General features: G+C 71.3%; 48 protein-coding genes and 1 pseudogene. 29 read left to right on the top strand and 20 right to left on the bottom strand.

The window, feature by feature from the left end:
* Positions 1–292: 292 nt before the first annotated feature.
* The 6 genes from FLX07_RS16770 (at position 293) to FLX07_RS16745 (ending at position 8673) form a co-directional block, all read left to right on the top strand.
* Positions 293–1414: a sugar ABC transporter substrate-binding protein gene (locus FLX07_RS16770; RefSeq protein ID WP_142571738.1), complete on the top strand. Its 1122-nt coding sequence runs from the start codon at positions 293–295 to the stop codon at positions 1412–1414.
* 207 nt (positions 1415–1621) lie between these two features.
* The gene (locus FLX07_RS16765) at positions 1622–2398 is read left to right on the top strand and encodes an ATP-binding cassette domain-containing protein (protein WP_142571737.1); all 777 of its coding nucleotides are present in this window, start codon (positions 1622–1624) and stop codon (positions 2396–2398) included.
* Positions 2395–3642: a sugar ABC transporter permease gene (locus FLX07_RS16760; RefSeq protein WP_142571736.1), complete on the top strand. Its 1248-nt coding sequence runs from the start codon at positions 2395–2397 to the stop codon at positions 3640–3642. The genes FLX07_RS16765 and FLX07_RS16760 overlap by 4 nt, the downstream gene beginning before the upstream one ends.
* Positions 3643–3727: 85 nt before the next feature.
* Positions 3728–4930, top strand: a complete 1203-nt coding sequence (locus tag FLX07_RS16755; RefSeq protein ID WP_167748288.1) for an ROK family transcriptional regulator — start codon at positions 3728–3730, stop codon at positions 4928–4930.
* A 281-nt stretch (positions 4931–5211) separates the two neighbouring features.
* Positions 5212–7125: a 1-deoxy-D-xylulose-5-phosphate synthase gene (gene dxs, locus FLX07_RS16750; protein WP_142571734.1), complete on the top strand. Its 1914-nt coding sequence runs from the start codon at positions 5212–5214 to the stop codon at positions 7123–7125.
* 66 nt (positions 7126–7191) lie between these two features.
* Positions 7192–8673 carry an amino acid permease gene (locus FLX07_RS16745; RefSeq protein WP_142571733.1) on the top strand — a complete coding sequence of 494 codons (1482 nt, stop codon included), beginning with the start codon at positions 7192–7194 and terminating at the stop codon, positions 8671–8673.
* Here the strand turns inward: FLX07_RS16745 and FLX07_RS16740 are convergent.
* A complete protein-coding gene (locus FLX07_RS16740; RefSeq protein ID WP_142571732.1) occupies positions 8639–9259 on the bottom strand; it encodes a LysE family translocator in 621 nt (206 codons plus the stop codon). The genes FLX07_RS16745 and FLX07_RS16740 overlap by 35 nt on opposite strands.
* A gap of 634 nt (positions 9260–9893) precedes the next feature.
* Here FLX07_RS16740 and FLX07_RS16735 point away from each other — a divergent pair.
* Positions 9894–12146, top strand: coding sequence for an alpha/beta hydrolase (locus tag FLX07_RS16735; RefSeq protein WP_142571731.1), 2253 nt, complete (start codon positions 9894–9896; stop codon positions 12144–12146).
* Between the two features lie 208 nt (positions 12147–12354).
* On the opposite strand, the gene FLX07_RS16730 is transcribed toward FLX07_RS16735, so the two are convergent.
* A complete protein-coding gene (locus FLX07_RS16730; protein ID WP_142571730.1) occupies positions 12355–12723 on the bottom strand; it encodes a MerR family transcriptional regulator in 369 nt (122 codons plus the stop codon).
* 128 nt (positions 12724–12851) lie between these two features.
* Here FLX07_RS16730 and FLX07_RS16725 point away from each other — a divergent pair, with 128 nt between their 5' ends.
* The gene (locus tag FLX07_RS16725) at positions 12852–13925 is read left to right on the top strand and encodes an alkene reductase (RefSeq protein ID WP_142571729.1); all 1074 of its coding nucleotides are present in this window, start codon (positions 12852–12854) and stop codon (positions 13923–13925) included.
* A 200-nt stretch (positions 13926–14125) separates the two neighbouring features.
* Entirely contained in the window at positions 14126–14938 is an 813-nt protein-coding gene (locus tag FLX07_RS16720; protein WP_142571728.1) for a permease-like cell division protein FtsX, read from the top strand.
* A gap of 80 nt (positions 14939–15018) precedes the next feature.
* On the opposite strand, the gene FLX07_RS16715 is transcribed toward FLX07_RS16720, so the two are convergent.
* The 3 genes from FLX07_RS16715 to FLX07_RS16705 form a co-directional block, all read right to left on the bottom strand.
* The gene (locus FLX07_RS16715) at positions 15019–15351 is read right to left on the bottom strand and encodes a DUF6247 family protein (RefSeq protein ID WP_142571727.1); all 333 of its coding nucleotides are present in this window, start codon (positions 15349–15351) and stop codon (positions 15019–15021) included.
* A 146-nt stretch (positions 15352–15497) separates the two neighbouring features.
* Positions 15498–17603, bottom strand: coding sequence for a 3-hydroxyacyl-CoA dehydrogenase NAD-binding domain-containing protein (locus FLX07_RS16710; protein ID WP_142571726.1), 2106 nt, complete (start codon positions 17601–17603; stop codon positions 15498–15500).
* Complete coding sequence (locus tag FLX07_RS16705; protein WP_142571725.1) at positions 17600–18784, bottom strand: thiolase family protein; 1185 nt, start codon at positions 18782–18784, stop codon at positions 17600–17602. Before FLX07_RS16705 ends, FLX07_RS16710 begins: the two co-directional genes overlap by 4 nt.
* A 239-nt stretch (positions 18785–19023) precedes the next feature.
* Between FLX07_RS16705 and FLX07_RS16700 the strand changes: the two genes are divergently transcribed.
* Positions 19024–21486 carry an alpha/beta hydrolase gene (locus FLX07_RS16700; RefSeq protein ID WP_142571724.1) on the top strand — a complete coding sequence of 821 codons (2463 nt, stop codon included), beginning with the start codon at positions 19024–19026 and terminating at the stop codon, positions 21484–21486.
* Positions 21487–21704: 218 nt separating this feature from the next.
* Here FLX07_RS16700 and FLX07_RS16695 read toward each other — a convergent pair whose 3' ends face one another.
* Entirely contained in the window at positions 21705–22928 is a 1224-nt protein-coding gene (locus FLX07_RS16695; RefSeq protein ID WP_142571723.1) for an HRDC domain-containing protein, read from the bottom strand.
* Positions 22929–22931: 3 nt separating this feature from the next.
* On the bottom strand, positions 22932–23528 hold the full coding sequence (locus tag FLX07_RS16690) for a DUF3000 domain-containing protein (RefSeq protein WP_142571722.1): 597 nt from the start codon (positions 23526–23528) through the stop codon (positions 22932–22934).
* A gap of 498 nt (positions 23529–24026) precedes the next feature.
* Between FLX07_RS16690 and hemE the strand changes: the two genes are divergently transcribed.
* A complete protein-coding gene (gene hemE, locus FLX07_RS16685) occupies positions 24027–25064 on the top strand; it encodes a uroporphyrinogen decarboxylase (RefSeq protein ID WP_142571721.1) in 1038 nt (345 codons plus the stop codon).
* A 3-nt stretch (positions 25065–25067) separates the two neighbouring features.
* Here the strand turns inward: hemE and FLX07_RS16680 are convergent, their stop codons facing one another.
* Together FLX07_RS16680 and FLX07_RS16675 are read right to left on the bottom strand one after the other, a co-directional pair.
* Positions 25068–26156 (bottom strand): DUF4349 domain-containing protein, encoded by a 1089-nt coding sequence (locus FLX07_RS16680; protein ID WP_142571720.1) that lies wholly within the window; start codon positions 26154–26156, stop codon positions 25068–25070.
* Between the two features lie 195 nt (positions 26157–26351).
* The gene (locus tag FLX07_RS16675; RefSeq protein WP_189105011.1) at positions 26352–27500 is read right to left on the bottom strand and encodes a sugar phosphate isomerase/epimerase family protein; all 1149 of its coding nucleotides are present in this window, start codon (positions 27498–27500) and stop codon (positions 26352–26354) included.
* 388 nt (positions 27501–27888) lie between these two features.
* On the opposite strand from FLX07_RS16675, the gene FLX07_RS16670 reads away from it, so the two are divergent.
* Genes FLX07_RS16670 through FLX07_RS16645 form a run of 6 tightly spaced genes read left to right on the top strand, consistent with a single transcriptional unit; the run spans position 27889 to position 33686 of the window.
* Entirely contained in the window at positions 27889–29031 is a 1143-nt protein-coding gene (locus FLX07_RS16670) for an inositol-3-phosphate synthase (protein WP_229689799.1), read from the top strand.
* A 37-nt stretch (positions 29032–29068) separates the two neighbouring features.
* The gene (locus tag FLX07_RS16665) at positions 29069–29920 is read left to right on the top strand and encodes a sugar phosphate isomerase/epimerase family protein (RefSeq protein WP_229689798.1); all 852 of its coding nucleotides are present in this window, start codon (positions 29069–29071) and stop codon (positions 29918–29920) included.
* On the top strand, positions 29886–30389 hold the full coding sequence (locus tag FLX07_RS16660) for an EboA domain-containing protein (protein ID WP_142571718.1): 504 nt from the start codon (positions 29886–29888) through the stop codon (positions 30387–30389). Before FLX07_RS16665 ends, FLX07_RS16660 begins: the two co-directional genes overlap by 35 nt.
* Positions 30390–30394: 5 nt before the next feature.
* Positions 30395–31237 (top strand): TatD family hydrolase, encoded by an 843-nt coding sequence (locus FLX07_RS16655; protein WP_142571717.1) that lies wholly within the window; start codon positions 30395–30397, stop codon positions 31235–31237.
* A gap of 2 nt (positions 31238–31239) precedes the next feature.
* The gene (gene eboE / locus FLX07_RS16650; RefSeq protein WP_142571716.1) at positions 31240–32361 is read left to right on the top strand and encodes a metabolite traffic protein EboE; all 1122 of its coding nucleotides are present in this window, start codon (positions 31240–31242) and stop codon (positions 32359–32361) included.
* Positions 32361–33686: an alkaline phosphatase family protein gene (locus FLX07_RS16645; RefSeq protein WP_142571715.1), complete on the top strand. Its 1326-nt coding sequence runs from the start codon at positions 32361–32363 to the stop codon at positions 33684–33686. The genes eboE and FLX07_RS16645 overlap by 1 nt, the downstream gene beginning before the upstream one ends.
* Before the next feature lie 65 nt (positions 33687–33751).
* Here FLX07_RS16645 and FLX07_RS16640 read toward each other — a convergent pair whose 3' ends face one another.
* Complete coding sequence (locus FLX07_RS16640) at positions 33752–34930, bottom strand: ROK family transcriptional regulator (protein WP_142571714.1); 1179 nt, start codon at positions 34928–34930, stop codon at positions 33752–33754.
* A 292-nt stretch (positions 34931–35222) separates the two neighbouring features.
* Here FLX07_RS16640 and hemG point away from each other — a divergent pair, with 292 nt between their 5' ends.
* Complete coding sequence (gene hemG, locus FLX07_RS16635; RefSeq protein ID WP_142571713.1) at positions 35223–36677, top strand: protoporphyrinogen oxidase; 1455 nt, start codon at positions 35223–35225, stop codon at positions 36675–36677.
* A complete protein-coding gene (gene hemQ / locus FLX07_RS16630; RefSeq protein WP_142571712.1) occupies positions 36674–37375 on the top strand; it encodes a hydrogen peroxide-dependent heme synthase in 702 nt (233 codons plus the stop codon). The genes hemG and hemQ overlap by 4 nt, the downstream gene beginning before the upstream one ends.
* A 128-nt stretch (positions 37376–37503) precedes the next feature.
* Here the strand turns inward: hemQ and FLX07_RS16625 are convergent, their stop codons facing one another.
* Positions 37504–38265: an SDR family NAD(P)-dependent oxidoreductase gene (locus FLX07_RS16625; protein ID WP_142571711.1), complete on the bottom strand. Its 762-nt coding sequence runs from the start codon at positions 38263–38265 to the stop codon at positions 37504–37506.
* Between the two features lie 329 nt (positions 38266–38594).
* On the opposite strand from FLX07_RS16625, the gene FLX07_RS16620 reads away from it, so the two are divergent.
* Positions 38595–39188, top strand: coding sequence for a hypothetical protein (locus FLX07_RS16620; protein WP_142571710.1), 594 nt, complete (start codon positions 38595–38597; stop codon positions 39186–39188).
* Positions 39189–39191: 3 nt separating this feature from the next.
* Here the strand turns inward: FLX07_RS16620 and msrB are convergent, their stop codons facing one another.
* Positions 39192–39593, bottom strand: a complete 402-nt coding sequence (msrB, locus tag FLX07_RS16615; protein ID WP_142571709.1) for a peptide-methionine (R)-S-oxide reductase MsrB — start codon at positions 39591–39593, stop codon at positions 39192–39194.
* Between the two features lie 410 nt (positions 39594–40003).
* On the opposite strand from msrB, the gene ligD reads away from it, so the two are divergent.
* The 3 genes from ligD to FLX07_RS16605 all read left to right on the top strand — a co-directional run bounded on the left by ligD (position 40004) and on the right by FLX07_RS16605 (position 41756).
* The gene (gene ligD, locus FLX07_RS16610; RefSeq protein WP_142571708.1) at positions 40004–40999 is read left to right on the top strand and encodes a non-homologous end-joining DNA ligase; all 996 of its coding nucleotides are present in this window, start codon (positions 40004–40006) and stop codon (positions 40997–40999) included.
* A 239-nt stretch (positions 41000–41238) separates the two neighbouring features.
* The gene (locus FLX07_RS36470) at positions 41239–41406 is read left to right on the top strand and encodes a hypothetical protein (protein ID WP_167748271.1); all 168 of its coding nucleotides are present in this window, start codon (positions 41239–41241) and stop codon (positions 41404–41406) included.
* Between the two features lie 71 nt (positions 41407–41477).
* Positions 41478–41756, top strand: a complete 279-nt coding sequence (locus FLX07_RS16605; RefSeq protein ID WP_142571707.1) for a hypothetical protein — start codon at positions 41478–41480, stop codon at positions 41754–41756.
* Between the two features lie 121 nt (positions 41757–41877).
* Here the strand turns inward: FLX07_RS16605 and gad are convergent, their stop codons facing one another.
* The 3 genes from gad to FLX07_RS16590 all read right to left on the bottom strand — a co-directional run bounded on the left by gad (position 41878) and on the right by FLX07_RS16590 (position 45241).
* Positions 41878–43281, bottom strand: coding sequence for a glutamate decarboxylase (gene gad, locus FLX07_RS16600; RefSeq protein WP_142571706.1), 1404 nt, complete (start codon positions 43279–43281; stop codon positions 41878–41880).
* Between the two features lie 27 nt (positions 43282–43308).
* Positions 43309–44142, bottom strand: coding sequence for a class II glutamine amidotransferase (locus FLX07_RS16595; protein WP_142571705.1), 834 nt, complete (start codon positions 44140–44142; stop codon positions 43309–43311).
* A gap of 232 nt (positions 44143–44374) precedes the next feature.
* Positions 44375–45241: a tyrosinase family protein gene (locus tag FLX07_RS16590; RefSeq protein WP_142571704.1), complete on the bottom strand. Its 867-nt coding sequence runs from the start codon at positions 45239–45241 to the stop codon at positions 44375–44377.
* A 374-nt stretch (positions 45242–45615) separates the two neighbouring features.
* Here FLX07_RS16590 and FLX07_RS16585 point away from each other — a divergent pair, with 374 nt between their 5' ends.
* The gene (locus tag FLX07_RS16585; RefSeq protein ID WP_142571703.1) at positions 45616–46353 is read left to right on the top strand and encodes a pyrimidine reductase family protein; all 738 of its coding nucleotides are present in this window, start codon (positions 45616–45618) and stop codon (positions 46351–46353) included.
* Positions 46337–47446 (top strand): ATP-dependent DNA ligase, encoded by a 1110-nt coding sequence (locus tag FLX07_RS16580; protein WP_223853491.1) that lies wholly within the window; start codon positions 46337–46339, stop codon positions 47444–47446. The genes FLX07_RS16585 and FLX07_RS16580 overlap by 17 nt, the downstream gene beginning before the upstream one ends.
* Positions 47447–47458: 12 nt before the next feature.
* Here the strand turns inward: FLX07_RS16580 and glgX are convergent, their stop codons facing one another.
* From glgX to FLX07_RS16560, 4 genes are all read right to left on the bottom strand, one after another.
* A complete protein-coding gene (gene glgX / locus FLX07_RS16575) occupies positions 47459–49579 on the bottom strand; it encodes a glycogen debranching protein GlgX (RefSeq protein WP_142571702.1) in 2121 nt (706 codons plus the stop codon).
* A 114-nt stretch (positions 49580–49693) separates the two neighbouring features.
* Positions 49694–50122 carry an OsmC family protein gene (locus tag FLX07_RS16570; protein ID WP_142571701.1) on the bottom strand — a complete coding sequence of 143 codons (429 nt, stop codon included), beginning with the start codon at positions 50120–50122 and terminating at the stop codon, positions 49694–49696.
* Between the two features lie 101 nt (positions 50123–50223).
* Positions 50224–51870 (bottom strand): isovaleryl-CoA dehydrogenase, encoded by a 1647-nt coding sequence (locus FLX07_RS16565; protein ID WP_142571700.1) that lies wholly within the window; start codon positions 51868–51870, stop codon positions 50224–50226.
* A gap of 139 nt (positions 51871–52009) precedes the next feature.
* Positions 52010–53653, bottom strand: coding sequence for an ankyrin repeat domain-containing protein (locus FLX07_RS16560; RefSeq protein WP_142571699.1), 1644 nt, complete (start codon positions 53651–53653; stop codon positions 52010–52012).
* 154 nt (positions 53654–53807) lie between these two features.
* Between FLX07_RS16560 and FLX07_RS16555 the strand changes: the two genes are divergently transcribed.
* The 4 genes and pseudogenes from FLX07_RS16555 to FLX07_RS38705 form a co-directional block, all read left to right on the top strand.
* Complete coding sequence (locus tag FLX07_RS16555; RefSeq protein WP_142571698.1) at positions 53808–54494, top strand: DUF1707 SHOCT-like domain-containing protein; 687 nt, start codon at positions 53808–53810, stop codon at positions 54492–54494.
* A 159-nt stretch (positions 54495–54653) separates the two neighbouring features.
* Positions 54654–55151 (top strand): SigE family RNA polymerase sigma factor, encoded by a 498-nt coding sequence (locus FLX07_RS16550; protein WP_142571697.1) that lies wholly within the window; start codon positions 54654–54656, stop codon positions 55149–55151.
* A gap of 1 nt (position 55152) precedes the next feature.
* Entirely contained in the window at positions 55153–55947 is a 795-nt protein-coding gene (locus FLX07_RS16545; protein WP_142571696.1) for a hypothetical protein, read from the top strand.
* An 83-nt stretch (positions 55948–56030) separates the two neighbouring features.
* Positions 56031–56776 (top strand): annotated as a pseudogene (locus FLX07_RS38705) (transposase); the annotation flags it as partial.
* A gap of 154 nt (positions 56777–56930) precedes the next feature.
* Here FLX07_RS38705 and FLX07_RS16530 read toward each other — a convergent pair.
* A complete protein-coding gene (locus FLX07_RS16530; protein WP_142571695.1) occupies positions 56931–57428 on the bottom strand; it encodes an SRPBCC family protein in 498 nt (165 codons plus the stop codon).
* Positions 57429–57671 lie beyond the last annotated feature (243 nt).

The raw sequence follows: 57671 nt of genomic DNA, 5'->3' as shown, positions 1-57671 counted from the left end.
ATCCGCCGCCGGGCCGGGGTGGGATGTAACGCCGCCCGATATCAGTCGTGCGTTTCTTCATTGTTACCGCGAACAACAAACGTTACCGTCCTGTGTCTTTCACCACCTGGGCTTTGGGCTTACGTTGTCTCAAACAACATTCCCTGGAGCGGTGAACGCCGTGACCCGGCCCCTGCCGTACCGGGTGGCCAAGGTGCCTACAGCCCACGAGATCTGCCCAGACGGCGGGACGGGGCACCGGCTCGGCCGCACCCCCTCATAGACCCCCAGCCAAAGAAAGGACCCACGCATCATGCGCAAGGGGATCCTCAGCATCGGTGCCGCCGCCGCGGCGCTCACCCTCGGTCTCACCGCCTGCGGGGGCGAGAGCGGTGACACCTCCGCGGAGTCCAGCGGCGCCCCCTCGGCCGCCGCCGGCGACGCCAAGCCCGGCAAGATCGGCGTCATCCTGCCCGACAGCAAGTCCTCCGCCCGGTGGGAGACCGCCGACCGCAAGTACCTCCAGGAGGCCTTCGACGCCGCGGGCGTGCAGTCGGACATCCAGAACGCCCAGGGCGACAAGACCGCGTTCCAGACGATCGCGGACCAGATGATCACCAACGGCGCGACCGTCCTGATGATCGTCAACCTCGACAGCGGCACCGGCAAGGCCGTGCTCGACAAGGCCAAGTCGCAGGGCGTCGCGACGATCGACTACGACCGCCTCACGCTCGGCGGTAGCGCCTCCTACTACGTGTCGTTCGACAACACGGCGGTCGGCAAGCTGCAGGGCGAGGGCCTGGTCAAGTGCCTGACCGACAAGAAGGCCGACAAGCCGATCATCGCCGAGCTGAACGGCTCGCCGACCGACAACAACGCGACGCTGTTCAAGCAGGGCTACGACGGCGTGCTGCAGCCGAAGTACGACTCCGGCGACTACAAGAAGGGCCCGGACCAGTCGGTTCCCGACTGGGACAACACCCAGGCCGGCACGATCTTCGAGCAGATGCTGACCCAGGAGCCGAAGATCGCCGGTGTCCTCGCCGCCAACGACGGCCTCGGCAACGCCGCGATCTCGGTGCTGAAGAAGCAGAAGCTGAACGGCAAGGTCCCGGTCACCGGCCAGGACGCCACCGTGCAGGGCCTGCAGAACATCCTCGCCGGCGACCAGTGCATGACGGTCTACAAGGCCATCAAGAAGGAGGCCGACGCGGCCGCGCAGCTCGCCGTCTCGCTGGCCAAGGGCGAGCAGCCGCAGGCGAGCGGCACGGTCAAGGACACCGAGGGCAACCGCGACGTCCCGTCCGTGCTGCTGGAGCCCCAGGCCATCTTCTTCGACAACGTCAAGGACGTCGTGGCCGACGGTTTCGTGAGCAAGGACGAGCTGTGCACCGGCGACTTCGCCGACAAGTGCACCAAGGCCGGCATCAGCTAAGCACATCCATCCACCGGGTGCGTACGGCGACGCGGACCCCCCTGAGCGGGCGACGTGCTGAGCCGCGACGAGCACCGTGCGGGGCGCCCCGTCCTGTCAGGGCACCGTTCTGACCAGGCACAGGGCGCCCCGCACCGCCCGGAGCGACGAGAGGCGGCCCGGAGAACGGCGCCGTACCGGCCCCATCGATCTACGGAGTAGCCCATCGTGTCCCAGGGACCGATCCTGGAACTGCGCGGCATCAACAAGAGCTTCGGCCCCGTGCAGGTCCTCCACGACGTCGCCTTCTCGGCCTATCCGGGCGAGGTGACAGCACTCGTCGGCGACAACGGCGCCGGCAAGTCGACGCTGGTCAAATGCATCGGCGGCATCTACCCGATCGACTCGGGCGAGTACTTCTACAAGGGCGAGCGGGTCCACGTGAGCGGGCCCAGGGACGCGGCGGCGCTGGGCGTCGAGATCGTTTACCAGGACCTCGCCCTCTGCGACAACCTCGACATCGTGCAGAACATGTTCCTCGGCCGCGAGCGCCGCAGCGGCCTGGTCCTGGACGAGGACTCCATGGAGGAGATGGCGGCCAAGACGCTCGCCGGCCTGTCGGTCCGCACCGTCAAGTCGCTGCGCCAGCACGTCTCCAGCCTGTCCGGCGGTCAGCGGCAGACCGTGGCGATCGCCAAGGCCGTGCTGTGGAACAGCGAGGTCGTCATCCTCGACGAGCCGACCGCCGCCCTCGGCGTCGCGCAGACCGCCCAGGTGCTGGAGCTGGTCCGCCGTCTGGCCGACAACGGTCTCGCGGTGGTGCTCATCTCCCACAACATGAACGACGTCTTCGCCGTGTCCGACCGGATCGCGGCGCTGTACCTGGGCCGGATGGCGGCCGAGGTCAAGGCGTCCGAAGTGACCCACGCGCAGATCGTGGAACTGATCACCGCCGGGCGCAGCGGGGAGCTCGGCCTCAAGAACGGCAACGGAGCGGCATCATGACAACCGAAACGCTCCCCAAGCAGGAGAACGCCGACTCCGCGCTCGGCGGGCACGTCAAGGGCTACCTCGAGCGGGTCAAGGGCGGTGAGCTGGGGGCGCTTCCCGCGGTCTTCGGCCTCGTCATCCTCTGTGCGGTCTTCTCCGTCCTGCGCCCGGCCTTCCTGTCGGCGGTGAACTTCGCCAACCTGTTCACCCAGGGCGCGGCGGTCGCCGTCATCGCCATGGGCCTGATCTTCGTGCTCCTCCTCGGCGAGATCGACCTGTCCGCCGGTTTCGCGAGCGGCGTGTGCGCGGCGGTGCTCGCCGTGCTGCTGACCCTGCAGGGCTGGCCCTGGTATCTCGCGGTCCTGGCCGCGATGGTCACCGGCGCGGTCATCGGCCTGGTGCTCGGGTCGCTGGTCGCAAAGCTCGGCATCCCGTCCTTCGTGGTCACGCTGGCGGCGTTCCTGGCCTTCCAGGGCGTCGTGCTGCTGCTGGTCAAGGACGGCACCAACATCTCGATCCGCGACGAGACGATCCTCGCGATCGCGAACAAGAACGTCCCGCCGGTCGCCGGCTGGATAGCGCTGGTCGTGGGCGTCGCCGTGTACGCCGCGATCCAGCTCGTGCAGGCGCGCCGCCGCGCGGGCCGCGGCCTGGTCGCCACTCCGGTCGCGGTCATCGCCGCCAGGGTCGCGACGCTCGCCGTGGTCGCCGGGATCGCGGTCTACGTGCTCAACCTGGAGCGCAGCCGCAACGCGGCGCTCGTGTCGCTCAAGGGCGTGCCGATCGTCGTCCCGCTGATCGTGATCCTGCTGATCGTCTGGACCTTCGTGCTGCGGCGCACGGCGTACGGCCGGCACATCTACGCGGTCGGCGGCAACGCCGAGGCCGCCCGCCGGGCCGGCATCAACGTGGACCGCATCCGCATCTCCGCCTTCGTCATCTGCTCCTTCATGGCCTCGCTCGGCGGCATCATCGCGGCGTCGCGGGCCAACTCGGTCGACCCCAACACCGGCGGCAGCAACGTGCTGCTGTTCGCGGTGGGTGCGGCCGTCATCGGCGGTACCAGCCTCTTCGGCGGGAAGGGCCGGGCGCTCGACGCGCTGCTCGGCGGCGCGGTCGTCGCGGTCATCGAGAACGGCATGGGCCTCATGGGCTACAGCGCCGGCGTCAAGTTCGTCGTGACCGGCTTGGTGCTCCTGCTCGCCGCGGGCGTGGACGCGCTGTCGAGGAAGCGCGCGGCGGCGACCGGCAGAAGCTGACGTGATCGTGACCGGTAAGGTCATCTCCGACCCCTGACCTGGTCAGGTTCCCCCCGACCCCACGGAATCCGAGGCTGCCCCGATGATGCGCGCCGGTCCCTCGCAGGAGGAGATCCGCAAGCACAATCTCGGGACGCTGCTGCGGCACGTCCACCTCGGAGGGCCGACCTCGCGGGCCGAGCTGACCTCGCTGATGGGGCTGAACCGGAGCACCATCATGGCGCTCACGGCGGACCTGACGGCGGCCGGCCTCGTCAGGGAGGAGCTGCCCAAGGACACCGGCAGGGCGGGCCGGCCGTCGCTGGTCGTCCGCCCGGAGACGGCCCGCGTCTACGTGCTCGCCTTCGAGGTCGGGGTCGACCGGCTGGCGGCCGCGCGCATCGGCCTCGGCGGCGTGATCCTCGACCGCCGTGAGGCCGTGCGGGCGCGCGGGCCGTTCGACATGGCGCAGGTCGTGGGGACGCTGGCGGGCTTCGCCCGGCAGATGCGGCGCAAGACGCGTGAGGACACGGTCTGCGTCGGCGCGGCGGCGGCGGTCTCCGGAGTCGTCCGCGCCTCCGACGGCGTGGTCAGGATCGGGCCGAACATCGGCGCGTTCGAGGTGCCGCTGGGGGAGGAGCTGACCAAGCGGCTCGCGCTCGGGCTGCCCGTGGCGATGGGCAACGAGGCCAACCTCGGCGCGCTCGCCGAGCACACCCGCGGGATCGGCGCCGGCCGCCGCGACATGATCTACCTGCACGGCGACGTGGGCATCGGCGGCGGCATCATCGTGAACGGCCAGCTCCTCGGGGGGTACGGCGGGTACGGCGGAGAGCTGGGTCACATGGTGGTCAACCCCGACGGCCGCCCGTGCGCCTGCGGCTCGCGCGGCTGCCTGGAGGCCGAGGTGGGGGAGCCGGCCCTGATGGAGCATGCCGGCCGGTACGGCGAGATGATCGGCAGGGACGCGGTCCGCGCCGTCGTCGACGCGGCCGACAGGGGTGACGTGATGGCCCAGGAGGCCCTCGCCCACGTGGGCAACTGGCTCGGGCTCGGTGTGGCCAGCCTGGTGAACATCTTCAATCCCGAAATGGTCGTCTTCGGCGGCATCCTGCGGGAGATCTACCTGGGTTCGGCCGCCCAGGTGCGCAGCCGGATCGCCACCGGCACCCTGCGCGCGACGCGGGAGCAGGTGCGGCTGCGCACCTCGGCCCTGGGCGACGACGCGACGCTGATGGGGGCGGCCGAACTGGCCTTCGCGCAGGTGCTCGCCGACCCCCTCGAAGCGCTGTCCCGGGTCGCACCCTGAGGGGTATTCCGCGACGGCGGTCATGCGGAGGCTTATGCGAATCATCAGCGGGCATCCCAAACGGACAGAGAGTCATGAATGCGGCGAATCGTCCGAAGATGCGGTAATGCGAACTTTCCTTCCGATGGAGCGCGAGAGTAGGGCGGAAGGCGGCGAGGGGTAAAGGGGAATCGACGTCGGTTTCGGGAAGGTCGTGTAGAGGTTCGGTGCAACCCCTGATACCCCCGCACGTTCCTAGAACTAGACTCGATCCGTTCGACGGCGAGCGGGAAGGATGAGCGGTGGGGATTCTGGAGACGATCAAGGACCCGCTCGATGTGAAGCGTCTTGAGGCCGGGGAGCTGCCCCTGCTGGCGGAGGAGATCCGCGATCTGCTGGTCTCCTCCGTGGCGAGGGCCGGCGGCCACCTCGGGCCCAACCTCGGCGTCGTCGAGCTGACCATCGCCCTCCACAGGGTCTTCGACTCGCCCCGCGACCCGATCCTGTTCGACACCGGCCACCAGGCGTACGTGCACAAGATGCTGACCGGGCGGGCCGGGCACTTCGGCACGCTGCGCCAGGAGGGCGGCCTGTCGGGGTATCCGAGCCGCACCGAGTCGGAGCACGACTTCATCGAGAACTCACACGCCTCCACCGTCCTGTCGTACGCCGACGGGCTGGCAAAGGCGATCACGCTGCGCGGGGAGACCGACCGCACGGTGGTGGCGCTGATCGGCGACGGTGCGCTGACCGGCGGCATGGCCTGGGAGGCGCTGAACAACATCGCCGGGCGCAAGGACCTGCCGCTGATCATCGTGGTCAACGACAACGGCCGTTCCTACTCGCCGACGATCGGCGGTCTCGCCTCCCACCTGTCGTCGCTGCGGATGAGCCAGGGCTACGAGCACGTGCTCGAACTGGTGAAGAACAACCTCGGCCGGGTGCCCTTGGTCGGCGCGCCGCTGTACGACACGCTGCACGGCATCAAGAAGGGCCTGAAGGACATCCTGACCCCGCAGGTCATGTTCGAGGACCTCGGGCTGAAGTACGTCGGCCCGATCGACGGCCACGACGAGGGGGCGGTGGAGGCCGCCCTGCGCCGCGCCAGGAGCTTCCGCGGTCCCGTCATCGTCCACGTGCTCACCCGCAAGGGCAACGGCTACGCGCACGCGGAGAACCACGACGAGGACTGCTTCCACTCGCCGCAGCCCTTCGACATCGAGACCGGCGAGGAGCGGCCCAGGCCGCACAGCTGGACCAACGTGTTCAGCGGCGAGATGGTCGAGATCGGAGCCGAGCGGAAGGACGTCGTCGCGATCACCGCGGCGATGCTCCACCCCACCGGCCTGGCGGCGTTCGCCGAGGCGTACCCGGACCGCATCTACGACGTGGGCATCGCCGAGCAGCACGCCCTGACCAGTGCCGCGGGGCTCGCGATGGGCGGCGCCCACCCGGTCGTGGCGGTATACGCGACCTTCCTCAACCGGGCCTTCGACCAGCTCCTGATGGACGTGGCGCTGCACCGGCAGCCGGTCACCGTCGTGCTCGACCGGGCCGGGGTCACCGGCGACGACGGGCCGAGCCACAACGGCATGTGGGACCTGTCGATCCTCCAGGTGATCCCCGGGCTGTCGGTCGCCGCCCCTCGCGACGGCGCGCGGCTGCGTGAGCTGCTGGCGGAGGCGGTGGCGATCGAGGACGGCCCGACCGTGGTCCGCTTCCCCAAGGGCGCCCTGCCCAAGGACGTGGAGGCCGTCGGCAAGCTCGGCGGGATGGACGTGCTCCGCACCGGCGACGCCGACGTGCTGCTGGTCGCGGTCGGCCCGATGGCCGAGATCTGCATGGAGGCCGCGACCCTCCTCGACGCGCAGGGCATCTCGGCCACCGTGGTGGACCCCCGCTGGGTGAAGCCCCTGGACGAGGCCCTGGTGCTGGCCGCCGCCGCGCACAAGCTGGTCGTCGTGGTCGAGGACAGCGGCCGGGTCGGCGGCGTGGGCGACGCCGTGGCGCGCCTGCTGCGCGACGCCGACGTGGACGTGCCGGTGCGGACCTACGGCATCCCCCAGCGCTTCCTCGACCACGCCAAGCGGGCCAAGATCCTCTCCGAGATCGGCCTGACCGGGCAGGGCCTCGCGCGGCAGATCACCGAGGCCGTGGCGCGCCGGTCGCAGGTGATGGAGAGCCACCCGGCGCGGCTCGCGCAGCCCACCGACTGACAACGATGAGTAATCCCGGCATGACCGGGAAGTCTGCAGGTCATCGACGTGATGAGGAGCCTGCGGATGAGCCTTTTCCGGACGAAGCCGGTAGAACAGTCGATTGAGGATGCGGAGGGCGGCGAGCATCGGCTCAGGCGCACCCTGAGCGCCCTCGACCTCACCGTCTTCGGCATCGGCGTCATCGTGGGCACCGGTATCTTCGTGCTGACCGGCGTGGCGGCGCGCAACACGGCCGGCCCGGCGGTCGCGATCTCCTTCGTGATCGCCGGGATCGTGTGCGCGCTCGCGGCCCTGTGCTACGCCGAGTTCGCCGCCACCGTCCCGGTCGCCGGCTCGGCCTACACCTACGCGTACGCGACGATCGGCGAGTTCCCGGCCTGGATCATCGGCTGGGACCTGATGCTGGAGCTGGCGCTGGGCGCGGCGGTGGTCGCCTCGGGCTGGTCGGGCTACTTCGCCTCGCTGCTGAAGAACTTCGGGATCTACCTGCCGTCGTCCATCGCCGGCGACGAGGCCGTCTTCAACATCCCGGCGGCGCTGATCGTGATCCTGCTGACCGGGGTGCTGGTGGCCGGGATCAAGATGTCGGCCCGGTTCAACGGCGCCATGGTGGCGGTCAAGCTGGCCGTCGTGCTGCTCGTGATCATCGCCGGGTTGTTCTTCATCAAGGAGGCCAACTACCAGCCGTTCGTCCCGCCGTCCCACGCGATGGCCGCGGGGGAGGGCATGAAGGCCCCGCTCATCCAGGTGCTGTTCGGCGTGCAGCCGGTCGCGTACGGCGTCTTCGGCGTCTTCACCGCCGCCGCCCTGGTGTTCTTCGCCTACATCGGCTTCGACGTCGTGGCGACCGCCGCCGAGGAGACCCGCCGCCCGCAGCGTGACCTGCCGATCGGGATCATCGCCTCGCTGATCGTCTGCACGATCCTCTACGTGGCGGTGTCGCTCGTGGTCGTCGGCATGCAGCACTATTCGGAGCTCAGCGCGTCGGCCCCGCTCGCCGACGCGTTCCGGTCGGTGGGCCAGCCCTGGATGGCGACGCTGATCAGCGTCGGAGCCATCGCCGGGCTCACCACCGTCGTGATGATCCTCATGCTGGGCCAGAGCCGGGTGCTGTTCGCGATGTGCCGCGACAACCTGCTGCCCCGATCCCTCGCCAAGGTCCACCCGACGTTCCGCACGCCGTACCGGATCACGATCGTCATCGGCGCGGCCACCGCGCTGCTCGCGGCGCTGATCCCGCTGAGCGCCATCGCGGAGCTGGTGAACATCGGCACGCTGTTCGCGTTCGTGATCGTCGCGGTGGCGGTGGTGGTGCTCCGCAGGACCCGCCCCGACCTGCCCCGCTCGTTCCGCACGCCGTTCGTGCCGGTGGTGCCGATCCTGTCGGTGCTGGCCTCGGCCTACCTGATGCTCAACCTGCCCGTGGAGACCTGGATCCGGTTCTTCGCCTGGATGGTCGTGGGCGCCGTCGTCTACTTCCTGTACGGCCGCCGCCGCAGCAGGGTGGCCGCTACAGCCCCTGGGGAAGCAGTCCTCGAACGGTGAGGACGGCGCCGACCACGGCGAGCAGCGCGCCGCTCGCGCCCAGCAGCAGGCGGTAGCCGCGCGAGGTCAGCCGGTGCCGGCCGGCCCCCACGGCCCCCGCCAGCGCCACCTTGGAACCCACGAGGACGAGGTAGAACCCGCCGACGAAGACCAGCGCGTACGCCGGGGCCCGGCCCCACGCCGAGACGAAGATCGGTGAGCCCACCGCGATCCAGAACAGCCAGGGGTGCGGGTTGAGCAGGTTCACCACCACGCCGCGCATGACCTCCCGGGCCGAGGAGGGCGCGTCCTCGCCGGGGCGTGGCGGCAGGGCCGTACGGGCCTCGCGCAGCGTCTCCACGCCCAGGTACACGACGTAGAGCCCGCCTCCGACCGACAGCACGCGCAGGAGCACCTGGGGCAGCGCCCCGACGGCCATCACGGCGAGCAGCACCACGGGCAGGTCGGACAGCAAGGGCACGCAGGCCAGGCGCACTCCCGAGCGGAATCCGCCGCGCAGGCTGGCCGTGATGACGAGCGTCAGCAGAGCGCCGGGCGTGACGCCCGCCCCCAGACCGAGGCTGAGCCCCATCAGCAGTTCCGTCACGCCGGCAACCTCCCGTTTCGTCCGCACGAGAGGCTATCGCCGCCGCTCGGGCGGGTCGCCGGGTGTGTGCGGTCATGCGGACGGCGCGGCCGGACCGGACGGCGGGTTGACGGCGGTGGCCGAATCCCGGAAAACAGCATCCTTCGAATGAGCCGCCGATGCGGTGGTGTCAGAGGGGCCGGTCAAGCGCCGGCGACGGTTGCGCCGTAAACATTGCGCAATACGTTTCCGGACGGGACAGGATTCACGGCCGGACGCGTCGCTTGCCGAAAACCGTTGCCCGGCGCCAGACGCTACGGGACGCACGCAGACGCGAGGCCGCCCTTGCAGCCCGCGAACCCGATGCCATATTCGCCGCTGCCCCCTGATGCGGCATATCTCGGAGCCGGCGCCGGTGGATCCGCCCTGTCCTGGCCGGCATGGGCGATTCGCGGTGTGCTTTCAGAGGCTTGTGTTTCCAAACGGTATCAAATACCTTGACTCGGTGGAATCGCGACTGATAGCGCTTATGGCTTAAAGAGCGTGAATGCGCCCCTGACGAGGGAGGTTCAGGCGCGGTATCCGTAGCGCTTTTCCCGACGAGTCAGGCCGGTCGGTCAGACCGGCCGCTGCCGGCCATCAGGGGAGTTTCAGCATGACGTTATTCCATCACGGCGGCCTGCGCCCCGAGGGCGTGCGCCGGCTCTCGGCGGCGATCGCCGCCGGAGTCATGGCGATCGCGGCGGTTATGGTCGCGCCGCGTCCGGCGGCGGCGGACACGCCCTGGCTGGATGTTTCGGATGACGGCTACGTGGCGATCAGCATCCCGGCGGCCTCCATCGAGGCCAAGGTGGGCCCCGTGTCGGAGGTGATGGTCGAGGGGAACTTCGGCCCCTCCTTCGCCTGGGCGGAGTACGGCCTGACCCGCCGGGGCGACGTCTGGTGGGGGGCCCTCGGCCCGCTCAAGCCGGGGCTGTACTCGTATCAGGTCACGGGTGACGACTCCAAGAGTCTCAAGGATCCGACGAACGCCGCCGGTGTGGCGTCCAAGCCGCTGTGGAGCACCTTCCTCGTCGCGGGCGATTCGGCGCGTCTGCTGGCGGACGCGCCGGAGGGACAGGGTGGCAAGGTCGAGACCCTGACCTATGAGGTGAAGAAGCAGGAGCGGTCGGCCCTGGTGTGGACGCCGCCGGGCTACCAGGCCAAGGCGCCCGGTCCCAAGGGTCCGGGTCCCGAGGGTCCCAAGGGTCCGGGTCCCCAGGGCCCGGGTTCCGAGCGTCCGGGGCCCAAGGGTTATCCGGTGCTGTTCCTTCAGTCCGGCGATGAGGTGAGCGCCGGTGACTGGCTCGATCTCGGTCGTGCCAAGCAGATCCTCGACAACCTGTCGATCCAGGGTGCCGTGGAGCCGATGGTGGTCGTGATCAGCGATGGCGACGGGCCGACCGGCGACAAGGATCTGAAGGACCTGCGCAAGGCGGTCGGGGACACCTACAACGTCCTGCGCGATCCGGCGCACCAGGCGATCGCCGGGGTGTCCGAGGGCGGGTCGCAGGCGCTGCGTGCCGCGCTGACCACCCCGGGGCAGTTCGCCTACGCCGGCTCGTTCTCGGGCCTGCTGACGGACGGCGTGGACCGGGCGAAGGCCGGCGCGATTAATCGCGATCTCAAGCTGGTGCGTCTGTACACCGGGAACGTGACCGACCCGGCGTACAACGCGACCGTGCGCCTGACGAAGGCGCTCAAGCAGGCCGGTATCAGGTACGAATTCGACGGGGTCAACCCCGACGGCGGGGCGAACTGGGGCGCCTGGCAGGAGAACCTGATCGATTTCGTGCCGCGGCTGTTCCGCAACGTGTCGGATCACGGTCCGAGCGCCGGTCACGGGCCGCTGAAGGGCGAGTTCACCCCGCCGCCTGCGGGCACCACTCCGACGCCGTTCGTGAAGGATGGCTTCGTCACCTTCGAGACCTCGACGGACTTCAAGGACGCCAAGCACGTCACCGTGTGGGCGAACGACGCTCCCGGGGGAAGCTGGCTGCGTATTCCGATGTCCCGTGACGGCGACCGGTGGCGGGTGACCGTGGGTCCGCTGGACCCGTGGTTCTACTACTACCAGTGGATCGTGGACCGGGTCGCGGCCAAGGACGCCTCGAACCCGACGAAGGTGACCTCCGAGCCGAACTGGAGCAGCTTCTTCATCCCCGGTGAGAGGTCGCGTCTGCTCTCGGACGTTCCCGAAGGCAAGGGCGGAAAGGTCGAGAGCCTGACCTACCACAGCGATGTGGCCAACCAGGACCGGACCGCACTGGTGTGGACCCCGCCCGGTTACGACCCCGACCGCGCGGAGCCGTATCCCGTCTTCTACCTCCAGCACGGCAGCGGTCAGAGCTACACCGACTGGGTGGAGATGGGCCGCGCGAAGCAGATCCTCGACCACCAATTCCTCGACGGCGACCTGGTGCCGATGGTGGTCGTGATGGGCAACGGCAACGTGCCCGACTTCAACAAGGAGTTGCTGGACAACATCGTTCCGGCGGCTCGCGCTCACTACAACGTCTCCAGCGACCCGTCGCAGCAGGCCCTCGCGGGTCTTTCGATGGGCGGTGTGCAGACGCTCGGGGTGCTCAAGGCCTACCCGGGCCGGTTCGCCTACGTCGCGGCGTTCTCGGCCTGGTTCGGCAGCGGCACCGGCGTCGACGCGGCGGCGATCAACAACGGCACCAAGCTGTTGCGCCTGTACGTCGGCGACCAGACCGACTTCGTGCAGCCGTTGTTCCTGGCGTCCCTGCCCACATTGGACGGTCTGGGCATCCGCTACGAGTTCGACGGGGTCACCCCTGGGCCGCACGGCTGGGACGTGTGGCAGAAGAACCTCATCGACCTGGCGCCGCGCCTGTTCAAACGCTGACCCGCGTTCACGCGCTGGCCTGCGTTCACGCGCTGGCCTGGGTTCACGCAGTGCGCTGCGTTCAGTAGCTGCGCTGGGGGCTCCACGGCGCGGTCGCCCGATCGTACGGGCGGCCGCGCCGCACTGTTGCGCCCTGACGCCCTGCCGGAACGGGGAGCGTGCGGCCGGGGCGGCGTTCACGAATGGTGGCGCGCCGTCATGCCCAGGGTCAGCGAGGCGTCAGCTGGGCGCGATGGGCACGGTTGACGTCGACGACCCGGTCGAGGGCGTCGCGGGCCCGCAGGAGCTCGTCGATGTGCCGGCTGATCCGGTCTCGCTCCTGAACCAGCCGCTCGAACGCCTCGTCGGAGTTCCGCTCGCTCGGCGAGTCGACACACGGGAGCACTTCGGCGATCGTCCGGCTGGAGAGCCCGGCGGCGTACAGGCGCTGGATGAGCTGTACGCGCTCGACCTCGCCGTCGGTGTAGTGGCGCTGGCCGCTCGGGCTGCGCGTGCTGATGAGCAGGCCCTGCTCCTCGTAGTAGCGCAGGGAGCGGACGCTCACCCCGGCCCGCGTCGCCAACTCGCCGATTCGCATCACGCCTCCTGTCGGAAAAGTCTCGGCACAAACGCTTGCCTCTGACGTCAATGTCAGGTCTTAGCGTAGTCGTCGTGTCCAGCCGGCGGACACGACCATCCGCAGGAACCCCAGAAAGGCGTGCAGCAATGACGTCCCTTTTCGACCGCTACCGGCTCGGCGCGCTGACCCTGCCCAACCGCGTGGTGATGGCCCCGATGACGCGGGTCCGTGCGGCCGCGGGCGGCCTGGCGACACCGTCGATGGCGGCCTACTACGCCCAGCGCGCCACCGCCGGGCTCATCGTGACCGAAGGAGTGCAGCCGAGCCTCGTCGGGCAGTCCAACCCGGGCACCCCAGGGCTGCACACCGACGAGCAGGTCGCGTCGTGGCGGCCGGTCACCGACGCGGTCCACACCAACGGCGGCCGCGTCTTCGCCCAGATCATGCACGGGGGCCGCGTCTCCCACCCGGACACCACGGGGATGCGGCCGGTGGCCCCCTCGGCCGTTGCCGCCCCCGGGGAGGTCTTCACCCCGGCAGGACCCCGGCCCGCGCCCGTGCCGAGGGCGCTGGAGACCGCCGAGGTGCCCGAGCACGCCCTGTCCTATGGGCGAGCCGCGCGCAGGGCCGTCGACGCGGGCTTCGACGGCGTGGAACTGCACGGCGCGAACGGCTACCTCATCGCCCAGTTCCTGTCGAGCAGCGCCAACCTGCGCACCGACGCCTACGGCGGGTCGATCGCGGGCCGCATCCGCTTCGCCGTGGAGGCGGTGTCGGCGACCGTGGAGGCGGTGGGAGGCGACCGTACGGGCATCCGGCTCTCGCCCGGCGCGGGCTTCTGGGGCGCGGAGGAGACCGACGTTCCCGAGCTGTACGGCGCGCTGCTCGCGGAGCTGGCCTCCCTGGACCTGGCGTATGTCCACATCGAGGCCACCACCGACGAGGACGTGCTCGTCGAACTGCGCAAGGCCTGGCCCGGCACGCTCGTCGTCAACCCGGTCCTCCCGATGGGTCCCCGGAAGGCGGACAAGGCCGCGGCCGATCACTGGCTGAGCCTCGGCGCCGACCTGATCAGTTTCGGCCGCGCCTTCATCGCCAATCCCGACCTTGTGGAGCGGCTGCGCCAGGGGCTTCCCATCGCGCCGGACGACGAGTCCACGTGGTACCAGGGCGGCGACGCCGGCTACCTCACCTACCCCGCCTACCGGCACGCGGCCTGACCGGGTATGGAAGCGCGGCGAGCCGCCGCGCCGGTGTGCGCGGCGGCTCAGCATCGAGATGAGCTTCGATGTCGCTGAGCACGTTCCCAGCCCCTTTCCGCCGATCTCCTGTTCCGAGCATGATCTCGCGCGGAGAGGGTCGGAGGCCGTCGCGCGATGCCGCTTGACCGCTTTGAGGATCATTGGGCATATTCGCCGACATGTCTGATGGGACCGAGTCGAGATCCTCCCGGTCACGACTGTTGTGGATCGCGGGTCCGCTCGTCGTCGCCACGCTGATCGCCGCCGCCTGGGGGCTGCCCAATCTGATGGCCGGCTCGGCCGGGCCGACACAGGGGCCCCTCCCGCCGCCACCGGGCCCCTGGCCCACGACCGGCACGTTCCAGGTGGGCTTCGATTCGGCGACCGAGGCCGAGAAGAAGACCGTTCTTGCCGCGCTCGAAGCCCGCTCCGATGTGAGCGAGGTCAGATACCGCTCGGCCGAGCAGGAGTGGAAGGAGTATCAGGAGGCCGGGGAGCTCACGTGGATCAGGGACGGCGGACACGAGTTCGGCCGCGAAGACATGAGCGACTCCATCGTCGGCGTCCTGCTCGACCGGTCGAAGTCCGATGAGATCTCCCGCGTGATCGAAGCGCTGCCCGGCGTGGACGCCGTCTATTCCCAGGGCGACGGATTCTGGTACGGCAAGGCACAGGTGACGCTGCGCCTGTGCCTGCTCAAGCCGATCGAGGGCGCGGGCTGCCGTCAGCCCCTGACCACGGCACAGCAGAAGGCGGTCGTCGAAGCGATCCGCGGCACGCCGGAGGTCGAGGCGTTCTACTTCGAGGATCCCGAGCACGCCACCAAGGACCTGCGGGCCCGCACCGACAGCGACTTCACGGCCGGGGTGTCCTATTACCACCTGAAGCTCGACGACCCCGACGACGTCCCCACCGTCATCGGCCGCTTCCGGGGCATGGAAGGCCTCTGGCAGGCCCGGCCGGTCGAACGCTGTCTGCTGGCCACATGTTGACCGGACCGGGCGCCGCGTCTCCTCAGACAGCGTGGCGCTTTTGATTTTCCGGCTGTCCGGTCAACCATGGGCTTGTACGCTCACGCATCGAGCCTGGAAGCGGCGAGAATCTGGCGCCACGGCTTTCCCTCGGAACGGGGTCCGCCGGCGAGGACATGTGCGGCCCGCTCGTGCATCTGCCGGCGGCCTTCGGGATCGCGTACCGAGTCGCAGGCGGAGATCCACCACCGGTGTACGAACGCGTTCAGCGCACCCAGGTCCAGGCTGACCCTGACCTCGTCGAGCACTGCCTTCAGCCCCGCGTCGAACGCCTCACGGTCCTGAGGGATGGTCAACGCGGCGCGTATGGCCCGCAGGTTCTTCTCCGGCAACGGCGTCTCGCCAGGCACGAAGTCGTGCGGCTGCGCTGTCATGGCCTGCTCCCTTCCTGCTCATAGCAGACTACAGAGGAGGGGTGACATCCTCGGCATTCCAGGGCTTCAGAGCCCACCCAGGTCGCAGCTTCGGTAATGCGGAGCCGCCGCGCCGGGTCGGGCGCGGCGGCTCGGGGCAGGACAACTCAGGCGGGTACGGAGGCGACGCCGGGCTCCAGGAAGCGGGAGCCGGTGACCTCCTCGGAGATGCCCGTCCGGTCGAGGTACGGCGTGATGCCGCCGGTGTGGAACGGCCAGCCCGCGCCGAGGATCATGCACAGGTCGATGTCCTGTGCTGCGGAGACCACGCCCTCGTCGAGCATGAGCCTGATCTCCTGGGCGAGGGCCCGCAGCGCGCGCAGCCGCACCTCGTCGGCGGTCGAGGGGGACGAGCCGCCCTCGAACAGCGCCCGCACCTCCGGGTCGATCTGGAAGTCCGGGCCGTAGAGGCCGGGCTTGCCCGCGGCGACCAGCTCGGCGAGGTTCCCCGACACGCCGAAACGGTCCGGGAACGCCGCGTGCATGGTCTCGGCGACGTGCAGCGCGACGGCCGGGCCGACGAGCTGCAGCAGCGCGAACGGCGTCATCGGCAGGCCGAGCGAGTCGAGCGCGTGGTCGGCGACCTCCAGAGGGGTGCCCTCGTCGGCCGCCGCCGTGACCTCGCCCATGAACCGCGTCAGCAGCCGGTTGACGACGAACGCGGGCGCGTCCTTGACCAGCACGCACGACTTCTTCAGCGTCTTGCCGACCGCGAAGGCCGTGGACAGCGTCGGGTCGTCGGTGGCGGCGCCCCGGACGATCTCCAGCAGCGGCAGCACCGCGACCGGGTTGAAGAAGTGGAAGCCCACGACCCGCTCCGGGTGCCGCAGACCCGCCGCCATGTCGGTGACCGACAGCGAGGAGGTGTTGGTGGCGAGCACGCAGGTCTCGGAGACGACCTCCTCGACCTCGGCGAAGACCTTCTGCTTCACGCCGAGGTCCTCGAACACCGCCTCGATGACGAAATCGGCGTCGGCGAAGGCGTCCTTGGTCAGCGACCCCGTGACCAGGCCCTTCAGCCGGTTGGCCTGGTCGGCGGAGATCCGGCTCTTGCCGAGCAGCCTGCCGACCTCGGCGTGCACGTAGCCGACGCCCTTGTCGAGCCGGGCCTGGTCGAGGTCGGTCATGACGACCGGGACCTCCAGGCGGCGGGCGAACAGCAGAGCGAGCTGCGAGGCCATCAGCCCGGCGCCCACCACGCCGACCTTGGTGACCGGGCGGGCGAGCGACCTGTCCGGCGCGCCGGCCGGTCGCTTGGCCCGGCGCTGCACCAGGTCGAAGGCGTACAGCCCGGCCCGCAGCTCGTCGCTCATGAGCAGGTCGGCCAGCGCCTCGTCTTCGGCGGCGAAGCCCTCCTCGCGCGACGCCGTACGGGCCAGGGCCATGAGGTCGAGCGCCCGGTAGGGCGCGGGGGAGGCCCCGCGCAGCTTGAGGTCGACGAGGGTCCTGGCCCGATCGATCACCGGCGCCCAGTCCGCGGCGGCGTGGTCGGCCCGCTCGACGCTCACCTCGCCGCGCAGCACCTGGGCCGCCCACCGCAGCGACTCCTCGATGAAGTCGGCGGGCTCGAACACCGCGTCGGCGATCCCGAGGGCGAACGCGTCGCGGCCCTTGATCATGCGGTTCTGCGACAGCGGGTTCTCGATGACGAGCTTGAGCGCCCTCTCGGGGCCGATCAGGCGGGGGAGCAACTGGGTGCCGCCCCATCCGGGCACCAGGCCGAGGAAGCACTCCGGCAGCGCGATCGCCGGGACGCCGGACGACACGGTGCGGTAGGTGCAGTGCAGAGCGATCTCCAGGCCGCCGCCCATCGCGGCGCCGTTCACGAACGCGAACGACGGCACGTCCAGCTCGCCGAGGCGGCGGAACACGTGGTGCCCGAGCCGTCCGATGGCCAGCGCCTCCTCGCGGGAGGACACCGCCGCAGCGCCCTTGAGGTCGGCTCCGACGGCGAAGATGAACGGCTTGCCGACGACGCCGACGGCCGCGAGATCGGAGCGCGCGGCGATCGCGTCGAGCGCGTCGTTCAGCGCGAGCAGGCCGTGCGGGCCGAAGGTGTTGGGCTTGGTGTGGTCGAGGCCGTTGTCGAGCGTGATCAGCGCCATCGTGCCCGCGCCGTACGGCAGCTCGACGTCGCGCACGAGCGCCTTGGTGACGACCTCGTCGGCGTTCTTGCCCTCCAGGAGGGCCCTGCTGGTGTCGAGAGTGCTCATGACAGGTTCTCCCAGATGACCGTGCCGCCCATGCCCATGCCGACGCACATCGTGGTGATCCCGTAGCGGACGTCGGGCCGCTCGGCGAACGCGCGCGACAGCTGGATCATCAGCCGGACGCCCGACGAGGCGAGCGGGTGGCCGAACGCGATCGCGCCGCCGTACGGGTTGACGCGCGGGTCGTCGTCGGCGATGCCGAAGTGCTCCAGGAAGGCCAGCACCTGTACGGCGAACGCCTCGTTGATCTCGAACAGGCCGATGTCGTCGACGGACAGCCCGGCCAGGCGCAGCGCCCTCTCGGTGGAGGGGATCGGGCCGACGCCCATGACCTCGGGGTCCACGCCGGCGAAGGCGTAGGACACCAGCCGCATGCGCGGGGTCAGGCCCAGCTCCCGCGCGACGTCCTCGGCGGCCACGATGCAGCCGGTCGCGCCGTCGTTGATGCCGGACGAGTTGGCCGCGGTGACCCGTCCGTGGGCGCGGAAGGGCGTCTTCAACCCGCGGATGCCCTCCAGCGTCGTGCCGGGGCGCGGCGCCTCGTCCACGGTGGCCAGGCCCCAGCCCTCGGCGGCCCTGCGGGTGGCCATCGGCACCAGGTCGCGCTGGATCCTGCCGTCGGCGTACGCCTTGGCGACCTTCTCCTGCGAGGCCACGGCGTAGGCGTCGGCGCGCTCCTTGGTGATGGACGGGTAGCGGTCGTGCAGGTTTTCCGCGGTCATGCCCATGACCAGTGCCGAGCCGTCCACGAGCTGCTCGGACAGGAACCGGGGGTTGGGGTCCACCCCTTCGCCCATGGGGTGGCGGCCCATGTGCTCGACGCCGCCGGCGATGGCCACGTCGTACGCGCCGAAGGAGATGCCGCCCGCCACGGTGGTGACGGCGGTCATCGCGCCGGCGCACATGCGGTCGATCGCGTAGCCGGGGACCGACTTCGGCAGGCCGGCGAGCACCGCCGCGGACCTGCCGATGGTCAGGCCCTGGTCGCCGATCTGGGTGGTGGCCGCGATGGCCACCTCGTCCACCCGCTCCGGGGGGAGGCCGGGGTTGCGCCGCATCAGCTCGCGGATGACGCGGACTACCAGGTCGTCGGCACGCGTCTCGGCGTACAGGCCCTTCGGGCCCGACCTGCCGAAAGGCGTCCGAACGCCGTCGACGAAGACGACTTCACGGGACGCAGGCACGGGTTCGCTCCTACTTGTCGGTAGCTTCCGGCCTCCTATGCTACTGGTCAGTAACCGGTTCCGGCATCGGCGGGCCCGCCGCGCCTGTGCGTGATCGTTAACTGGTCGGAAACCGGCAGGAATCAGCGCACGTCACCAGTGACGATCTCATTCAGGGTGCAACCCCTCAAACCTCAAGAATCCCTCCTGTAACTCTCGTGGGCGGCTTTCTTGGGGCATTGCAGTCGAAAAAGGAACCAATGCGCTCTCCTGTGCCCGCCTGGACCAAGGCGCTCGCCGCGGCCGTCACTGCCGCGACCCTGTCCACCCCCCTCCTCGCAGGACCCGCGTACGCCGCGCCGCCCGGATCGACCAGTGCGGCCGGCGCGGACGGCACCTGGACCGTCGAACCCGTCGGCGGCGGCCACCGGGTCACCCTCCACCTGAACAAGCCGCTGCCGGTCCGCGACGCGGTCCCCGAGCTCGCGGCGGACGGCCGCTCGCTCGGCCCGGCCGAGGAGTCGCCCGACGGTATGACGCTGACCCTCGTCACCCCCGACCCCGCCGTCGCCACGGCGTCGTCCGTCGACGTGGCCTGGAACGGCGAGGCCCCCGAGGCCGCCGCGGCGGCCGCCGGTAGGACCGCGCCCCCGCCCGGCAATCCGCCCGCCGATCCGCCCGGCAAGCCCGGTAAGCCCGGCAATCCGCCCGGCCCGCCCGGCAAGCCGGATCCCGCGCCGGTCGACCCCGCCGCGCCCGGTCCGTACGCCGTGACCCACGACGAGTACGACCTCGGCGACACCGCCATCACCCTGGAGGGGCTCGGCGGCCGTCCGGCCGAGATCCGGGCGAAGGTCTACCTGCCGGACGGCGCCCGCGGCAAGCGCCCGGTGGTCGTCTTCCTGCACGGCCGCCACTCGGCCTGCTACAACCCGACTGCCTGGACGTCGTCCAACACGCAGTGGCCCTGCCCGGCGGGGCAGCAGCCGATCGCCAGCTACCAGGGCTACGACGGCCCCGCCGACGTGCTCGCGAGCAACGGGTACGTCGTCGTGTCGGTCAGCGCCAACGGCGTCAACGCCGCCGACAACCCCTACAGCGAGGACCGGGGCGCGCTCGCCCGGGGCGAGGTCGTCATGCGGCACCTCGACCTGCTCGCCGACGCCGACCGGGGCGTGGGCGACGCGAAGCTCGTCAGCCTGTTCAAGGGCCGCCTCGACATGGCCGACGTCGGCCTGATGGGTCACTCGCGTGGAGGCGAGGGCGTCGTCAAGGCCGCGCTGATGAACGCGGGCCGGGCCAAGCCGTACGGGATCAGGGCGGTGCTCCCGCTCGCGCCGACGGACTTCGCGCGGGCGACCCTGCCCGGCACGCCGATGGCCGTCATCCTGCCCTACTGCGACGGGGACGTCTCCAACCAGCAGGGCCAGCACTTCTACGACGACTCCCGGTACGCCGAGGACGACGACCCGGCCTTCCGCTCCTCGCTGATGGTCATGGGCGCCGACCACAACTTCTTCAACACCGAGTGGACCCCGGGCGTGGCGCACGCGCCCGCGTCCGACGACTGGTCCAACCGCAACGACCCGGTCTGCGGCGGCACCGCGTCGTCGCGGCTGACCGCCGCCGAGCAGTACGCCGTCGGCACCGCGTACATCGCGGGGTTCTTCCGCCTCGTCCAGGGCGGCGAGCAGGGCCTGCTGCCGCTGTTCGACGGCAGCGGCGGCACCGCCGCCTCCGCCGGACGGGCCGTCGTGCACGCCGTCGCGCAGGCGCCCGCCGGTAAGCGCTTCGACGTGGCCTCCTTCACGTCGCTCGCGCCGTCCACGCGGGTCACCGGCTCGGCCGCCGCGGCCGTCTGCGCCGGAATGCTCGACCGCTCGCCGCAGAGCGGCCTGCCGTCCTGCGCCTCCACGCTGACCACCGCGCAGGCGCCGTCCTGGACGCCCGCGACGTACGCGAACAATGTCGCCTCGACACCGGTGCTGCGGTTCTCCTGGAGCGACCCCACGGGCACGGTGACGGTGCCGCTCGACAAGCGGGACCAGAACGTCTCCCGTTATGACGCGCTCACCTTCCGCACCGCGAGGGACGAGACGGCGACCGGCGACGTGGACCTCGCGGTCGAGATCGTCGACAAGCACGGCGCGTCCCGCACGGTCAAGGTGTCCGAGGTCAGCGACGCGCTCACGGCGTTCCCGGGCACGGCCTCGCCGCTGCCCAAGACCTGGCTGCGCACGGTGCGCGTCCCGCTGAGCTCGCTCACCGGCGTCAAGCCGCAGCAGATCAGCGAGATCCGGATCTCGGGTGCGACTCAGACGGGCGCGGTCTACCTCGCCGACGTCGCGTTCACCACGGACGCCGCGGGTGAGGCCCGCACCGACAGGCTGCCGCAGGTGTCGGTGGAGGGAGCCACGGTGGACGAGGGCGACGGCCCGGGCACGGCCACGATGACGGTGCGGCTGTCGAAGAAGAGCCCCACGCCGGTGACGGTCCAGATCCAGACGATGGCGACCGGGGACGCCCCGGTGATCGGCTCGGCGGCGCAGGAGGTCGTCATCCCGGCCGGGTCCCCGCAGGCGACCTTCCAGGTGCCCGTCAACGGCGACACCGCGGTGGCGTCCGCGCCGCAGTCCTACCAGGTGGTCGCCTCGGTGCCGGTCAACGCGACGATCGGGAACGGCTTCGCCCGGCTCGTCGTGACCGACGACGACGCGGTCTGATCACAACGGCTCCCGGGGGCGCGCAGGCCGCGCCTCCGGGAGAGGAAGCTCCTGGACGTACGCCGGCCGCTGCCGGTCGCGTACGTCCAGGAGCTTCTGCCTGCTCCATCCGTCCCGTCACCGGCAGGACATGGAAGGGCTCAGCCGGCGTCGGGCAGCAGGGCTTCACGGGCGAGCCGGACCTGGCCAGGCCGGTCACCAGGATGCGGCCCCGCATCTCACACCTCTCCTTTGATCTCCAGCCGTTCGAGCGCCTTGGCCAGCGGGTGGACGGTCAGGCCGATCTGCCACTCCCGCACGCCCAGTGAGCGCAGCCGCTCCGCCACGGTCTCCTCGCTGATCGGCGCGGGCGGCTCCCAGGTCAGCCTGCGTACGGCGTCGGGCTGGAGCAGGTTCTCCGTCGGCATGCGGTGCTCGTCCGCGAGCGCGGCGACGACGGCCCGCGCCGCCGCGAGCCGCTTGGCGGCGGCGGGGTCACGGTCGGCCCACCGGTTGGCCGGGGGAGGGCCGTCCCCGGGGCCCGCGGGCTGCGGGAGCGCCGCCTCCGGCATCGTCCGGGCCCGGTTCACCGCCGCCAGCCAGTCGTTGAGGTGGCGGCGGGCGCTGCGGCCGACGAACGGCGTGATCTCGGTGAGGGCCTTGGTCGTGCGCGGCTGGTCGAGGGCGGCCTGCACGATCGCCGAGTCGGGCAGCACGCGGCCCGGCGCGAGGTCGGCCTCCCGGGCGATCTCGTCGCGCAGCGTCCACAGCTCCCGCACCAGGGCGAGCCCGCGCAGCGTGCGCACCCGGTGGATGCCCGAGGTGCGCCGCCACGGGTCGGTACGCGGGGGATGGGCGGGGGCGGCCAGGATCGATGTGAACTCCTCCAGCGCCCACTCCAGCTTGCCGGTGGTGGCCAGCTCGTTGTGCAGGATGTCGCGGAGCTCGACCAGCACCTCCACGTCGAGCGCCGCGTAGCGCAGCCAGTCCTCCGGCAGCGGGCGGGCCGACCAGTCGGCCGCGGAGTGCCCCTTCTCCAGCCGCAGGCCGAGGACGAGCTCGACCATGGTCCCCAGGCCGACCCGTTCGTAGCCGAGCAGCCGCCCGGCCAGCTCGGTGTCGAACAGCCGCCGCGGGCGGAAGCCCAGCTCGGCCAGGCACGGCAGGTCCTGGTTCGCGGCGTGCAGGACGATCTCGGCGTCGCGTACGGCCTCGTCCAGAGCGGACAGGTCGGGACACTTGATCGGGTCGATCAGGGCGCTGCCCGCGCCGGCCCGGCGCAGCTGCACCAGGTAGGCGCGGCCGCTGTAGCGGTATCCGGAGGCACGCTCGGCGTCGACGGCCACCGGCCCCGTCCCGCGGGCGAAGGCGTCCACGGCGGCCGCGAGCGCGGCGGAGTCCTCGATGACGGGCGGGATTCCCTCGCGCGGCTCCAACAGGGGCTGGATTACGGGTTCTGTCACGGGCTAAGGAACTTTCGGATCATCTCGGCGGGTGGGGCGCGGATGCAGTGTGGCGACATCGGGCGGCAGCGGGGGGATGCCGGCGGCCAGGCACATGAGGTCGCACCAGGCGGCCGCGTGCGACGACAGGTCCTCGTCGAGCGGCGACCACGAGGCCCGCAGCTCGATCTCGGTGGTGACGGGGTCGTCAGCCTTGCCGCCGAACCCCTCCGAGACGGCGCGGGTGACGGTGCCGCCCACCGCGGCGTATCTCGCGCCGTGGGCGTCGAGCGCCTCGGTCAGCCAGCTCCAGGCCACCGGCCCCATCAGCGGGTCTGTGGTCATCTCCGGCTCCACGTCGGCGCGTACGTAGGCGACGAGGCGGAACGGCCCCTCCCAGCCGCGCTGGCCCTCGGGGTCGAACAGCATGATCAGGCGGCCGACGGCGAGTTCGTCGTCGTCACGGTACACGGACGCCCCGACCGCACCGGAGTACGGCGCGAGCCGCTGGGGGGCGGGAATGTCCTCCAGCTCTATCTCCGGCCGCACCTCGGCGGGGCGCAGCGTCTCCAGCGCGCGCCGGAAGGCGGCGGGAGGCGCAGGCGGTTCACCGAGGGTCATGACGGAAGAGTAGGTCGGATTCGGGAGAGCACGAAGCAGGGGGGTGGCTGTGGGGGGCATCGGAAGTCGTCAAACCGTCGCCACCAGTCGGCCCGTCACCCGGTCGGCCGCCCGTGCCGGGGCGCGTCCGCGCGTGCGGGCGGTGCGCGCGGCGTCGCTGCCGGCACAGTGCTCAGTGCGGCGTTCGGGGGAACTCCACATCGAAGTCATCGCTCCGGGGCCTCTCGTCGGATCCACGGTGGTGGCGGTCGCTCGGGACTGATCCGACGTTGGCACGTCCCGGCGACATTTCCCCGCATCGCACTCGGCGTGTCTCGAAAGTGGTATTGGAATCGATGCCGGATGGCCGATTGGCGAACACATTGCCGAGCTGTGAGATGACTCACAGGAGGGGATGGGGTTCACCTTACGCGATCAACGGCCATCCTCGCGTCGTTCGGGAGCCCCAGGTCGTGGGTCCAGGCGCCGGGCGGCACCGGGGCATGGCAGGCTGGTGCCGTGAAACCCCAGCTCGACGATTCCGTTTTCATTCGCGCGTGCCGGCGCGAGCCCGTTCCGCACACGCCGGTCTGGTACATGCGCCAGGCCGGGCGGTCGCTGCCCGAGTACCGCAGGGTGCGCGCGGGCGTCGAGATGCTCACCGCCTGCGCCACCCCCGACCTCGTGGTCGAGATCACCATGCAGCCGGTCCGCAGGTACGGCACGGACGCGGCGATCTTCTTCAGCGACATCGTGGTCCCCCTCAAGGCCATCGGCGTCGACCTCGACATCAAGCCGGGCGTCGGGCCGGTCGTCGGGACCCCCATCCGCGACAAGGCGGGCATGGAGGTCCTGCGCCCCCTGGAGCCGGACGACGTCTCCTACGTGACGGAGGCGGTCGGCACGCTGACCGCCGAGCTGGGCGGTATCCCGCTGATCGGCTTCGCCGGAGGGCCGTTCACGCTCGCGTCGTACCTGATCGAGGGCGGGCCCTCCAAGAACCACGACCGCACCAAGGCCATGATGTACGGCGAGCCCGAGTTGTGGCACGAGCTGATGGAGCGGCTCGGCGCGATCACGCTCGCCTTCCTGCGTGTGCAGGTGGCGGCGGGGGCCTCGGCCGTCCAGCTGTTCGACTCGTGGGTGGGCGCGGTCGCGCCGCAGGACTACCGCACCTACGTGCTGCCGCACACCGGCAAGATCTTCGCCGGCCTGGCGGACCTCGGCGTGCCGCGCATCCACTTCGGCGTCGGCACCGGCGAGCTGCTCGGCCTCATGGGCGAGGCCGGCGCCGACGTGGTGGGCGTGGACTGGCGGGTGCCGCTCGACGAGGCCGCGCTGCGCGTGGGCGCGGGCAAGGCGCTGCAGGGCAACCTCGACCCGGCGATCCTGCTCGCGCCCTGGGAGGTCGTAGAGAGGCGGGCCAGGGACGTGCTCGAACGCGGCCGGGTGGCCGAGGGGCACGTGTTCAACCTCGGCCACGGCGTGCTTCCCTCGACCGACCCCGACCAGCTCGCCCGGCTCACCGACTTCGTCCACGCGTCGTCGGCCCGCTGAGCGCTACCGCGGGGTGCGCTCGGATTCCCGGCTCTGATCCTGGTTCTCGTCCCGGCCCTCGCGGGGAGCCTGCTCCGGTGAGCCGGGGCGCGGCTGCCCGGCGGGGCCGCCCGTGGGCGGCGGACCCGCGGGGAAACCGGGCCCGTGCCCGGGAGGGACGGAGCCGGGGGGCACGGGACCGGCCGGCGGGGCGGCGCGGCGGCGCATCCGGCGCATGACGATCCGGACGGCCAGCCACAGCACACCGGCCACGACGATCCAGGGCAGCAGCGCGCCCAGCACGGTCAGCGCCATCACGGTCGACGCGGTCAGGGTGTCCCACCCGGCGCGCAGCCCGGCGAGGAAGCCGGTCGCGTCCTCCTTGTCCTTGGGGCGGGCGGAGGGCTGCAGCGCGGGCACGAGGGTGAGCGTGACCGTGGCCATGCCGGTCTGCGCCTCCAGGGCCTTCTGCCTGGCCTGCAGCGACTCCAGATCGGCCTCGCGGCTGGAGATCTCCCGTTCGATTTCGAGGATCTCGCCGATCTTGTTCGCCTTCGACAGCAGCGTGCGGAACTGCCCGAGCGTGGCCTCGGCCGACTTCACCCGGCTGGCGACGTCGGCGACCTCCTCGGTGACGTCCTGCGCGTTCTGCCGCACCGACGTGCGTTCCCCGAGGTCGCGTCCGAGCTGGGCCAGGACGTCGGCGTAGCGTGCCGGGGGCACCCTGAACGCGATCATCGACTGGACGCCGCCGGGGACGGACTCGCTGCGCTCCTCGGCGACGTACCCGCCCGCGCCCGTCACGATCGCCTTCGCGCGGTCGGACGCCGCCGTGACGTCCTTGGCCTCGACGGTGAGCTCGCCCTGGTAGATGATCGCCCGGTCGGACGGGTCGAGCCTGGTCTTCTCCTGCCCGTCGCCCGCGCCGCCCGTGGCGGGCGCCCGTTCCCTGCTCTGATCCGCGGCCCCGGCCGTGTCGGCCCGTCCGGCCGGAGCCATGGTGGCGGCGACGCTGCCGGCCGCGTCGCTGCTGGACTCGCCCGAGCCGCCGCACCCCGTCAACAGAAAGGCGACGGCCGCCAGGGCCGCCGCGCCGTACCGGATTCGCCTCATGTTCTTTACATCGGCTCACCGATGAACACAGTTCGGCGCCGGCGATCACGATGGCATCACGATGCCGCCGTGATCGCCGGCGCCTCTGCGGGGGGTGGGGGTGCGGGCCCGTGGGCCCGGGCGGGGAAGGCGGACCGCCGCGCGCCGGTGGAACAGGTCGGACGCGTGGCGGGGCCGCCATGCTCAGTGAGGTCGTCAGCCGCGCAGAGCGGACATGTTCCGGTAGCTCAGGTCCGCGTACTGCAGGGACTGGCCCTGGTGCGACGCGTCGCCGGGGGCGTTGTCCTGCTCGTACATCGGGTTGTGGTAGCCCTTGGCGCCCGTGCCGCGGAAGAACGCCGCGTAGTCGATGTCACCGGTGCCGAACGGAACCATGTCGTAGCCGTTGGACGTCCCGGTGTTGATCTTCCCGTCCTTGGCGTGGAACAGCGGGAACCGCATGGTCTGCGCCTGCACGACGCCGAGCGGGTTGAAGACCTGCGTCTGGGTGGACCCGTCGGACGCGGTGAAGGTCTTGTACTTGTACTGCGCGACGTGGGCCCAGAAGATGTCCATCTCCAGCCAGACGTGCTTCGGGTCGGTCTTCTGGAGGAAGTACTCCAGGCGGCGGATGCCGGAGGAGCGGGTGGGCCGGCCCTGCGCGTCGAGCGGGCCGCTGTCGAGCAGGAAGCTGTAGGCCACGTCGTGGTTGTGCGTGTACAGCTTGAGGCCCGCGGCGGTGGCGATCTCGCCCAGCGCGTTCCACTTGTCGGCGGCGACGTCCCAGTCGGCCTTGTAGGCGCTGCCGGTCGGGTCGCTGCCGGTGCCCACGTGGCTCATGCCGAGGATGTCGGCGATCTCCAGGTGGAGCTTGAAGCGGTCCAGGTCGGCCTGGCTCAGCGGCCAGGAGCCGGGGATGAAGCCGTGGTTGCCCTGGGCGACCAGGCCGTTGTCGTCCAGCCAGCGGCGCAGCAGGCGGGCGCCCTCGACGGTCTCCAGGTTGGCGCCGCCCTCGGCGTTGCCGTGCTGGCTGTAGCCGGCGAACTCCACCTGGGCGTAGCCGATCCGGCCGAGCTCCTCCAGCACGGCGCGGAAGCCGGACGGGAGGTTGCTGGACAGCGGGTCGCGGGAGATGGCGTCGCGGACGGTGTACAGGATGATGCCGCGCCGCGGCGGCGGGACCAGGATGCCGTTCGGCCCCTTACCCGCGGTCGCCGCCTGCGCGGCCGACTTCAGCGGACCGGCCGCGGCGACGGCGGCGACCGCCGCCATGCCGGTCGTGGCCGCGAGGAACCGGCGCCGGTTGAGCCCCAGCCTGCGTCCGAGGTGACCGGCCGTGTCCATCTCTTCTTCGTACGCACTCATCGTCTAGAAAGCTCCATCTGCGTGAAGGACCTGATCCCCCGATGACGCGGCCGCTCCGCTGGTGACTCCGCCGTTCGCCTCACTCTGGCCACCTGGTGACTGTGCGGAGCACGTGTCGAGCAAGCTACGCGACTTTTTCCCGTCAGGGAAGAAGTCACTTCATGATCTTTTGACCTTTCCACCTTTGAAGGACAAAGTCCGAGGATGCGGGAGGAGTGGCGAGGGGCGGGTGCGGCCGTGGCCGCCGTACCCCCGGGCCGGCCCCGTGCAGGTGAGTGAACTTTTAGTAGCCAACGGGAAGCTTTTGCTTGTCAGTGACGAAAGATGCCTCTTACTATCCAAATGTTCCATGTCACCCTGCATACCCCGAGTTGACGGGAGAGTTGCCGTGCCCATCGGTGTCTGGCTGGTCGGCGCCCGGGGGTCCGTCGCGACCACCGCGGTCGTCGGGGCGGCAGCGGTGCGCGCGGGAGCGGCCCCGCCCACCGGCTGTGTCATCGAGGCCGCGGGCTTCCCGGGAGACTTCACCCCCCTGGGCGACCTGGTGTTCGGCGGTCACGACGTGGTCACCACCCCGCTGCGCAAGAGGGCCGAGCTCCTCACGCAGGCGGGCGTGCTCCCTCCCGTCCTGGCGACCCTGCTCGCCGCCGACCTCGACGCCGCGCAGGCCGAGATCAGGCACGGCTACGTTCCCGGCGAGGAGAGCCAGGCGGATGCCGCGCGGCGGCTGGCCGGCGACATCGCGGACTTCCGGGACAGGCACCGCCTGACCCGCGTCGTCGTGGTGGACGTGTCGTCGACCGAGCCCCCCGCCGAGGTGCCGTACGCCACGCTCGCCGACCTGGAGGAGGCGCTCGCGTCCGGCCGGGACGTGCTGCCCGCCAGCTCCCTGTACGCCTACGCGGCCTTCACGGCCGGGTGCGGCTACGTCGCGTTCACCCCCTCCGCGGGCCCGACGCCGCCCGCGCTGGACGAGCTGGCCCGGCGCAGCGGCCTGCCGTACGCGGGACGCGACGGCAAGACCGGGGAGACGCTGGTCAAGAGCGCGCTCGCGCCGATGTTCGCCGGCCGCGCGCTGCGCGTCCGCTCGTGGTCGGGGCTCAACCTCCTCGGCGGCGGCGACGGCGCCACGCTGGCCGACCCGGCGGCGAGGGAGAGCAAGTCGGCGAGCAAGGCACGGGCCGTCCCCGCGATCGTGGGCGAGGACGTCGAGGGCCTGACGCACATCGACTACGTGGCCGACCTCGGCGAGTGGAAGACCGCCTGGGACCACGTCACGTTCGAGGGATTCCTCGGCGTCCGGATGACCATGCAGTTCACCTGGCAGGGCTGCGACTCGGCGCTCGCCGCCCCGCTCGTTCTCGATCTCGTGCGGCTCGTCGCGCGGGCCCACGAGACCGGGCACAGCGGCGTGCTCCCCGAGCTCGGCTACTTCTTCAAGGACCCGCTGGGCGGCGCAGGGCACGACCTGCCCACCCAGTACGCCCGGCTTGTGGCGTTCGCGAAGGCCCTGTCGGAGGGACGGCCGTGAGGGCCGGCCGGCGGCCGGCGGCGAAGGCGGCCACGTCGTGAGCGTGCCTGTGAACTGGGCCTACTGCACCAACGGTTTCCGCGACCATCCGCTCGACCAGACGCTGGAGGTGCTCGCCGACCTCGGCTACACCGGTGCGGCGGTCACCCTTGACCACGGGCACCTCATGCCCGGGGCCTCCCCCGCGGAGGCCGGGCGGATCGCGGCGCTGGCGGGGCGGCTCGGCCTGGCCCTCGCCGTGGAGACGGGCGGCCGTTACACACTCGACCCCCGGCGCAAGCACTTCCCGACCCTGCTGCACGACGAGGCCGAGGCGCGGGTGGACTTCCTGCGCAGGGCCATGCGGGTCGCGGCCGACCTCGGCGCCCCCGTGGTGCACCTGTGGAGCGGTATCCGGCCGCCCGGGGTGTCCGAGGACCAGGCGTGGGACCGGCTCGTACGGCACTGCGAGCGCCTGCTCTCCGAAGCCGACGAGGTGGGCGTAACGCTCGGGTTCGAGCCCGAGCCGGGCATGCTCGTGGCGGACCTCGCCGGATACGAACGGCTGCGCGACCTGCTCGGCGGGCACCCGAGGTTCGGCCTCACCCTCGACATCGGGCACTGCCGCTGCCTGGAGCCGTACGACGTGCCCGAGTGCGTCGAGCGGGCGCTGCCGCACCTGGTGCACGTGCAGATCGAGGACATGCGGCGGGGCGTCCACGAGCATCTCGAGTTCGGCGAGGGCGAGATCGACTTCCCGCCCGTGCTCGCCGCCCTCGACGGCTTCGGCGGGCTGGTCGCCGTCGAGCTGGCCAGGCACAGCCATGCGGCGCCCGAGGTGGCGCGAAGGTCGATCGAATTCCTGAGGAGGGCACATGACCTGGCTGGCGCGGGCCGTAGCCGACGTTGAGCGCGACCCGGAGACCGTCTACGCGCTGTTTCCACGGGCCGTGCGGGAGGGCGGCCCCGGCGCCCGCGCCGAGCTGCTCGGCGCGCTGGCGAAGGCCCTGCCCGACCCCGCGGCGGCCGTCATGAAGCTCTACTGGCAGGGCGACGCGGGGGAGCGGCTGGAGATCCTGGAGTCGCTTCCGCAGCTCGACCTCGGTCCGGCCGCTCTCCCGCTCGTCCACGACGCCCTGCGGGCCAACGACACCCGGCTGGTCGCCGCCGCGCTCGGCCCGTACGGCTCGGCCTGCCTGGACGACCACGCCTTCCGGCAGGGCGTGCTCAAATGCGTCTTCATGTCCGTCCCGCTCGCGTCGGTCGAAGGCCTCGACCGGCGGTTCGACGAGGACCTGCGGCGCATGCTCGCCGACTTCGCCGCCGAGCGCCGCGCTGCCGGGCGCACCGTTCCCCCCGACGTTCTCGAGAGGCTCTGATTCCGATGCGGATCTTCGATCCCCACGTCCACATGACATCCCGCACGACCGACGACTACGAGCGCATGTACGCCGCGGGGGTCCGGGCCGTCGTGGAGCCCGCCTTCTGGCTCGGCCAGCCGCGCACGAACGTCGGGAGCTTCCTCGACTACTTCGACTCGCTGCTGGGCTGGGAGCCCTACCGCGCCGCGCAGTACGGCATCCGGCACCACTGCACGCTCGCGCTCAACCCCAAGGAGGCCGGCGACCCGCGCTGCGTGGGCGTGCTGGACGAGCTGCCCCGCTACCTGCTGAAGGACTCGGTGGTCGCCGTCGGAGAGGTGGGCTACGACTCGATGACGCCGGAGGAGGACCGCGTCTTCGAGGCCCAGCTCGCACTCGCCGAGGAGCACGGCCTGCCGGTGCTCGTGCACACGCCGCACCGCGACAAGGCCGCGGGGACCCGCCGCACGCTCGACGTGGTCAAGGGCATGGACCCCGGCACGGTGCTGGTCGACCACCTCAACGAGCTGACCGTCGGCATGGTCCACGAGGCCGGCTGCTGGATGGGCTTCTCGATCTACCCCGACACCAAGATGGACCCGGACCGCATGGTCGCGATCCTCAAGGAGTACGGCACCGAGCGGATGATCGTGAACTCCGCCGCCGACTGGGGGCGCAGCGACGTGCTGAAGACCCGAGAGGTCGGCGAGGCCATGCTGGCCGCCGGGTTCACCGACGACGACGTGGACCGGGTGCTGTGGCGCAACCCCGTCGCCTTCTACGGCCAGAGCGGGCGCCTGGCCCTGGACGACGTCGAGTCCGGCGGCGACTACGAGGGCAACACGATCCTGCGCGGGACGCGCTGACCATGCGCCTGCTTCACCCCTCCGGGTCCGTCGTCCACCTGGCGTACTGCACCAACGTCCACCCCGCCGAGGACCTGGCGGGAATCCACGAGCAGCTCACCGGGGTCGCCGCCCGCATCCGCGCGCTGAGCGGCGCCGGGCGGCTCGGGCTCGGGCTGTGGCTGTCGCGCCGCGCCGCCCGGGCGCTGCGCGACGACCCCGCCAAGCTCGCCCGGCTGCGTGCCCGGCTGGACGAGCAGGGGCTCGAGGTCGTCACCCTCAACGGCTTCCCGTACGGCGGCTTCCACGACGAGGTCGTGAAACTGCGGGTCTACCGGCCCGACTGGGCGGAACCGGAACGGCTCGCCTACACCCTCGACCTGGCCGAGATCCTCACCGCGCTGCTGCCCGACGACGTGACCGAGGGCTCGATCTCGACGCTGCCCCTCGCCTGGCGCACCGGCTGGACGCCGGCCAAGGCCGCGGCCGTCAACGCCAACCTGACCGTGCTCGCCCGGGGCCTGCGGGCCCTGGCGGAGCGCACCGGCAAGACGATCCGGGTCGGCTTCGAGCCCGAGCCGGGCTGCGTCGTGGAGACCACCCCGCAGGCGGTGGCGCTGCTCGGCGGCGCCGACCCCGTGCACCTCGGCGTCTGCCTGGACGCCTGCCATCTGGCCGTCGGCCTGGAGGAGGCCGCCGATGCGGCGGCCCTGGGGCTGCCGATCGTCAAGCTCCAGGTCTCCTCGGCCGTGGAGGCGCCGCCGGGCGGCCAGCAGGCGCTGGCGGCGTACGTGGAGGAGCGGTATCTCCACCAGACGCGCTGCGCGGCGGGCTACACCGACGACCTGCCGGAGGCGCTGGCGGGCGGGCTCCCGGCGGACCTGCCCTGGCGCACGCACTTCCACATGCCGCTGCACGCCGCGCCCCCGCCCCCGCTCACCACGACGGCTCCCTACCTGGAGGAGCTGCTCGGGCGGCTCATGATCCCGGACGGGGGCCTCGCCGCCCCCCTCACTCGGCACCTCGAGGTCGAGACCTACACATGGAGCGTGCTGCCCGGCCCGGTGGACATCGCCGAGGGCATCGCGGCCGAGCTCGACTGGACCCGGCGGCGGCTCGCCGCCCTCGGACTTAAGGAGATCTGATGGCGCCCGTCGTCGTCGTGAACGTCGTCGGCCTGACCCCGCGCCTGCTGGCGCACATGCCGAACGTGTCCAAGGTCGGTGCCGCCGCGTCGCTGCGGCCCGTGCTGCCCGCCGTGACCTGCTCCGTCCAGGCCACCCTGCTGACCGGATCGATGCCGCGCGACCACGGCATCGTCGGCAACGGCTGGTACTTCCGCGACCTGGGCGAGATCTTCCTGTGGCGGCAGCACAACCGGCTGATCCAGGGCGAGCAGCTGTGGGACGCGGTGCCCGGGATGCGCACCGCCAACGTCTGCTGGTGGTACGCGATGGGCGGCTCCAGCGACTTCATCGTCACCCCGCGCCCGATCTACTACGCCGACGGGCGCAAGGAGCCCGACTGCTACACCAGGCCGCCGTCGCTGCACGACGACCTGGTCGGCGAGCTGGGCGGGTTCCCGCTGTTCACCTACTGGGGGCCGACCGCGAGCATCGCCTCGTCCAAATGGATCATCGCGGCCGCCCGCCGTATCCTCGCGAAGGAACGGCCCGACCTGCTCATGGTCTACATCCCGCACCTCGATTACGACCTGCAGCGCTTCGGGCCCGACGCGCCCCAGGCCATCGCGGCGGCCCTGGAGGTCGACGCCGCGCTCGCGCCGCTGCTGCGGGAGGACGCGACCGTGGTCGTGCTGTCCGAGTACGGCATCACCAACGCCTCCCGCCCGGTGGACGTCAACCGCGCGCTGCGCCGGGCCGGGCTGCTGGAGGTCTACACCCAGGACGGCATGGAGTATCTCGACCCCTGGGCCTCGCGGGCCTTCGCGGTCGCCGACCACCAGGTCGCCCACGTCTACGTGAACGACACGGCCGACCTGCCCCGCGTACGGGACATCGTGGCCGAGCTGCCGGGCGTGGACGAGGTGCTCGGCCAGGAGGGCAAGGTGAAGTACGGCCTCGACCACGAGCGGGCCGGTGACCTCGTCGCGGTCGCGGAGCCGGACGCGTGGTTCACCTACTACTACTGGCTGTCCGACGACCGGGCGCCCGACTTCGCGAAGCTCGTGGAGATCCACCGCAAGCCCGGTTACGACCCGGCGGAGCTGTTCATGGATCCGAACGACCCGTTCGTGAAACTGCGGGCCGGCACGGCGCTGGCCCGCAAGAAGATGGGCATGCGCTACATGATGTCCGTGGTGCCGCTCGACCCGGAGCCGGTGCGCGGCAGCCACGGCCGCCTGCCCGACGCGGCGGCGGACGGGCCGGTGCTGCTCGGCCCCTTCGACCGGGACGCCTACGCCGCGACCGAGGTCAAGGGCCTGCTGACGCAGCTACTGAAGGGCTGAGATCGTGAAGGCGGCCGCCGTCCCCGCGGGGGATGGCGGCCGTTCCGCGTCCGAAGGCCGCGCGCTCACTCGACGGAGAAGACGTGGTCGCTGATCAGCCGGGTCGCGCCGATGATCCCGGCCGTGTCGCCGAGCTCGGACAAGACGATGGGCAGATTGCCGGTCGCCAGCGGCAGCGAGCGCTGGTAGACGACGCTGCGGATCTCGGCGAGCAGCGCGTGGCCCAGGCCGGCCAGCCCGCCTCCGACGATCACCAGGCCGGGGTTGAAGAAGCTCACGAGCGACGCCAGCACCATGCCCACGTGCCGGCCTCCCTCGCGGATCATCCGCACGGCGGCGGCGTCGCCCGAGGCCGCCGCCGCGGCGACGTCCTGCGCCGTCACAGTTCCCTCGTGCGCGAGCCGTTCCGCGAGAAAGGGGGAGTCGCCCCTGTCCGCGGCGGCGCGGGCGTCGCGGGCCAGTGCCGCCCCGCCGAAGTACGCCTCCAGGCAGCCCGTGTTGCCGCACGTGCACAGCGGGCCGTCGTCGGAGATCCGGATGTGGCCGATGTCGCCGGCGCTGCCGGTCACCCCGCGGTAGATCTCGCCGGCGACGACGATGCCGCAGCCGACGCCGGTGCCGATCTTCACGAGCAGGAAGTCGCCGACGGCCCTGGCGAGGCCCGCGTGCAGCTCGCCGAGTGCCATGATGTTCACGTCGTTGTCCACGAGCACCGGGCAGCCGAACTCGCGGCTCAGCGTCTCCCGCACGGGGAAGCGGTCCCAGCCCGGCATGATCGGGGGCGAGACCGGGGTCCTGTCGAGGAAGCTCACCGGGCCGGGGACGCCGATCCCGACGCCGTGGATATCGGTCGTCTCGCCGGTCCGCAGCTTGCCGACGAGATCGAGGGCCTGCTCCAGCACGGCCTCGGGGCCGTCCCGCACGTCCGCGGGCTTCGACAGATGGCCGACCACCTCCAGCTCGCCGTTGGTCACCCCGACGTCGATGGACGTGGCGCCGATGTCGATGCCGACGAAACGCAGGTGTGAGGCGATCCGCACGATGCCCGACCGCCGACCGCCCCGCGAGGCCGCGAGTCCACCGGATTCGAGGAGGTTCAGCTTGGTCAGCCGGTCGAGTTCGAGTGCGAGCTTCGACGGTGACAGACGGGTCACCTCGCCGAGTTCCGCGCGTGAGCGCGCGCCGTCCTGACGCAGGAGGCGCAGGATCCGCGCCTGGTGCGGGTTCTCGGGGCGAGCCGTCATTCGCTTCACGCCACTCTTCGGTCGGGAATCGGTGCGTGCCAGAAGTGACTCTACTTCTGCTCTGACGGCAACGACTTTATTACAAGAAAGCCAGACTTTTTGCCCTGCATGTTAAAAGTTTCCAGGAATCTTGCGTTCTTGTCGGTTAGCAGGCTGATGTTACGTCTGTGACTGGCCGTTCCCTTTCGGTGGCGGCGAGGTTCCCCGCTTCGCGCCGGGCATGCCCTGCTTCGTCCCGGACACGCACCGCGCCGGTGCGGGACCCTGGCGTACGGGCCGGTAGCTTTGCCCCATGGAAGGGAACGCGGGTCGTCATGTGGTCGTCGTCGGCGGGGGCATCGCGGGTCTGGCCGCGGCGCTGCACCTGAACCGGGCCGACGCCGGCCTGAGGATCACGGTGCTGGAGGCGGCGCCGAGAGTCGGCGGCAAGCTGCACGCCTCTCAGGTGGCGGGGGTGGAGGTCGACGCGGGCGCGGAGTCGATGCTGGCGCGGCGGCCCGAGGGCAAGGAACTGGCCCGGCTGGCCGGCCTCGGCGACGACCTGGTGGACCCCGGCACCACGCGGGCCTCGGTCCTGTCGCGCGGATCGCTGCGCTCGCTGCCCCGGCAGCAGGTGATGGGCGTCCCCTCGGACGTGGTCGACCTCGCGCGCTCGGGCGTCCTGTCGCCGGCCGGACTGGCCCGGGTGCCCCTCGACCAGTTCCTGCCGCCCACGCTCGTGACCGGAGACGTGTCCGTGGCGGCCTACATCCGGGCCCGGATGGGGAGCGAGGTCGTCGACCGGCTGGTCGAGCCGCTGCTCGGCGGCGTGTACGCGGGCCGGGCCGACATGCTGTCGCTGGACGCGACCATGCCGCGGATCGCCGCCGTCGCCCGCACCGAGCGGTCGCTGCTGCAGGCCACCAGGAGCATCACCGCGGAGGCCCCCGCGGACGCCGGGCCGGTCTTCACCACGCTCAGGAGCGGCCTGGGCGCGCTGCCCGCCGCGGTGGCCAAGGAGTCGTGCGCGCAGATCCGCACCGGCGTCACCGTCCGCGACCTGATCAGGACGCCGGACGGCTGGCGGCTGGTCACCGGTCCCACCAGGGACGAGGAGGTGATCGACGCCGACGCCGTCGTCCTGGCGGTCCCCGCGCGGCCCGCCTCCCGTCTGCTGCGGCGGGAGGTGCCGAAGGCGGCGGCCGAACTGGCCGCGATCGAGTACGCCAGCATGGCCATCGTCACCCTCGCCTATCCCCGCACGGCCTTCCCCGAGCCCCCGGAGGGCAGCGGCTACCTGGTGCCGCCGGTCGAGGGCAGGCCGGTCAAGGCCGCGACGTTCAGCAGCGTCAAATGGCCCCATCTGGCCGAGGCCGACCGCAACGTCATGATCGTGCGGTGCTCGGTCGGCCGGCTGGGCGAGGAACTCGTACTCCAGCGTGACGACGCCGAGCTGACCGCCCTGGCGTTGAACGAGATGGCCGAGATCATGGGGGTGCGGGGCCTGCCGCTGGACACCCGGGTGACCCGCTGGGGCGGCGCGCTCCCGCAGTACGACGTGGGCCACCTCGACCGGATCGCCCGCGTGCGCGCGGCGGTCGCCGGGCAGCCCGGCCTCGCCGTCTGCGGCGCGGCGTACGAGGGTGTCGGCATCCCGGCCTGCGTCGCGACCGCCCGCACCGCCGCCAAGCTCGTCCTGGAGCACCTGCGGGAGACACAGCACCCGGCGGCCGGACCGCCACCCCCCACCGGCAGAATAGGGGCATGACGGAGCCTGCCCCGCGGCCGAAGGCGCGCGATCTCAACCTGGTCATCCGCTACACGATGTGGTCGGTCTTCCGGCTGCGCGACCAGCTTCCCGCCGCCCGCGAGGGCGTCGCCGGCGAGGTCGAGGAACTGCTCGCGCAGGCGGCGGGCAAGGACGTGACGACCCGAGGCTGCTACGACGTGGCCGGGTTCCGCGCCGACGCCGACTACATGTTCTGGTGGCACGCCTCCTCGGCCGAGGACCTGCAGGAGACCTACACCCGCTTCCGCCGCACCGCCCTCGGGCGCGCGAGCGAGCCGGTCTGGTCGGCCATGGCCCTGCACCGCCCCGCCGAGTTCAACAAGTCCCACATCCCGGCCTTCCTCGCCGAGGAGGAGCCCAGGGGCTTCGTCTGCGTCTACCCCTTCGTACGGTCCCTGGAGTGGTACCTGCTGGAGGACTCCGAGCGGCGCAGCATGCTCGCCGAGCACGGCAAGATGGCGCGCGAGTACCCCGACGTGCGCTCCAACACGGTCGCCTGCTTCGCGCTCAACGACTACGAGTGGATGCTGGCCTTCGAAGCCGACGAACTGCACCGCATCGTCGACCTGATGCGCCACCTGCGCGGAGCCGAGGCGAGGCGGCACACCAGGATCGAGATCCCCTTCTACACCGGCACCCGCAAGCCGGTCAGCGAGCTCGTCGCCGCGCTGCCCTAGCGATCGGGGGCCCCACGTGGCCGGGCCGGCGCCGCGGCGCCGGCCTCCCGCCATGCCGGCCCCGCCGCCTGCCCCGCTCCACGGCCGGCGGCGGTGCCGGCCGCGGAGCGGTGCCGGGCGGGAAGGGGTCAGACGGCCCAGCGGCCGCCGTCGACGTGGAGGGTCGTCCCGTGGACGAAGCTCGCCCGCGGCGAGGCCAGGAACGTGATCGCCTCGGCGATCTCCTCCGGGGAGGCGGGCCGGCCGGCGGGCAGGGTCCGCGCGAGGGCCTCCAGATCCTCGCCCATGGGCGCGGTGCCCTCCGTGCGGGTCGGGCCGGGGCTCACCGCGTTGACCCGCACGCCCCGGGGGCCGAACTCGGCGGCCCACGACTTGGTGAGGAGCACGATCGCGGCCTTGCTGGAGCCGTACAGGCTGTAGCCGGAGTGGCCGTACTCCGCCACCATCGTGGTGACGTTGACGACCGCGCCCCGGCCGCGCCGGGCCATGGCCGGCGCCAGCTCGGCGACGAGGAAGAACGGTGCCTTCACGTTGACGTCGTAGACCCCGTCGAAGTCCTGCTCGGTCATGTCCGTCGTGGGGGCGAAGGGGTAGACGCCGGCGTTGTTCACCAGCACGTCCACGTGGCCCAGCAGCTCGGTCGCGCGCCGTGCGAGCGAGCGCGCGGACGCCTCGTCGCGCAGGTCGGCCGCGGCGAAGTGCGCCCGGCCGCCTCCCGCGAGGATCTCCTCGACCGCCTGCTTGCCCTGCTGCTCGTCGCGGCCCGACAACACCACCTCGGCGCCGAGCCGGGCCAGCATCAGCGCGGTCACCCGTCCGATGCCCTTGGTGGCCCCCGTGACCAGAGCGCCCTGTCCGGCCAGCTCTCCGGTCGTCACTTCCACGGTCATCACGTTCATCCTCGGTTCGTTCGGTTCGTTCGGTTCGTCGCCGGCCGCCGGATGCGGAGGCTCGGCGCTGCGAGTAGTTGAAAGCCCGGACCGGCGGAGAGCTTCCGGTCCGCTCATAGCGGCCGCTTATGCGCGCCATCAGCCACTTCTTGAGCCCGTCCGCAGGCGCCCGCGATGATCAGCGCCTTCCTGTCCAGGACGAAGCCCGTCGCCGGGCGGAGTGCACAAGGGACATTTGGGCCGATCTTGCGCGAAGAGTCGGAAACGGTCTTGGCCGCTTGGCGTCTTTGCCATACTGTGACGAAGGATCGACGTCTAGGTGAGGCAGAGTGACTAGCGGGCTGGCACGTTCCAGGGGGCGCCGCCGCAAGAGGCGGGCCCGTTCGCACGTCGTCGAGGTGTCCCTCGGGGTGGCCGCCTTCGCCGTCGGAGCCGTCGCGATCGCCTGGCCGCTGTCGCGTTCCGACGCGGCTCCCGGGCACATGGTCGCCGCGCCCACGCCGCAGGCCTCACCGGCCGGCGAGCTGACCGTCGCCAGCGTCGACACCGGCAAGAAGGCGACCCCCAAGCGGGACAAGAAGGCGGCCGAGGAGAAGGCGTCGGGGCCGTCGAAGTACACCGACACCAAGGCGGAGTCCTACTTCCGCGGCAGGTGGAAGGACAAGACCGCCAAGCGGGTCAAGGACATCCGCACCGAGGGCGGCTACCTGCGCATCTACACGAATCTCCCGGAGAACGCCGACAACTCCAAGACCGCGATCACCCTGTGCAAACGCGGCCTGGAGTACCTCGCCGAGCGGGGGGAGCCGAACCCCGTGGTGTTCGTCCAGTCGAGGTTCGGCGAGAACGGCAACCCCGTCCTCGCCAACGTCCTCGGCCCGGACGACGGCGACTGCCGGGTCACCTACCCCAAGCCGAAATAGGCCTCACTCGGCCGGCTGCAGGGTCAGGCAGACGGAGTTGATGCAGTACCGGTCGTCGGTCGGCGTGGGGTAGCCCTCGCCGTGGAACACGTGCCCGAGGTGCGAGTCGCAGCGGGCGCAGCGGACCTCCACCCGGCGCATGCCGAGCGAGTCGTCCTCGCGCAGAGTCACGGTCTCCGACTCGGACGGCTCGTAGAACGACGGCCAGCCGCAGTGCGACTCGAACTTGGCCTCCGACCGGAACAACTCCGCCCCACAGGCGCGGCAGGAGTAGACGCCGACGGTCTTGGTGTCGACGTACTCGCCGCTGAACGGGCGCTCGGTCCCCGCCTGCCGGAGGATTCGGTACTCCTCGGGGGAAAGCTCCGCGCGCCACTCGGCGTCGCTCTTGATTATCTTCTCCATGCTCACCACCCTGCCTTCTGCGATCCCTCGCGGGGATTACGAACTAAGGAACTCCAGGAAGGCCCGGGATCTTCCCCGCACGTCTTCGCGGGTCGAGGCATCCTTTTCCGGGTCTTCCGGCGTCTTCACTGACGAGGGGGTTGATCGCCGCCACCCGCGCGGGGGCGGTCACCCACACCGCCGTCAGGGCGGCGAAGCACCCGACCCGTGCTGGACGCCGCCGGACGGTGAGAGGAGGCCGCCCACGGGCGGCCGCCGTGGTCCGTCCCGTCGCGTGCGGCGCCGTCCGAACGCGAGCGCGCCGTACGCGACCACGAGCCTGCGCCGGGAGGGCGCGGCCGTGGGAGCGCCCGGTCCGGCCGCCGTCGGCAGCCCGGGACGGACCCCCTCGTCCGGGTAGGGTCACCTCCATGGCTTCGCCGTACATCGAGATAGAGGTGGGTGGCCGCACAGTCAAGGTCACCAATCCGGACAAGGTCTACTTCCCGGAGATCGGCGCGACCAAGCGCGACCTGGTGGAGTACTACGTGAGTGTGGGGGACGGCGTGCTGCGCGCCCTGCGAGAGCGGCCGACCTACCTCAAGCGGCACCCCGACGGCGTCGGCACCGAGGCGATCTACCAGAAGCGGATGCCCCGGCACCCCGACTGGATCGAGACCGTCACCGTGCGCTTCCCCAGCGGTCGCACGGCCGACGCGTTCTGCCCGACCGAAGTGGCGGCCATCGCCTGGTGCGCCAACCTCGGCACGATCGACTTCCACCCGTGGCACGCCCGCCGCGCCGACCTCGACCACCCCGACGAGCTGCGCATCGACATCGACCCGCAGCCCGGCACCTCGTTCGAGCAGGCCCGTACGGTGGCGTTCACGGTCAAGGAGATCCTCGACGAGCTGGGCATGACGGGCTTCCCGAAGACCTCGGGCAGCCGGGGAATCCACGTGAACGTGCGCATCGAGCCCCGCTGGACCTTCACCGAGGTGCGGTACGCCGCGATCGCCCTGGCCCGTGAGGTCGAGCGGCGCTCGGACCTCGCGACGAGCGCCTGGTGGAAGGAGGAGCGGGGGGAGAAGGTCTTCATCGACTACAACCAGAACGCCCGCGACCGGACGGTGGTGGCCGCCTACTCGGTCCGCGCCCGGCCCGACGCCCGGGTCTCCGCCCCCGTGACGTGGGAGGAGCTGGCCGACTGCGACCCGCGCGACTTCGACATCACAACGATGCCGGAGCGGTTCGCCAGGCTGGGCGACGTGCAGCGGGCGATCGACGACCGGGCCCACGACATCGGCACGCTGCTGGAGTGGTACGACGCCGACGAGCGGGGCGACATGCCCTATCCGCCGAACTACCCGAAGATGCCCGGCGAGCCGAGGCGCGTGCAGCCGAGCAAGGCGAGGCCGACCGGCTGATCGTGACTTGCCGGGCGACGATTTTGTCCGCGGGTCTCTGCTCTTGATCGGCTCTTGCATTCCCGCCCGGTGTCCCTGGAGACGCGTGCGGGGATGGTCCTGGCGAGCGCCGGCAGGCGGGGGAGCGGGCGCTCGTCCCCGGGCAAGACCGCACTCGGACGAACCTGGAACACCCGGCCTCGCCCTCGTACCGCTGCCGGGGCCGTCGTGCACAAGACCGAGCGGGGGGAGACATCCGAATGTGCCTGAGCTGCGGCTACGGCGAGCCTGAGGACGACCACGGGAGTCCCGACCACGGCACCTGGACGGATCCGCGGAAGACCTCCAGGGTCGCGGACGTCGACCCGGCGCGGGTCGCCGACACCATCAGGCCCGGGATGGAAGCCCTCGGCACGCCACCTTCCTGACGCCGGGCCGTTCTCCCCTGGTTGGACAGTTGGAAGCCGCCGCTAGACCGATATGTATGGAGAGTGACCAAGTGACGACACCGGTCAAGAGGATCACGATGTCCAAGCCGTTCTGCGCCCTCGCGGGCGTCGGCCCGTACGCACTCGCCAAGGCCGGCGAGGTGTACGAGGACATGGCCCTCCGCGGGCGCAGGATCGTGAGCAAGATGAGCCGTGAGGCCGCGCAGGAGTTCGAGGAGACCGCGCACGAGCTGGAGGACATCTCCAGGTCCGCTCGCCAGCAGGAGAGGCAGGAGCGGGAGACCGTCGCCCAGACGGCCGGCAGGGCCCGCGCCACCACGAGGGCCTGACGCGAGGGCCTGACGCGAGGGCCTGACGTGAGGGCCCGTTGGGCCGTGCGGCACGCGCCGACGCACGCCGGCGGCGCGTGCCGGTCGCCGGTGTGGGCGGAGTCACACCGGGATCGGTGAGTCAGTGGTGGAAGCTCGTCGCGGCGTCCGGGCCGAACATCGGGGCGGGCTGCTTGTGCAGCCAGGGCAGCAGGCCGTCGAGGTCGTCCGCCAGGCGGTCGGCCAGATCGAGCGAGAAGCCGTTGCGGCACACCACCCTCAGCACGTGCAGGTCGCCGCGGTTGGGCGGGAACGGGTAGGCCGGCACCAGCCAGCCCCACTCCCGCAGCCGCCGGGACACGTCGTAGACGTTGAACCTGGTGACGTCGTCGCCGGTGGTGAAGGCGAACACCGGCAGTTGGTCGCCACGCGTGAGCAGCCGGAAGCAGCCGAGGCCCTCGATCCGCCCGGCGAGATGGGTCGCCACCCGCCGGAGGGCGCCCTGCACCTCGCGGAACCCCTCGTAACCGAGCCGCAGGAAGTTGTAGTACTGCGCGACGACCTGCGATCCGGACCGGGAGAAGTTGAGCGTGAACGTCGCCACGTCTCCGCCGAGGTAGTCGACGTGCTCCACCAGATCGCCGGGGAGCGCGTCCCGGTCCCGCCACAGGATCCACCCGAGCCCCGGGTAGACCATCCCGTACTTGTGCCCGGAGACGTTGATGGAGGCGACCCGCGGAAGGCGGAAATCCCACACCAGGTCCGGTTCGAGGAAGGGGGCGATCATCCCGCCCGACGCGGCGTCCACGTGCACGGGCACGGACCACCCGGTGCGTTCCTCCAGCGCGTCGAGCGCCGCGCAGACGTCGGCGATTGGCTCGTAGCTTCCGTCCATCGTGGAGCCGAGGACGGTGACGACGCCGATCGTGTTCTCGTCGCACTGCCCGGCGGCCTCCTCGGCGCCCAGGTGGAACCGTTCGCCCTCCATGGGGACCATACGGGGCTCCACCTCCCAGTAGTTGCAGAACTTCTGCCAGCACACCTGGGTGTTGACGCCCATGACCAGGTTGGGCCGCGTCCCGGCGGCGTAGCGGCCGGCGTTGCGCCGAATCCAGCGGCGTTTGAGCGCCATCCCGCCGAGCATGCACGCCTCGCTGGACCCGACGGTGGAGGTCCCCACCGAGGCGTCGGGGTCGGGGGCGTGCCACAAGTGGCCGATCATCGGGATGCAGCGCTGCTCCAGCTCGGCGGTCGCGGGATACTCGTCCCTGTCGATCAGATTCCTGTCGGCCATGTCGCCCATGAGCGCGTGCGCCTCAGGCTCCATCCAGGTGCTCACGAACGTGGCGAGGTTCAGCCGTGGGTTCCCGTCGAGCATCAGCTCGTCGCGAATGAGCCGGGACACGCCGGCGGGCGCCATGGGTCCCTCCGGCAGCCGGTGCCGGGGAGGGACCGTCGTGATCCCGGAGGCGGGGTCGGTCGCCCCGAACAACGGGTTGACCCATACCGGCCGCTGCCTGACCTGCCTGCCTTCCCGTGGAGTCACCGTCCGCTCCTCTCCGTATCAGGTCATTCAGGGTGTAGCTGGGCTGAATGCGTGCATGTCGAAAAAGTTCGGTCTGACGACCGTGTACGTCGACTCCGGAACCTCCACCCAGAGGCCGGGCAGGTCGCGCAGGGGCTCCGACACGACGAGCCGCGCGTCGTCGGAGACGTCCACCGACCCGAACACCTCCGGATGGAGATGCCGGAGAGTCTGAGTGTTCGCGCTGTGGAAGAGCGACCGGGAACGACGGTCGCTGGAGTAGCGGAAGGACCACAGGCACTCCCCGTCCGAAGTGGCCAGCGACATCTGGAGCGGGTTGTCCACGTCGTGCCGGCGCGCCGTCCGCTCCACGAGACCGGCCATCCGCTCCACCGCCCCCGGCGGGTCCTCGCGCAGCCCCAGCGTGAGCGCCAGGAAGAACATGACCTCCGAGTCCGTGGACCCCTCGATCACCGGGAACAGGTCCGGGGCGACGGCCAGGACCAGATCCCGTTTGAGACGGCCGAACTCGGAGATCGCGCCGTTGTGCATCCACAGCCAGGAGCCGTACCTGAACGGATGGCAGTTCGTCTGCTGTATCGCCGTTCCAGAGGACGCGCGCACGTGCGCCATGAACAGCGGCGACCGGACGTGGCGGGCGAGTTCACGGAGATTGCGGTCGCCCCACGCGGGCTTGGTGTCCTTGAACACCGCGGGAGGCACGCCGCCGTCGCCGTAGTAGCCGATGCCGAACCCGTCGCCGTTCACCGTCTCCTCGCCGTACCTGGCGTGGAGACTCTGGTCGATCAGGGAGTTCTCCGGCTCGTAGAGCAGCTTCTCCAGGGCGATGGGCGAGCCGGTGTAGGTCAGCCAGCGGCACATGAGTTCTGTCCCCCCGTCGCAGCGGCTCCGCCGGCTCGATGTCCGTTTCATCGGCCGGCGTCCCGCGCAGGTGGGGCCGCGGCGGTACGACCCGCTTCCGCCCGATCGGCTCCGGGCTCGCCGGGCGCCGCCGGCCGGGCCTCACCGCCACTGTCCCCTCCGTCTGCCCTTCCCGTCCGCGCCGGTTGTACGCGCGGTGCGGCCCGCCGCTCGGGCGGAGGGGGGCCCGGCGTCAGCGCGTACGCGGCCACACGGCGTCGTAGCGGTATCCCAGCTTCTCGACGTCCAGGACGCCCGCGACCGTGTCGCCGTACCGGGGCAGGCGGCTGTCCTCGGTGACGTCCCCGTACGCCGACCGGATCGGAGCCTCGGGGTGCCGGGAGCGCCACATCTGCCACAGCAGGTCGCCGAAGCAGGCGACGGCCCAGTACAGAGGGTCGTTCGGGGCGGCGGACTGGGCCAGGTCTCCTCCGATGCCCATCTGCACCGCGCCCATGTGGATCTCCAGCTGCATGTTGAACACCTGGAAGTCCGGATTTTTCAGCATGTCGGCGATGAGATCGGGCGAGGCCCACGGGGCGATCTTCCCGCCGTCGGCGTAGGAACGCCGGAGCGGATGGATCCGCGGGACCTTGGCGGCCCACCCGGCGAATGCGCCGTCGACGACGGCCTGATCGTGTTTCGCGCTGCCGTTTCCCCCGAAATACGCCTTCGACAGCACCACCGAGCGCTCCGGCGCCCGGCTGTCGAGAGGCCAGTCCCAGTACGGCACGCACACGGCCGGATCGATGCGCTGGAGCTCCCGCTCGAACTGCAGGAGATACCTGCGCTGCCACGGCAGGAAGAAGCCGTTGGCGTGGGTGGCCGCGAAGTCGTCCGCGTAGGTCTTGACCAGCGCGTCGTAGGTCCCCCGCGCCTTCAGCACGCGTACCGCCCGGACGAACGCCGCCCACTGCTCCTTGGTCATGTCGCCGACCCGCCGGCGGGCCGCCGGCCGGGCCGGGGCCGCGTGCACCGCCGTCGCGCGCACCCCGAACGCGGTCGCCGCCGCGCCCCACACCGCCGATGCCAGCAGTTCCCGCCTGCTCGGCCCGCGCATATATCCGCCCCCCGAATATCACGTTCCGTGTTTGTGCCGATCGGCGGAAAGATTAGAACGGCGAAGTGCCCGGGGTGCGGAATTAGGCGCCGTGTCGGCCCGGAGACGGTCCTGCCGGGACCGTGGCGGGCGTCGCGGAACGGCGCGGGGGCGTCACGGTGGCGTTGTCGGTGCTGTGTTCCCTGACTCGTTCACCGGCTCCTCGTTCGCTTTGCGAGCGGCTCGTTCCTCACCGCTCACTCCGCTCACTGCGTCGGGTTCTCTCGTGTTCCCTGACTCGTTCACCGGCTCCTCGTTCGCTTTGCGAGCGGCTCGTTCCTCACCGCTCACTCCGCTCACTGCGTCGGGTTCTCTCGTGTGCCACTGTAGGAAGCGTGCGCCGCATCCACCCCTATGCCGAGGACGAGCCGGACATCCCCGCCGCCTACGCCTACCCGCGCGACCACTGGTTGCGCCTCAACATGGTGGCCAGCGCCGACGGCGCGGCCTGGGTCGAGGGCCATTCGGAGGGCCTGTCCGGCGGGGCCGACAAGCGGATCTTCGGACTGCTGCGCGGCCTGGCCGACGTGGTGCTGGCCGGGGCCGCCACCGTCCGCACCGAGGGATACCGACCGGCCCGCCCGCGCGAGTCGTGGCGGGCCCTGCGGGAGGGCAGGCCCCCGGCGCCGCCCATCGCCGTCGTCACCCGCCGCCTCGACCTCGACCTCGACAGCGAGCTGTTCACCGAGGCGGAGCCGTACGCCCGGACGATCGTGATCACGACGGAGTCGGCGCCGAAGGACCGCCGCGAGGAGGCGGCCGCGAGGGCTGATCTGATCATCGCGGGCGACGAACTGGTCGATCTCGCGACAGCCGTGGGCGAGCTGCGCGACCGGGGGCTCGGCCGCGTCCTGTGCGAGGGCGGTCCCCGGGTGAACGCGCAGCTCGCCGCCGCGGGCCTGGTCGACGAGCTGGCGCTGACCGTGAGCCCGCTGCTGGCCGGCGGCGACGCGGCGCGCATACTGGACGGCGTCGCGTCGCACACGCCGGTGACCCTCGCCCAGGTGCTCGAAGAGGACGGTTTCCTCTTCTGCCGATACATCAGGGAGGCGCAGGATGAAGCTTCCGGTTGAGCCGCAGATCCCCGACCTGGATCTGCCGGTCGTGCCGCCGGTCGCGCCGATGCTCGCCAAGGCCGTCAAGGGGCTGCCGAAGCAGGACGGCACGCTCTACTACGAGCCGAAGTGGGACGGCTTCCGCTGCATCGTCTTCCGCGACGGCGACGAGGTCTTCCTGGGCAGCAGGAATGAGCGGCCCTTCACGCGCTACTTCCCCGAGCTGGTCGAGGCCGTTAGACGGGAGCTGCCGCCCAGGTGTGTCGTGGACGGCGAGATCGTGCTGATCAGGGGACAGTCGCTCGACTTCGACGCGTTGCAGCAGCGCATCCATCCCGCGCAGTCCCGGGTGCGGATGCTGGCCGAGAACACGCCCGCGTCCTTCGTCGCCTTCGACCTGCTCGCCACCGGGACGGACGACCTCATGGAGGCGCCGTTCTCGGAGCGGAGGGCGCGGCTTGAGGAGGTGCTGGCGGGCGCGGGCCGGTCCGTACGGCTCACGCCGGTGACCCGGGACGAGAGCCGGGCCGCCGAGTGGTTCGACGCGTTCGAGGGCGCGGGTCTCGACGGCATCGTGGTCAAGCCGGGCGACCAGCCGTACACGCCGGACAAACGGGTGATGTTCAAGGTCAAGCACGAGCGGACGGCCGACTGTGTGGTGGCGGGCTACCGCGAGCACAAGTCGGGTCCGATCGTCGGCTCTCTGCTGCTCGGGCTCTACTCGCCGGACGGCCGCCTGCACCATGTGGGCGTCGCCGCGTCGTTCCCGATGAAGCGGCGCGAGGAGCTCGTCGAGGAGCTCGCGCCCTACCGGGTGGAGGACCTGAGCGAGCATCCGTGGGGACACTGGGCCGAGGTCGCGGGGGGCGGCGCCGAGGGACAGCGCCTGCCCGGCGCCGTGTCGCGGTGGAACGCCAAGAAGGATCTGTCGTTCATCCCGCTGCGGCCGGAGCGGGTGATCGAGGTGGCCTACGACCACATGGAGGGCGACCGCTTCCGTCACACCGCCCAGTTCCGCCGCTGGCGCCCGGACCGCACCCCGGCGTCCTGCACCTACGAACAGCTCGAACGTCCGGTGAGCTACGACCTCGACAAGATCCTCGCCCGCTGACCGCCCGGCGGCTCAGCCGCCGGCGGAGATCAGGACCCGCATGGACCGGTCGGTGAGGCAGACCTTGGCCCCGGCGGGCAGCGTCTCCTCGGCGTACGGGTCGTCGCGGACGTCCTCGTCGGCGGTGTCGAGGACGGGACGCCAGGCCGCCCCCAGCTCCGGGCCGGGGAGGGCGAACGTCAGGTTCTCGTGGTGCGCGTTGATCAGCAGCAGGAACGTCTCGTCGCTGATCCGCTCGCCGCGCGGTCCGGGCTCACTGATCGCCTCGCCGTTGACGTACACCGCCAGCGACTTCGCGTAGCCGGTGTGCCAGTCGCCGTCGGTCATCTCCGTGCCGGACGGCGTGAGCCAGATGACGTCCCTGCTGCCGTCCCCGACCGAGTGGCCCTGGAAGAACCGGCGCCGCCGGAAGACGGGATGCGCCCGCCGTAACGCGGCCAGGCGGCGGACGAAGTCGAGCAGGTCGCCCTCCTGCCGGACCAGCGACCAGTCGATCCAGGAGGTGTCGTTGTCCTGGCAGTAGGCGTTGTTGTTGCCGCGCTGGGTGCGGCCGAACTCGTCGCCCGCCAGCAGCATCGGCACGCCCTGGGACACGAACAGCGTGGTGAGGAGGTTGCGCCGCTGCCGGCGGCGCAGCCGTACGATGCCGGGGTCCTCCACCGGGCCCTCGGCGCCGCAGTTCCAGGAGCGGTTGTCGTCCGTGCCGTCGCGGTTGCCCTCGCCGTTGGCCTCGTTGTGCTTGTGGTCGTACGACACGAGATCGGTGAGGGTGAATCCGTCGTGCGCGGTCACAAAGTTGATCGAGGCGACCGGGCGGCGGCCGCTGCTGGCGTACAGGTCGCTCGACCCGGCCAGGCGCGAGGCGAACTCGGGCAGCGTCTGGGAGGCCCCGCGCCAGAAGTCCCGCACCGAGTCGCGGTACTTGCCGTTCCATTCGGTCCACAACGGCGGGAAGTTCCCGACCTGGTAGCCGCCGGGGCCGACGTCCCACGGCTCGGCGATCAGCTTGACCTGCGAGATCACCGGGTCCTGCTGGATGAGGTCGAAGAACGCGCTGAGCCGGTCGACGTCGTGCAGCTCGCGGGCGAGCGCGGCGGCGAGGTCGAAGCGGAAGCCGTCCACGTGCATGTCGAGCACCCAGTAGCGCAGCGAGTCCATGATCAGCTGAAGCGCGTGGGGCGAGCGGACGTTCAGGGAGTTGCCGCACCCGGTGTAGTCGAGGTAATAGCGGCGGTCCTCCTCGCGCAGGCGGTAGTAATCGACGTTGTCGATGCCCCGGAAGCCCAGCGTGGGGCCCATGTGGTCGCCCTCGGCGGTGTGGTTGTAGACGACGTCGAGGATCACCTCGATGCCCGCCTCGTGCAGGGCGCGCACCATCGCCTTGAACTCCTGGACCTGTTCGCCGCGCTGCCCCGAGCTGGCGTAGGTGTTGTGCGGCGCCATGTAGGCGATCGTGTTGTAGCCCCAGTAGTTGGTCAGGCCCCGGGCGACCAGGAAGTGCTCCGGCACGAACTGGTGGACGGGCATGAGCTCGACCGCCGTCACGCCGATCGACTGGAGGTGGTCGAGCACGGCGGGGTGCGAGAGCCCCGCGTAGGTGCCCCGCTGCTCCTCGGGGACGGCGGGATGGCGCATGGTCAGGCCGCGCACGTGCGCTTCGTAGATCACCGTCTCGTGATAGGGCGTGCGGGGCGGCCGGTCGTTGCCCCACTCGAAGAACGGGTTCACCACCACGTTCTTCGGCATGTACGGCGCGGAGTCCTCGGTGTTGAGCCGTGCGGGATCGGCGAAGTGGTAGGAGAACAGCGACTCGTTCCACCGCACCGAGCCCTCGATCGCCTTGGCGTAGGGGTCGAGCAGCAGCTTGGCCGGGTTGCACCGGTGCCCGTGGTCGGGCCGGTAGGGCCCGTGCACGCGGAAGCCGTACCGCTGGCCGGGCAGGATCCCCGGCACGTATCCGTGCCAGACGAACCCGTCGACCTCGGGCAGGTCGACTCGGGTCTCTCCGCCGTCGTCGTCGTACAGGCACAGCTCGACCCGCTCGGCCGCCTCCGAGAACACCGAGAAGTTGGTGCCCACACCATCCCAGGTGGCGCCGAGCGGGTAGGGCTCTCCAGGCCAAACCTCGCGCATGTAACCTCATTCTCCACTGCTGGGGCGAATCGTGCACCCGCGACGACCCCTGCTCTCGCACGGGAACGCGGGAGCCCCTACCGGATCGGGTCCGGCAGGGGCTCCCGCTGGTGCTCAGCCGACGAATTCGGCGTTCAGGGTGATCGTCGTGCCGGCGAGCGCCTTGCTCACCGGGCAGTTCGCCTTGGCCGTCTCGGCGGCCTGCTGGAAGTCCTCGGCCGAGATGCCGGGCACCTGTCCCCGGACGGAGATCACGATGCCGGTGATGCCCTCACCCGGCTGGAAGGTCACGTCCGCGCGGGTCTCCAGCGACTGCGGCGGCGTGCCCGCCTTGGCCAGGCCGGCGGACAGGGCCATCGAGAAGCACGAGGAGTGGGCGGCGGCGATCAGCTCCTCCGGGCTCGTCTTGCCGTTGGCCGCCTCCGCGCGGGAGGGCCAGGAGACGTCGAAGGTGCCGACGCCGGAGGTGTCGAGCGAAACGGTGCCCGAACCGTCGAGCAGCGCGCCCTTCCACTGCGTCGTCGCGGTACGAGTGGTCGCCATGGCGATATCCCTTCAGTAAGCGGAGCCTATCCACAGTGACCTTAACGCCGCCGCCGGTGCGCATAGCCCACCGGCATGGTCCACCGGCATGGCCGGTCGGGTCACGCCGGCGCCGCGCGGTCGAGGATCGCCTCCAGGGCGAGGCCGGAGGGCAGCGTGCCGAAGGCCCGTCCCCAGTCGCCGGACAGGCGCGAGGCGCAGAACGCGTCGGCCACCGCGGCGGGGGCGTGCCGTACGAGCAGGGACGCCTGCAGGACCAGCGTCATCTCCTCGGCCACCCGGCGCGCGTCGGACTCTCCCGCCGAGGCGAGCCTCTTCAGCACCCGCTCGGCCGCGTCGGCGACCCTCCTGTCCTGAGCCAGCGCCACCTCGGCGAAGAACGCCTCGACCGCCTCGGACTCCCTGGCCATCACACGCATCAGATCGAGGGCGGCCACGTTTCCCGAGCCCTCCCAGATGCCGTTCAGCGGCGACTCCCTGAACAGCCGGGGCATCTGCGACTCCTCGACGTACCCGTTGCCGCCGAGGCACTCCAGCGCCTCGGCGGCGTGGACCGGCGCCCGCTTGCACACCCAGTATTTGCCCGCGGCGAGGGCGGCCCGGCGGAACAGGCCCTCGGCGGCGTCGCCCCTGATGGCACGGTCGGTCGCCCCGGCCAGGCGCGTCATGAGCGTGGTCGCCGCCTCCGACTCCAGCGCCAGGTCGGCGAGCACCGCGCGCATCAGCGGCTGCTCGGCCAGCGTCCGGCCGAACGCGCTGCGGTGGCGGGTGTGGTGGAGCGCCTGCGTCAGGCCGTAGCGCATGCCGGCGGCGGATCCGATCACGCAGTCGAGCCTGGTCATGTTCACCATCTCGATGATCGTCCGTACGCCCCGGCCCTCCTCGCCGACGAGGTAGGCGACGGCGCCCTCGTACTCGACCTCGGCCGAGGCGTTCGACCGGTTGCCGAGCTTGTCCTTCAGCCGCATCAGGCGCATCGCGTTGCGGGTGCCGTCGGGCAGCACGCGGGGGAGCAGAAAGCACGACAGCCCGCCCGGAGCCTGGGCGAGCACCAGGAAAACGTCGCACATCGGGGCGGAGTTGAACCACTTGTGGCCGGTCAGCGCGAAACTCCCGTCGCCCAGCGGCACGGCCCTGGTGGTGTTGGCCCGCACGTCGGAGCCGCCCTGCTTCTCGGTCATGGCCATCCCGGCCAGCACGCCGCGCTTGTCCTGCGGCGGGCGCAGCCCGAAGTCGTACGTACGGGAGGCCAGCAGCGGCTCCCACTCCGCCCGCAGCGACGGCGAGTGCCGCAGCGCGGCCACGGCGGCGTACGTCATGGAGATCGGGCAGCCGTGCCCGGCCTCGACCTGCGACCAGGTGAAGAACTTGGCGGCCCTGGCGACGTGCGCACCCGGCCGGGCCGACGTCCAGGGCGCGGCGTGCGCGCCGCTCTCGACGGCGACCGTCATGAGCTCGTGCCAGGCCGGGTGGAACTCGACCTCGTCGATCCTGTTGCCATACCGGTCGTGGGTGCGCAGCACGGGCGGATGCTCGTTGGCCAGCCGTCCCCACTCCTGTGCCTTCGCGGAGCCGGCCAGCAGGCCGAGCTGGCGCAGCTCTCCGGTCGCCCAGTCCGCGCCCTCCCTGGCGAGCCCTTCCAGCAGAACCGGGTCGGCCGAGACGTCGTGGCCGGTCAGCGGGGGCACCTGATTGGTCACGTCGTGGGTCACTGGGGCCTCCTGTGGTCGATGCCGGGACTCGTCCATGCCGGACGTCCAACATGCCGGGACTCCATCTCAACATCTCGAAGGGCCGGGACAAACACCGGGCGGCAGACGGTCCGGTGCGGGACGAACACCGGGCGGCAGGCGGTCAGGCGCGGGACGAACACCGGGCGGCAGGCGGTCAGGCGCCGGAGATCTCCAGGCCGAGCTCGTGGGCCGCCTCCAGGGCGAGGTCGCGGGCGTAGTCCTGGCCCGCGTCCGCCTCGCACAGCACCCGGTGGACGCCCTCAATCGCGCGCCGGTCCCCGCGCCCGGCCAGGCCCCGCGCGGCCTCGGCCACCGTCGTCAGATCGCGGTCGGTCAGCCGGGTGACCAGGGCGTCCCTGATGGAGGCCGTGTCCGCGGGCAGCGCCGCGATGCCCATCGTGGCCCAGTCGCGCACCTCGTCGTCGGCGCACCGGCTCAGCCGGATCAGCGTGGTCAGCCCGTCCTCGTCGTCCGGCGGCAGGACCGCAGCGAGCGCGACGGGGTCGTGGACCGTGGGCTCCCGTCCCGGGCTGTTGACGATCTTCAGCACCTCGGGGAGCGTCCGTTCGTCGGCCTGCTGGCCGAACGCATGGAGCAGCGCCTCGACGACCGAGGGCTCGGTCTCGTGCCGGGCCAGGTCGCGCAGGATCTCCAGGACGCGGTCACGGTAGGGGGCGTGCCCCGCGCCCAGGGACACGGCGCCCGGGGACACGGCGCCCGGGGACACGGCGCCCCGGCCGAGCCCCGCCTCCTGGCCGAGCTCTGTCTTCCTACCGAGCCCCGTCTCCGGGACGAGCCCCGTCTCCGGGACGAGCCCCGTCTCCGGGACGAGCCCCGTCTCCGGGACGAGCCCCGTCTCCGGGCCGAACTCCGCGAGCACGTCGACGCCGAACTCCCGCTCCACCGGGTCGTCGCTCTCGCACAGCCGGGCCAGCGCCAGGAAGGTCTCCTCGTCGTGGCGGGCCTGGAGCGCGTGGACGGCCGCCCACCACGTCTCGTCGTCCTCGTCCAGGTCGCGGTAGGGCAGCGCGCGCCTGAGCAGCACGTCCGCGGGTGGTCGCAGGCCGAGAGCGGCCTCCAGGACCGTCGCGGCGGCGGCGTGCCCGTGCTGGCGCGTGATTGAGTAGCCGCCGCCGGCGCCGCGCGCCTCGACCGTCACTCGCCGGGTGCCGTCCGGTGCGGAGGCGTGGAGCACCAGCACCGTGTGCTCGCCGCCCACCCTCGCGCAGACCTCATCGCGCAACACGGCTTCGAGATCCACCGCCGCCAGTCGCGTGGCGATCTCCAGCGGGGTCGCGCCGTCCCAGCCGGGCGCGGACGGGTCGGCGCCGTGCTCCAGCAGGGACCACACGATCCCGTACGCCCCGAAGAGCGCGGACAGCGTCAGCGGGGTGTCGCCGGCGTCGTCGGCCCGGCCCGGATCGGCCCCGGCGTCGAGCAGGATGTCGGCCGACTCCAGGTTGCCGTTGGCGGCGGCCCACAGCAGGGCCGTCCAGCCGCCCTCCTCCGCCGCGTCGGGGTCGGCGCCGCCGTCGAGCAGCGCCTGCACGGTCTCGGCGTGGTCCCAGCACGCCGCCGCGCAGAGCGGAAGGCCCTCTTCGTGCCCCCCGCTCGGCTGGTCCGGGTCGGCGCCGTACTCCAGGAGCAGACCGACGATGTCGTGGTGACCGCCGAGGGCCGCCCGGTAGAGCGGCGTCGTCCCCTGAGCGGGGTTCACGGCGGTGTCCGGGTGCAGCATCGCCGCCACCCGCGCGACGTCCCCTCCCGCTATCGCCTCCAGCAACCTGCTGCGGGTCACGATTCCATGCTCACACAGCCCCTTCCGGGCCTCGCCGCAGGGATCGTCTCCCCGAATCGACCCCGGATCGTCCCCGGGTAGTCTCCGGGATCGATTTCCGGGATCGTTCGCAGGGAGGAGGGACAGCGGGGCCGGGCGGGATACGGTGAAGGGCGTGAATGATCCGGGTGGCGTGCGGGCGTCCGACGCCGAACGCGAGTCCGTGGTGGAACGGCTACGCGAGGCGTCCGCGGAGGGGCGGCTGACCCTCGCGGAGCTGACCGAGCGGACCGAGGCCGCCTATCTGGCGCAGACCCACGGTGAGCTCGCCCAGATCACCGCCGACCTGCCGGGAGGCGCTCCCGCTCCCGGGCCCGCTGCGCCGGCCGCCTCGCAGGGCAGGGCGCGCAAGTGGATCGTGGCGGTGATGGGCGACGCCAAGAGGACCGGCACCTGGCGCATCGACGACGGCATCGGCGCGGTCTGCGTGATGGGCGACGTGGTCCTCGACCTGCGTCAGGCCGAGGTGCGCGGACGCGAGGTGGACATCGTCGCCACGTGCGTGATGGGCGACGTGAAGATCATCGTGCCGGACGGCGTCGACGTCGAGCTCTCCGGCGTCACGATCATGGGGGACAAGAAGGTCCAGGTGGTCGAGGCACCCCGCGGCCAGTCCGCCCCCGTCGTCAGGGTCACGGCGTACGTGCTGATGGGCGACGTGAAGATCATCGGCGACTCCCGGGCCGAGCCGATCAAGCGTGGCTGGTTCGTCTGGAGCGAGTGGTGGCAGGAGCGCCGCCGGCGCCCGGGCCACGGGGGATACGAGATCCCCGACCGCCGCCGCCACCGCGGCCTGCACTGATCCGGGCCGTACTGATCTGGGCCCGCTGATCCGGGTCGCATCGATCTGGCCGCGCTGATCCGCCGTCGGCCGGACGGCGGTACGAGGCAACGGACCCTCCCAGGGCGTAGTCATCGGTGACCGTTCACCAAGGGATCACCGAGAACCTGGGGGCCGCACATGCGCGACCGGGCCGACTTCGAGCGCTACGTCCAGCAGCGCTCGGACCGACTGCTGCGGACGGCCTACCTGCTCTGCCGCGACTGGGCCACCGCCGAGGACCTGCTCCAGACCGCGCTGGCCAAGGCGTGGCTGGCCTGGCGCAGGGTCGGCGAGAACCCCGATCCGTATGTCTACCGCATCCTCGCCAACACCCACGCCTCCTGGTGGCGCAGGCGCTGGCGGGGCGAGCAGCCGACCGAAGTGCTGCCGGAACCGGCCGTCGGCGATTCCGCCGACCTGCTCGGCTCCCGCGACGCCGTACGGCAGGCGCTCACCTGCCTGCCGCCGAAACAGCGCGCCGTGATCGTGCTGCGTTACTTCGCCGACCTGGGCGACGCCCAGACCGCGGAGATCCTCGGCTGCTCGGTCGCCACCGTGCGGAGCCAGGCGAGCAGGGCCCTGGCCAGGCTGCGCGTCGACTCCGCCGCCCGCTCCGCGATGAGCCTGGAGGGCTGACATGACGATGACCGACAACGACCTGCGCGACCTGCTCGCCCGGGACGCCTCCGAGGCGAGGGGCGCGGGTGTCACCCTGGCCGACGTCGACCGGAGGGTGCGGCGCATCCGGCGCCGTCGCGGCGCCGCGGGGGCGGTGCTGGCCGCGGGCCTGGCCGCCGCAGCGATGGTCGCGACCGCGCCGCGGACGGTCACGATCACGCCGGCCGACGGCTCGGACCCCGCCGCCGCGATGGCCGGCCCTTCACTGACTCCGGGGGTGTCGTACCTCGCGGGGCAGCGGGTGTTCCTCGAAAAGGAGATCGAGATGGGCGGGCGCGTCCTGCGGTTCCCCTACACGGGCATCAGCACGTCGGTGAACGTGCAGGTCGACTGCCGCGAGCCGTCGTACGCGTTCGTCTGGCTGAACGGCCGCTTGGAGACGCAGGGTGTCTGCGGCGTGCAGAGGGACCAGGTCGATCACCTGATCTCGTGGATCGACGAGTCCGGCGGGGATCTGAGGGGAGACAACGAGGTGGACGTCGCACTGGTGCCGGTCCAGCGGGCTGCGGCGGACCGCGACCCGGGCACGCCGATTCCCGCGCTGGGCGAGCACGAGGCCGAGCGGGTCGTCGGCGAGACCGGCGAGTATCGCACCGGCGGCAGGGTGACGATCCGGGAGGCGTGGCTGCTGGCCGTGGCGCCGACGCCCGTCAACTGCGACCGGGACATCGTGATCCACAAGCCCAACGGGCAGGAGATCCTGTCCTCGGCCTGCGACCAGCCCAGCGAGAAGCCGCCATCCCCGCAGGGCTAGTGCTGTGACCGCATAGGTTCGCCGGGTTGGTGGTCGTGGCGGTTGGATGTGCGGTGACGTCCGATCCGACCGTTGGAAACGCGGTGGCCGAGCCCGTCCGTGTGCGCAGACTGACCGACCAGGAGGGGCAGAAGCTGCAGCAGATCGTGCGCCGCGGCAGCACCAGCTCGGTGCGCTACCGGCGCGCGATGATGCTGCTGGCTCCGCCGGCGGGAACCGGGTGCCGGTGATCGCCCAGCTGGTGCAGGCCGATGAAGACACCGTCAGAGACGGCCACCACCCGCCCGACCAAGATCGGCCAGCCCTTCGCCCGCTGGTCACTGCGCAAACTCGTCGCCTACCTGTGGAAAGCCCCCGGCCGCGTGATTCGGATCGGCCGAGAGGCGTTACGTGGCCTGCTCGCCCGCCGCGGCATCACCTTCCAGCGCGCCAAGACCTGGAAGGAGTCCCCGGACCCCGACCGGGAGGCGAAGCTAGACCGGATCGAGGAAGTCCTGGACCGCTTCCCGGACCGGGTCTTCGCCTTCGACGGGTTCGGCCCGCTCGGATCCGTCCCACCGCGGGCTCGGGCTGGGCCACCCAGAAGCGCCCCGACCGATTGCCCGCCACCTACCACCGCACCCACGGCGTGCGCTACTTCCACGGCTGCTACTTAGTCGGCGACGGACACCCTGTGGGGCGTCGACCGCCGCAGAAAGGGCGCCGCCACCACGTTGGCCGCCCTGAAATCGATCGTGCCGCCCGGCCCGACGGCGCCCCGATCTACGTGATCCTGGACAACCTGTCCGCCCACAAGGGCGCCGACATCCGCCGCTGGGCCAAGAAACACATCCAGGGTGAGGTGGCGCAGCAATGCCAGGCAGCTCCAGCCGCTGGGCAGCACCGGCCGCCGCAGAGATCCTCCTCCGAGAGCCCTTCCAGGACCCCGAGGACATGCTCGCGCTGACGGTCCAGGGCTCCCTTCAGGGCGTCGAGTTCGGCGTTCACCGGGCGGCGCACTGGTCGGCGAGGCGTTCCAGGGTGCTCGCCATCTGCGTCTGCCACCAGGCGCGCCCGCTGTCCACTTCCGCGCGTTTGTCCTCCGGCATGCGCGAACCGTCGAAGGTCTCGGTCACGACCGTCGCCCCGGCTCCGTCCGGGAGCAGATCGAAGATCCACCGGTGGCCCCACGCGGCCCCGGGCGCGGTGGCGTCCGGGTGCCCGCGACCGGGCCTCGGCTCCCAGCCGAGGCGACGGTCCGGCTCGTACTCGACGACGTGGTTGTTCATCTCATAATCGCCGTATCGCTCGTAATGCATCCGCATCACGAAGACGTCTCCGACGCCCGAGACCACGGCGTCGGAGACGCCACCGCGGAGCATCCCCGAGCCGTCGAGGTCCGGGTGCCGTCGGGGGTCGGCCAGGATCCGGAAGATCTCCTCCGCCGGGGCCCCGATGCGCCGGGACACCACCACCACGGGCTCGCCTGTCGTACTCGTCATCCGCGTGCCTCCGTTAACCGCAGAGCATGAACCCGGTTCCGGCCCGGACGCTACACCGGGGGTACGACAACGCCTCGCCGAGGACGTTCCACATGCCGTCTGTTGGCGATCAGGGCCTGACAGAGATGATGTAGGTGAGCACCTCCCGGCAGGGTCTGACTCAAACTCTGACTGACTTCGGGTCTTCAACGGGATGTGTCGGCCTTGGCCGGGAGATGCTCGTGTGCACTCACCGGACGTGGC

The sequence above is a fragment of the Microbispora bryophytorum genome, from assembly GCF_006874465.1.
Classification (GTDB): domain Bacteria; phylum Actinomycetota; class Actinomycetes; order Streptosporangiales; family Streptosporangiaceae; genus Microbispora; species Microbispora bryophytorum.
This window is presented reverse-complemented; position numbering and strand designations above follow the sequence as displayed.

Bases quoted from the DNA above. Each gene is read 5' to 3' on its own strand.
- FLX07_RS16690 (WP_142571722.1), bottom strand. From the start codon at position 23,528: ATGACCCTCGGTGAACCGCCTGCGCCTCCCGCCGCCTTCCGGCGCGCG.
- FLX07_RS16570 (WP_142571701.1), bottom strand. From the start codon at position 50,122: ATGGCGACCACTCGTACCGCGACGACGCAGTGGAAGGGCGCGCTGCTC.
- FLX07_RS16625 (WP_142571711.1), bottom strand. From the start codon at position 38,265: ATGACCGTGGAAGTGACGACCGGAGAGCTGGCCGGACAGGGCGCTCTG.
- FLX07_RS16640 (WP_142571714.1), bottom strand. From the start codon at position 34,930: ATGACGGCTCGCCCCGAGAACCCGCACCAGGCGCGGATCCTGCGCCTC.
- FLX07_RS16770 (WP_142571738.1), top strand. From the start codon at position 293: ATGCGCAAGGGGATCCTCAGCATCGGTGCCGCCGCCGCGGCGCTCACC.
- eboE (WP_142571716.1), top strand. From the start codon at position 31,240: ATGCGCCTGCTTCACCCCTCCGGGTCCGTCGTCCACCTGGCGTACTGC.
- FLX07_RS16745 (WP_142571733.1), top strand. From the start codon at position 7,192: ATGAGCCTTTTCCGGACGAAGCCGGTAGAACAGTCGATTGAGGATGCG.
- FLX07_RS16680 (WP_142571720.1), bottom strand. From the start codon at position 26,156: ATGAGGCGAATCCGGTACGGCGCGGCGGCCCTGGCGGCCGTCGCCTTT.
- FLX07_RS16700 (WP_142571724.1), top strand. From the start codon at position 19,024: ATGCGCTCTCCTGTGCCCGCCTGGACCAAGGCGCTCGCCGCGGCCGTC.
- FLX07_RS16720 (WP_142571728.1), top strand. From the start codon at position 14,126: ATGTCTGATGGGACCGAGTCGAGATCCTCCCGGTCACGACTGTTGTGG.
- msrB (WP_142571709.1), bottom strand. From the start codon at position 39,593: ATGGAGAAGATAATCAAGAGCGACGCCGAGTGGCGCGCGGAGCTTTCC.
- FLX07_RS16735 (WP_142571731.1), top strand. From the start codon at position 9,894: ATGACGTTATTCCATCACGGCGGCCTGCGCCCCGAGGGCGTGCGCCGG.
- FLX07_RS16645 (WP_142571715.1), top strand. From the start codon at position 32,361: ATGGCGCCCGTCGTCGTCGTGAACGTCGTCGGCCTGACCCCGCGCCTG.
- FLX07_RS16755 (WP_167748288.1), top strand. From the start codon at position 3,728: ATGCGCGCCGGTCCCTCGCAGGAGGAGATCCGCAAGCACAATCTCGGG.
- hemQ (WP_142571712.1), top strand. From the start codon at position 36,674: ATGACGGAGCCTGCCCCGCGGCCGAAGGCGCGCGATCTCAACCTGGTC.
- FLX07_RS16565 (WP_142571700.1), bottom strand. From the start codon at position 51,870: ATGGACGAGTCCCGGCATCGACCACAGGAGGCCCCAGTGACCCACGAC.
- FLX07_RS16710 (WP_142571726.1), bottom strand. From the start codon at position 17,603: ATGAGCACTCTCGACACCAGCAGGGCCCTCCTGGAGGGCAAGAACGCC.
- FLX07_RS16595 (WP_142571705.1), bottom strand. From the start codon at position 44,142: ATGTGCCGCTGGCTGACCTACACCGGCTCGCCCATCGCCCTGGAGAAG.
- FLX07_RS16675 (WP_189105011.1), bottom strand. From the start codon at position 27,500: ATGAGTGCGTACGAAGAAGAGATGGACACGGCCGGTCACCTCGGACGC.
- FLX07_RS16590 (WP_142571704.1), bottom strand. From the start codon at position 45,241: ATGCGCGGGCCGAGCAGGCGGGAACTGCTGGCATCGGCGGTGTGGGGC.
- FLX07_RS16730 (WP_142571730.1), bottom strand. From the start codon at position 12,723: ATGCGAATCGGCGAGTTGGCGACGCGGGCCGGGGTGAGCGTCCGCTCC.
- hemG (WP_142571713.1), top strand. From the start codon at position 35,223: ATGGAAGGGAACGCGGGTCGTCATGTGGTCGTCGTCGGCGGGGGCATC.
- glgX (WP_142571702.1), bottom strand. From the start codon at position 49,579: ATGCGCGAGGTTTGGCCTGGAGAGCCCTACCCGCTCGGCGCCACCTGG.
- FLX07_RS16760 (WP_142571736.1), top strand. From the start codon at position 2,395: ATGACAACCGAAACGCTCCCCAAGCAGGAGAACGCCGACTCCGCGCTC.
- FLX07_RS16550 (WP_142571697.1), top strand. From the start codon at position 54,654: ATGCGCGACCGGGCCGACTTCGAGCGCTACGTCCAGCAGCGCTCGGAC.
- FLX07_RS16580 (WP_223853491.1), top strand. From the start codon at position 46,337: ATGAAGCTTCCGGTTGAGCCGCAGATCCCCGACCTGGATCTGCCGGTC.
- FLX07_RS16725 (WP_142571729.1), top strand. From the start codon at position 12,852: ATGACGTCCCTTTTCGACCGCTACCGGCTCGGCGCGCTGACCCTGCCC.
- FLX07_RS16660 (WP_142571718.1), top strand. From the start codon at position 29,886: ATGACCTGGCTGGCGCGGGCCGTAGCCGACGTTGAGCGCGACCCGGAG.
- FLX07_RS16655 (WP_142571717.1), top strand. From the start codon at position 30,395: ATGCGGATCTTCGATCCCCACGTCCACATGACATCCCGCACGACCGAC.
- ligD (WP_142571708.1), top strand. From the start codon at position 40,004: ATGGCTTCGCCGTACATCGAGATAGAGGTGGGTGGCCGCACAGTCAAG.
- FLX07_RS16715 (WP_142571727.1), bottom strand. From the start codon at position 15,351: ATGACAGCGCAGCCGCACGACTTCGTGCCTGGCGAGACGCCGTTGCCG.
- FLX07_RS16545 (WP_142571696.1), top strand. From the start codon at position 55,153: ATGACGATGACCGACAACGACCTGCGCGACCTGCTCGCCCGGGACGCC.
- FLX07_RS16530 (WP_142571695.1), bottom strand. From the start codon at position 57,428: ATGACGAGTACGACAGGCGAGCCCGTGGTGGTGGTGTCCCGGCGCATC.
- FLX07_RS36470 (WP_167748271.1), top strand. From the start codon at position 41,239: ATGTGCCTGAGCTGCGGCTACGGCGAGCCTGAGGACGACCACGGGAGT.